51 protein-coding genes and 1 riboswitch (2 of these 52 only partly in view) are annotated in these 56346 nt (G+C 73.2%); of the genes, 16 read left to right on the top strand and 35 right to left on the bottom strand.

Annotated elements, in window-relative coordinates; translation table 11 throughout:
• The 3 genes in view from FXF68_RS17645 to FXF68_RS17635 are tightly spaced (each overlapping or abutting the next) and all read right to left on the bottom strand, a layout consistent with a single transcriptional unit that may run on beyond the window.
• Window positions 1-1115, bottom strand: the 5' portion of a protein-coding gene (locus FXF68_RS17645) for a precorrin-2 C(20)-methyltransferase (protein WP_148760426.1). It extends 367 nt beyond the left edge of the window; the window shows 1115 of its 1482 coding nt (coding positions 1-1115); it begins with the start codon at window positions 1113-1115; the stop codon falls past the left edge of the window.
• Window positions 1115-1735: a precorrin-8X methylmutase gene (locus FXF68_RS17640; RefSeq protein WP_148760424.1), complete on the bottom strand. Its 621-nt coding sequence runs from the start codon at window positions 1733-1735 to the stop codon at window positions 1115-1117. The genes FXF68_RS17645 and FXF68_RS17640 overlap by 1 nt, the downstream gene beginning before the upstream one ends.
• Window positions 1732-2829 (bottom strand): precorrin-3B synthase, encoded by a 1098-nt coding sequence (locus tag FXF68_RS17635; RefSeq protein ID WP_148760422.1) that lies wholly within the window; start codon window positions 2827-2829, stop codon window positions 1732-1734. Before FXF68_RS17635 ends, FXF68_RS17640 begins: the two co-directional genes overlap by 4 nt.
• 61 nt (window positions 2830-2890) lie before the next feature.
• Window positions 2891-3012: riboswitch (cobalamin riboswitch) on the top strand.
• Between the two features lie 54 nt (window positions 3013-3066).
• Between FXF68_RS17635 and cobN the strand changes: the two genes are divergently transcribed.
• A complete protein-coding gene (gene cobN, locus FXF68_RS17630) occupies window positions 3067-6639 on the top strand; it encodes a cobaltochelatase subunit CobN (protein ID WP_148760420.1) in 3573 nt (1190 codons plus the stop codon).
• On the opposite strand, the gene FXF68_RS17625 is transcribed toward cobN, so the two are convergent.
• The 14 genes from FXF68_RS17625 to paaA form a co-directional block, all read right to left on the bottom strand.
• Complete coding sequence (locus FXF68_RS17625) at window positions 6594-7913, bottom strand: cobyrinic acid a,c-diamide synthase CobB (protein ID WP_148760863.1); 1320 nt, start codon at window positions 7911-7913, stop codon at window positions 6594-6596. The two genes, cobN and FXF68_RS17625, sit on opposite strands and share 46 nt — an antisense overlap.
• 8 nt (window positions 7914-7921) lie before the next feature.
• Complete coding sequence (cobO, locus tag FXF68_RS17620) at window positions 7922-8524, bottom strand: cob(I)yrinic acid a,c-diamide adenosyltransferase (protein WP_148760418.1); 603 nt, start codon at window positions 8522-8524, stop codon at window positions 7922-7924.
• Between the two features lie 2 nt (window positions 8525-8526).
• Complete coding sequence (locus tag FXF68_RS17615; protein WP_187438002.1) at window positions 8527-10428, bottom strand: VWA domain-containing protein; 1902 nt, start codon at window positions 10426-10428, stop codon at window positions 8527-8529.
• 32 nt (window positions 10429-10460) lie between these two features.
• On the bottom strand, window positions 10461-11030 hold the full coding sequence (locus FXF68_RS17610) for a histidine phosphatase family protein (protein ID WP_148760414.1): 570 nt from the start codon (window positions 11028-11030) through the stop codon (window positions 10461-10463).
• Window positions 11031-11035: 5 nt separating this feature from the next.
• Window positions 11036-11785, bottom strand: coding sequence for a CbtA family protein (locus tag FXF68_RS17605; protein WP_148760412.1), 750 nt, complete (start codon window positions 11783-11785; stop codon window positions 11036-11038).
• Window positions 11786-11793: 8 nt separating this feature from the next.
• Window positions 11794-11985: a CbtB domain-containing protein gene (locus FXF68_RS17600; RefSeq protein WP_067900338.1), complete on the bottom strand. Its 192-nt coding sequence runs from the start codon at window positions 11983-11985 to the stop codon at window positions 11794-11796.
• Window positions 11986-12180: 195 nt separating this feature from the next.
• On the bottom strand, window positions 12181-13335 hold the full coding sequence (locus FXF68_RS17595) for a phosphorylase family protein (protein WP_222869982.1): 1155 nt from the start codon (window positions 13333-13335) through the stop codon (window positions 12181-12183).
• Window positions 13336-13768: 433 nt separating this feature from the next.
• On the bottom strand, window positions 13769-15430 hold the full coding sequence (locus FXF68_RS17590; protein ID WP_148760408.1) for an alkaline phosphatase D family protein: 1662 nt from the start codon (window positions 15428-15430) through the stop codon (window positions 13769-13771).
• A 112-nt stretch (window positions 15431-15542) separates the two neighbouring features.
• Window positions 15543-16955 (bottom strand): amidase family protein, encoded by a 1413-nt coding sequence (locus FXF68_RS17585; RefSeq protein WP_148760406.1) that lies wholly within the window; start codon window positions 16953-16955, stop codon window positions 15543-15545.
• 80 nt (window positions 16956-17035) lie between these two features.
• On the bottom strand, window positions 17036-18112 hold the full coding sequence (gene paaE, locus FXF68_RS17580; protein WP_148760404.1) for a 1,2-phenylacetyl-CoA epoxidase subunit PaaE: 1077 nt from the start codon (window positions 18110-18112) through the stop codon (window positions 17036-17038).
• On the bottom strand, window positions 18113-18601 hold the full coding sequence (paaD, locus tag FXF68_RS17575) for a 1,2-phenylacetyl-CoA epoxidase subunit PaaD (protein ID WP_148760402.1): 489 nt from the start codon (window positions 18599-18601) through the stop codon (window positions 18113-18115).
• A gap of 7 nt (window positions 18602-18608) precedes the next feature.
• Window positions 18609-19481, bottom strand: coding sequence for a 1,2-phenylacetyl-CoA epoxidase subunit PaaC (gene paaC / locus FXF68_RS17570; RefSeq protein WP_148760400.1), 873 nt, complete (start codon window positions 19479-19481; stop codon window positions 18609-18611).
• Between the two features lie 8 nt (window positions 19482-19489).
• Window positions 19490-19774, bottom strand: a complete 285-nt coding sequence (gene paaB / locus FXF68_RS17565; protein WP_148760398.1) for a 1,2-phenylacetyl-CoA epoxidase subunit PaaB — start codon at window positions 19772-19774, stop codon at window positions 19490-19492.
• A gap of 58 nt (window positions 19775-19832) precedes the next feature.
• Window positions 19833-20792 carry a 1,2-phenylacetyl-CoA epoxidase subunit PaaA gene (paaA, locus tag FXF68_RS17560; RefSeq protein ID WP_148760396.1) on the bottom strand — a complete coding sequence of 320 codons (960 nt, stop codon included), beginning with the start codon at window positions 20790-20792 and terminating at the stop codon, window positions 19833-19835.
• Window positions 20793-20895: 103 nt separating this feature from the next.
• On the opposite strand from paaA, the gene FXF68_RS17555 reads away from it, so the two are divergent.
• Window positions 20896-21549: a TetR/AcrR family transcriptional regulator gene (locus FXF68_RS17555; protein ID WP_342787139.1), complete on the top strand. Its 654-nt coding sequence runs from the start codon at window positions 20896-20898 to the stop codon at window positions 21547-21549.
• A gap of 287 nt (window positions 21550-21836) precedes the next feature.
• Complete coding sequence (locus tag FXF68_RS17550; RefSeq protein ID WP_246178754.1) at window positions 21837-22538, top strand: DUF4360 domain-containing protein; 702 nt, start codon at window positions 21837-21839, stop codon at window positions 22536-22538.
• Window positions 22539-22642: 104 nt separating this feature from the next.
• Here FXF68_RS17550 and dapB read toward each other — a convergent pair whose 3' ends face one another.
• Genes dapB through FXF68_RS17535 form a run of 3 tightly spaced genes read right to left on the bottom strand, consistent with a single transcriptional unit; the run spans window position 22643 to window position 24698 of the window.
• Complete coding sequence (gene dapB, locus FXF68_RS17545) at window positions 22643-23455, bottom strand: 4-hydroxy-tetrahydrodipicolinate reductase (RefSeq protein WP_148760390.1); 813 nt, start codon at window positions 23453-23455, stop codon at window positions 22643-22645.
• 20 nt (window positions 23456-23475) lie between these two features.
• Entirely contained in the window at window positions 23476-23865 is a 390-nt protein-coding gene (locus tag FXF68_RS17540) for a VOC family protein (protein ID WP_148760388.1), read from the bottom strand.
• Window positions 23862-24698, bottom strand: a complete 837-nt coding sequence (locus FXF68_RS17535; protein WP_148760386.1) for an arsenate reductase/protein-tyrosine-phosphatase family protein — start codon at window positions 24696-24698, stop codon at window positions 23862-23864. Before FXF68_RS17535 ends, FXF68_RS17540 begins: the two co-directional genes overlap by 4 nt.
• A gap of 114 nt (window positions 24699-24812) precedes the next feature.
• Between FXF68_RS17535 and FXF68_RS17530 the strand changes: the two genes are divergently transcribed.
• Window positions 24813-25664, top strand: a complete 852-nt coding sequence (locus tag FXF68_RS17530) for a DUF6745 domain-containing protein (protein ID WP_148760385.1) — start codon at window positions 24813-24815, stop codon at window positions 25662-25664.
• A 28-nt stretch (window positions 25665-25692) separates the two neighbouring features.
• On the opposite strand, the gene nhaA is transcribed toward FXF68_RS17530, so the two are convergent.
• The 7 genes from nhaA to FXF68_RS17495 all read right to left on the bottom strand — a co-directional run bounded on the left by nhaA (window position 25693) and on the right by FXF68_RS17495 (window position 31880).
• Complete coding sequence (nhaA, locus tag FXF68_RS17525) at window positions 25693-27582, bottom strand: Na+/H+ antiporter NhaA (RefSeq protein WP_148760383.1); 1890 nt, start codon at window positions 27580-27582, stop codon at window positions 25693-25695.
• A complete protein-coding gene (locus FXF68_RS17520; RefSeq protein ID WP_148760381.1) occupies window positions 27579-27863 on the bottom strand; it encodes a DUF6510 family protein in 285 nt (94 codons plus the stop codon). The genes nhaA and FXF68_RS17520 overlap by 4 nt, the downstream gene beginning before the upstream one ends.
• A 16-nt stretch (window positions 27864-27879) precedes the next feature.
• Entirely contained in the window at window positions 27880-28635 is a 756-nt protein-coding gene (locus FXF68_RS17515; RefSeq protein WP_148760379.1) for a ferredoxin reductase, read from the bottom strand.
• Entirely contained in the window at window positions 28605-29204 is a 600-nt protein-coding gene (locus FXF68_RS17510; protein ID WP_148760377.1) for a sulfite oxidase-like oxidoreductase, read from the bottom strand. Before FXF68_RS17510 ends, FXF68_RS17515 begins: the two co-directional genes overlap by 31 nt.
• Before the next feature lie 144 nt (window positions 29205-29348).
• Window positions 29349-30215, bottom strand: a complete 867-nt coding sequence (locus FXF68_RS17505; RefSeq protein WP_148760375.1) for a S8 family serine peptidase — start codon at window positions 30213-30215, stop codon at window positions 29349-29351.
• A gap of 147 nt (window positions 30216-30362) precedes the next feature.
• On the bottom strand, window positions 30363-31037 hold the full coding sequence (locus tag FXF68_RS17500) for a peptidylprolyl isomerase (RefSeq protein ID WP_148760374.1): 675 nt from the start codon (window positions 31035-31037) through the stop codon (window positions 30363-30365).
• Window positions 31038-31103: 66 nt separating this feature from the next.
• Entirely contained in the window at window positions 31104-31880 is a 777-nt protein-coding gene (locus FXF68_RS17495; RefSeq protein ID WP_148760861.1) for a sulfite exporter TauE/SafE family protein, read from the bottom strand.
• 249 nt (window positions 31881-32129) lie between these two features.
• Between FXF68_RS17495 and FXF68_RS17490 the strand changes: the two genes are divergently transcribed.
• Window positions 32130-32597 carry a cysteine dioxygenase gene (locus FXF68_RS17490; protein WP_148760372.1) on the top strand — a complete coding sequence of 156 codons (468 nt, stop codon included), beginning with the start codon at window positions 32130-32132 and terminating at the stop codon, window positions 32595-32597.
• Window positions 32598-32722: 125 nt separating this feature from the next.
• On the opposite strand, the gene FXF68_RS17485 is transcribed toward FXF68_RS17490, so the two are convergent.
• Window positions 32723-33409: a DMT family transporter gene (locus FXF68_RS17485; RefSeq protein ID WP_187437973.1), complete on the bottom strand. Its 687-nt coding sequence runs from the start codon at window positions 33407-33409 to the stop codon at window positions 32723-32725.
• 179 nt (window positions 33410-33588) lie between these two features.
• On the opposite strand from FXF68_RS17485, the gene FXF68_RS17480 reads away from it, so the two are divergent.
• Together FXF68_RS17480 and FXF68_RS17475 are read left to right on the top strand one after the other, a co-directional pair.
• Window positions 33589-34719 carry a sensor histidine kinase gene (locus FXF68_RS17480; RefSeq protein ID WP_148760368.1) on the top strand — a complete coding sequence of 377 codons (1131 nt, stop codon included), beginning with the start codon at window positions 33589-33591 and terminating at the stop codon, window positions 34717-34719.
• Window positions 34716-35378, top strand: a complete 663-nt coding sequence (locus FXF68_RS17475; protein ID WP_148760366.1) for a response regulator — start codon at window positions 34716-34718, stop codon at window positions 35376-35378. The genes FXF68_RS17480 and FXF68_RS17475 overlap by 4 nt, the downstream gene beginning before the upstream one ends.
• Window positions 35379-35403: 25 nt before the next feature.
• On the opposite strand, the gene FXF68_RS17470 is transcribed toward FXF68_RS17475, so the two are convergent.
• Window positions 35404-37554, bottom strand: coding sequence for an MMPL family transporter (locus tag FXF68_RS17470; protein ID WP_148760859.1), 2151 nt, complete (start codon window positions 37552-37554; stop codon window positions 35404-35406).
• 214 nt (window positions 37555-37768) lie between these two features.
• Between FXF68_RS17470 and FXF68_RS17465 the strand changes: the two genes are divergently transcribed.
• Together FXF68_RS17465 and FXF68_RS17460 are read left to right on the top strand one after the other, a co-directional pair.
• Complete coding sequence (locus tag FXF68_RS17465; RefSeq protein ID WP_148760364.1) at window positions 37769-38602, top strand: hypothetical protein; 834 nt, start codon at window positions 37769-37771, stop codon at window positions 38600-38602.
• A gap of 1 nt (window position 38603) precedes the next feature.
• On the top strand, window positions 38604-40703 hold the full coding sequence (locus tag FXF68_RS17460; RefSeq protein WP_148760362.1) for an outer membrane protein assembly factor BamB family protein: 2100 nt from the start codon (window positions 38604-38606) through the stop codon (window positions 40701-40703).
• On the opposite strand, the gene FXF68_RS17455 is transcribed toward FXF68_RS17460, so the two are convergent.
• Complete coding sequence (locus FXF68_RS17455) at window positions 40700-41041, bottom strand: HEAT repeat domain-containing protein (RefSeq protein WP_222869981.1); 342 nt, start codon at window positions 41039-41041, stop codon at window positions 40700-40702. The genes FXF68_RS17460 and FXF68_RS17455 overlap by 4 nt on opposite strands.
• Window positions 41042-41133: 92 nt before the next feature.
• Here FXF68_RS17455 and FXF68_RS17450 point away from each other — a divergent pair, with 92 nt between their 5' ends.
• The 4 genes from FXF68_RS17450 (at window position 41134) to FXF68_RS17435 (ending at window position 49586) form a co-directional block, all read left to right on the top strand.
• Window positions 41134-42366, top strand: coding sequence for a cysteine desulfurase-like protein (locus FXF68_RS17450; RefSeq protein ID WP_148760360.1), 1233 nt, complete (start codon window positions 41134-41136; stop codon window positions 42364-42366).
• 176 nt (window positions 42367-42542) lie between these two features.
• On the top strand, window positions 42543-48026 hold the full coding sequence (locus FXF68_RS17445) for an ATP-binding protein (RefSeq protein ID WP_148760358.1): 5484 nt from the start codon (window positions 42543-42545) through the stop codon (window positions 48024-48026).
• Window positions 48027-48216: 190 nt separating this feature from the next.
• Window positions 48217-48762 carry a sigma-70 family RNA polymerase sigma factor gene (locus FXF68_RS17440; protein WP_148760356.1) on the top strand — a complete coding sequence of 182 codons (546 nt, stop codon included), beginning with the start codon at window positions 48217-48219 and terminating at the stop codon, window positions 48760-48762.
• The gene (locus FXF68_RS17435) at window positions 48759-49586 is read left to right on the top strand and encodes a maleylpyruvate isomerase family mycothiol-dependent enzyme (RefSeq protein ID WP_148760354.1); all 828 of its coding nucleotides are present in this window, start codon (window positions 48759-48761) and stop codon (window positions 49584-49586) included. The genes FXF68_RS17440 and FXF68_RS17435 overlap by 4 nt, the downstream gene beginning before the upstream one ends.
• 14 nt (window positions 49587-49600) lie before the next feature.
• Here the strand turns inward: FXF68_RS17435 and FXF68_RS17430 are convergent, their stop codons facing one another.
• From FXF68_RS17430 to FXF68_RS17420, 3 genes are all read right to left on the bottom strand, one after another.
• Window positions 49601-50752: an RNA polymerase sigma factor gene (locus tag FXF68_RS17430; RefSeq protein WP_148760352.1), complete on the bottom strand. Its 1152-nt coding sequence runs from the start codon at window positions 50750-50752 to the stop codon at window positions 49601-49603.
• 168 nt (window positions 50753-50920) lie between these two features.
• Window positions 50921-51484, bottom strand: a complete 564-nt coding sequence (locus tag FXF68_RS17425) for a GNAT family N-acetyltransferase (protein ID WP_148760350.1) — start codon at window positions 51482-51484, stop codon at window positions 50921-50923.
• Window positions 51481-52752, bottom strand: coding sequence for a helix-turn-helix domain-containing protein (locus tag FXF68_RS17420; RefSeq protein WP_148760348.1), 1272 nt, complete (start codon window positions 52750-52752; stop codon window positions 51481-51483). Before FXF68_RS17420 ends, FXF68_RS17425 begins: the two co-directional genes overlap by 4 nt.
• 202 nt (window positions 52753-52954) lie before the next feature.
• On the opposite strand from FXF68_RS17420, the gene FXF68_RS17415 reads away from it, so the two are divergent.
• A complete protein-coding gene (locus FXF68_RS17415) occupies window positions 52955-53416 on the top strand; it encodes a hypothetical protein (RefSeq protein WP_148760346.1) in 462 nt (153 codons plus the stop codon).
• On the top strand, window positions 53413-53712 hold the full coding sequence (locus FXF68_RS17410; RefSeq protein ID WP_148760344.1) for a hypothetical protein: 300 nt from the start codon (window positions 53413-53415) through the stop codon (window positions 53710-53712). The genes FXF68_RS17415 and FXF68_RS17410 overlap by 4 nt, the downstream gene beginning before the upstream one ends.
• An 860-nt stretch (window positions 53713-54572) precedes the next feature.
• Here FXF68_RS17410 and FXF68_RS17400 read toward each other — a convergent pair.
• Window positions 54573-55478, bottom strand: coding sequence for a hypothetical protein (locus FXF68_RS17400; RefSeq protein ID WP_148760340.1), 906 nt, complete (start codon window positions 55476-55478; stop codon window positions 54573-54575).
• Window positions 55475-56026 carry an RNA polymerase sigma factor gene (locus tag FXF68_RS17395; RefSeq protein ID WP_246178753.1) on the bottom strand — a complete coding sequence of 184 codons (552 nt, stop codon included), beginning with the start codon at window positions 56024-56026 and terminating at the stop codon, window positions 55475-55477. Before FXF68_RS17395 ends, FXF68_RS17400 begins: the two co-directional genes overlap by 4 nt.
• A 204-nt stretch (window positions 56027-56230) precedes the next feature.
• Here FXF68_RS17395 and FXF68_RS17390 point away from each other — a divergent pair, with 204 nt between their 5' ends.
• On the top strand, window positions 56231-56346 hold the 5' portion of the coding sequence (locus FXF68_RS17390; RefSeq protein ID WP_187437972.1) for an AfsR/SARP family transcriptional regulator. The gene runs 646 nt beyond the window's last position; 116 of the gene's 762 nt are visible here — the first part of the coding sequence; the start codon lies at window positions 56231-56233; its stop codon lies off the right edge, out of view.

Raw genomic sequence — 56346 nt, 5'->3', positions numbered from 1 at the left:
CCCGCCCGCGCGGCGACGGCCTGCGCGGCGGTCAGCCCGGGGACGACCCGCACCGGCACGTCCGGGAAGTCGTCCGCGGCCTCCAGGACGGCCGTCGCCATCGCGAACACGCCCGGATCGCCGGACGAGACGACCGCGACCCGCGCCCCGTCCCGCGCCAGTTCGAGGGCGTGCCGGGCGCGGTCGTCCTCCACCCGGTTGCCGGTCGGGTGGCGGCGTTGCCGCGCGTTCGGCGGGACCCGGTCGAGGTAGGGGCCGTAGCCGACGAGGTCGGTCGCGGACGACAGGACGTCCTGCGCCTCCGGGGTGAGCCACGGCCGTCCCGCCGGGCCGAGGCCCACGACCGTCACGCTCCCCGGACCCTCGGGGCGTGCCGGCTCGGGAGCGGTGAACGACTCGCTTGCCGGGCTGGTCAGCAGGGCGAGCGCCATGTACGGGACATCCGCCGGATCGACGTCGGCCAGCGGCACGACCCTCTCCCGGCCGGTCGAGGCGCGTTCGACGTACCAGGCTTCGGGGAGCCGTCCGGCGTCCTCAAAAGCCTGCCTGACCTTGGGGAACGTCCGGCCCAGCTTGAGGACGGCCGCCGCGTCGGCGGTGCGGAGCCGGTCCGCCAGCTCGTCGCCGGGGAGCGTGCCGGGCAGCACGGTCAACGTCTCCTCGCGCTCGACCAGCGGACGCCCGGCGGCGGCCGACGCCGCGCTCAGCGACGTCACGCCCGGCACGACCTCCGCCGGGTAATGCGGCGCGAGGCGTTTGTGGAGGTGCATGTAGGAGCCGTAGAACAGCGGGTCGCCTTCGCTGAGGACGACGACCGTCCGTCCCGCGTCCAGGTGCGCGGCGAGGCGGGCGGCGCAGTCGGCGTAGAAGTCGTCGAGCGCGCCCTGATACCCGCCGGGATGGTCGGTCGTCTCCGTCGTCACCGGATAGACGAGTTGCTCCGCGATCTGCCCGTCGCGCAGGTAGGGCGCGGCGGCGGCGCGGGCGATGCTCCGCCCGTGCCGCGCGGAATGGTAGGCGACCACGTCCGCCGCACCGATCAACCGGGCGGCCTTCACCGTCACCAGTTCAGGATCACCAGGGCCGACGCCGACCCCGTACAGCCGTCCAGCCATCACTCCGCCTCACTGGCAATCGCATTTATGGCCGCCGCCGTCATGGCGCTGCCGCCGCGGCGTCCGCGCACGACGAGGTGCGGGAGGTCGCTCGCGGCGAGCGCGTCCTTGGACTCGGCCGCGCCGATGAAACCGACCGGTATCCCGAGGACGGCGGCCGGACGTCCCGCGCCCCCGTCCACCAGCTCCAGCAGCCGGAACAGCGCGGTCGGCGCGTTGCCGATCGCGACGACCGCGCCGTCCAACCGGTCGAGCCAGAGGTCGAGCGCCGCCGCGCTGCGCGTCGTGCCGAGCCGTTCCGCCAGGCCGGGGACGCGCGGGTCGCCCAGCGCGCACACGACCTCGTTGCCCGCGGGCAGCCGGGCCAGAGTGACGCCGGACGCCACCATCCGCGCGTCGCACAGGATCGGCGCGCCGTCCAGCAGCGCCGCCCGCGCCCGCGCGACGACACCCGGCGACCAGGCCAGGTCGCGGACGAGGTCCGTCATCCCGCAGGCGTGGATCATGCGGACGGCGACCCGCGCCACGTCGTCCGGCAGGCCCGACAGGTCGGCCTCCGCGCGGATGGTCGCGAACGAGCGCCGGTAGATCTCCGCGCCGTCCCGGATGTAGTCGGTCACCGTTCCGCTCTCTTCAGGACGACCGGCCCGCGGGGCATCCCGCAGTTCCGGTCACAGCCCGTCCAGTGGACGGGGGTCTCCGGGGCGCGCGACAGGCCGCCGACCCAGCGGTGGGCCGCGCCCTGCACGTCGCCTTCCGATTTCGCGCAGCCGGGGCTTCCCGTGCAGGCCGTCACTCCGACCCAGGGCGAGTCGGGGTCGGTGGCGAAGCCGTGTTGGTGCAGGTGGACGGCGTGCCGGTGCGCGTCGTCGCGTCGCAGGTCACGCAGGACGATGCTCCGCCACGGCGTCAGCCGCACTTCGTCCGCGATGTCGGCGAGGGCTTCCATCTGCGCGCCGGACAGGCGTCCGAGCGGCGGCACGACCTCCAGCGCGACCAGGCCGTCGCGCTGCTCGACGAAACCCGCGTGCGGTGCGGGCGGGGCGGGGACGCGCTGCGCTTCGGCCAGCGTCCCGCCGAGGAGGCCCGCGACGCGGCGCGGGCCGTCCGGGACTTCGGCCAGCTGCCAGGCGTCGCCGCGAACGTCGAGAAACGCCTCCGCCGCCGCGATCATGACCGCGACGGGATCGCCGGACAGGACGAGCCGGTGCCCGGCCAGGAGCACGCCGCCGGGAGTCAGCGTCACGTCGGCGCCCAGGGACGCGACGTCGCCGGAGCCGTCGTCCAGCGCGAACAGGAACCGGCCTGGCAGCCCGGCCAGCCGAGAACGCCCGCACAACTCAAGGTCGAGCGCCGTGACCAGCGGATCCGTGGCGAGGACGCCCCGCACGCCGCGTCCGCCGAGCGGGGACGCGACGATGTTGCGCACCCGTTCGTGCGACGCGGACGGCAGCAGCCCGGCCGCCGCCAGCCGCTCCGCGAGCGCCGCCGGATCGCGCACGCCCCGCACCTGGAGGTTGGCCCGCGACGTCAGCTCGACGACGTCCACGCCCAGCTCGCGGGCCGCGCCGCCGACCGTCCTGAGCCGCGCCGCCGACACCGCCCCGCCCGGCGTGCGGACGCGGGCGAGCGCCCCGTCGGCGGCGTCGTGGGTCTGGAGCGCGCCGGGGCACGCGTCGGCACGCGACCGCCCCGCCGCACGGACATCTGGCATGAAGGCCACCTTTCTCGGACGCCGCGCGCTGCCGTAGTCTGCTGATCGACGACGGCAGTGGAGGAAGCCGGTGTGAATCCGGCGCGGTCCCGCCACTGTCACCGGGGAGCGACCCCCGCTAACGGCCACTGTCCACGCGGACGGGAAGGCCGGGGCGAGCGCTGATCCGGGAGCCAGGAGACTCCCGCCGTCGTGACACCCGCGACCGGGGCGAGGACCCCAGGGGGAGGACCCGTCATGTCCACCGTTCTGCTGCTCTCCACGTCCGACACCGATCTGCTGAGCGCCCGCGCGTCCGGCGCCGGCTACCGGCTGGGCAACCCCGCCCGGCTCGCCGTGGCCGACCTTCCGCCGCTGCTCGACGGCGTCGACCTGATCGTCGTCCGCCTGCTCGGCGGCCGCCGCGCCTGGGAGGACGGCCTCGACGCCCTTCTGACCGGCACCCGCCCGGTCGTCGTCCTGGGAGGAGAGCAGGCGCCAGACGCCGAGTTGATGGAGCTTTCCACCGTTTCCGGTGGGGTGTGTGCCGAGGCGCATGCCTATCTCGCGCATGGCGGGCCCGCGAACCTCGCCGAGTTGCACGCGTTCCTCTCCGACACCGTCCTGCTGACCGGGCGCGGGTTCGCGCCGCCGCAGGCCGCGCCCACCTGGGGGCGATACGAGCGAACGTCCCGCGCCACCGAAGGCCCGGTGATCGGGGTGCTCTACTACCGCGCCCACCACATGGCCGGGAACACCGCGTTCGTCGAGGCCCTCTGCGCCGCCGTCGAGGACGCGGGCGGACGCCCCCTGCCCGTCTTCTGCTCGTCGCTCCGCACCGCCGAGCCCGCGCTGCTCGACACGCTCCGCGAAGCGGACGCGCTGGTCGTGACCGTCCTCGCGGCGGGCGGGACGCGGCCCGCGACGGCCGGGGCGGGCGGCGACGACGAGGCGTGGGACGTCGGCGCGCTCGCCGCGCTGGACGTCCCGATCCTCCAGGGCCTCTGCCTCACCACGTCCCGCGCCGACTGGGCGGACAGCGACGACGGCCTGTCCCCGCTCGACGCCGCCTCGCAGGTCGCCATCCCGGAGTTCGACGGCCGCATCATCACCGTCCCGTTCTCCTTCAAGGAGATCGACGAGGACGGGCTCACCGTCTACCGGGCCGACCCCGAACGCGCCGCGCGGGTCGCGGGGATCGCCGTAAGGCACGGCCGCCTCCGGCACACGCCGCCCGCTTCGCGCCGCCTGGTCGTGATGCTGTCGGCGTATCCGACGAAGCACTCGCGGGTCGGGAACGCGGTCGGCCTCGACACCCCGGCGAGCACCGTCCGGCTCCTCGCCCGGCTCGGCGAAGCGGGCTACGACCTCGGCGAAGGCTTCCCCGGCGTGGCCGACCAGGACGGCGACGCGCTCGTCCACGCGCTGATCGCGGCGGGCGGCCAGGACGAGGACTGGCTCACCGAGGAGCAGCTCGCGGGCAACCCCGTCCGGATCTCCGGGGCGTCCTACGAACGCTGGTACCGGACGCTGCCCGCCGACCTTCGCGACGACATGGAGCGGCACTGGGGCCCGCCGCCCGGCGAGCTGTTCGTCCAGGACGGCGACATCGTCCTCGCCGCCCTCCGCGCCGGGAACGTCGTCGTCATGGTGCAGCCGCCGCGCGGCTTCGGCCAGAACCCCATCGCGATCTACCACGACCCGGACCTGCCGCCGAGCCACCACTACCTGGCCGCCTACCGCTGGCTGTCGGACGAGTTCGGCGCGCACGCGATCGTCCACGTCGGCAAGCACGGCAACCTGGAATGGCTGCCCGGCAAGGCGGCGGGCATGTCCGCGTCCTGCGGTGCGGACGCGGCGCTCGGCGACGTCCCGCTCGTCTACCCGTTCCTCGTCAACGACCCGGGCGAGGGGACGCAGGCGAAGCGCCGCGCGCACGCCGTCCTGGTCGACCACATGGTCCCGCCGATGGCCCGCGCCGAGACCTACGGCGACATCGCCCGCCTCGAACAGCTCCTGGACGAGCACGCCACGATCGCCGCGATGGACCCGGCGAAGCTCCCCGCCATCCGCGCGCAGATCTGGACGCTGATCCAGGCCGCGAAGCTCGACCACGACCTCGGCCTGGACGACCGTCCGCACGACACCGAGTTCGACGACTTCCTCCTGCACGTCGACGGCTGGCTGTGCGAGGTGAAGGACGCGCAGATCCGCGACGGCCTGCACATCCTGGGCGAGGCGCCGACCGGCCCGCAGCGCGTCGACCTGGTGCTGGCCATGCTGCGCGCCCGGCAGATGTGGTCGGGACGCGAGACCCTGCCCGGCCTGCGCGAAGCCCTCGGCCTCACCGAGGACGGCACCGGCACGCGCGCCGACGTCGACGCCGCCGAGGCCACGGCCCGCTCCCTCGTCCAGGCGATGGAGGACGCCGACTGGTCGCCCGACGCGGTCGCACAGATCGCTGCGAAACACGGGGAACTCGTCCGGCGGGTGCTGGAGTTCGCGGCGACGGAGGTCGTCCCGCGCCTGGCCCGGACCACCGACGAGATGGACCACCTGCTCCACGCCCTGGACGGCGGCTACGTCCCGGCCGGGCCGAGCGGGTCGCCGCTGCGCGGGCTCGTCAACGTCCTGCCGACCGGGCGCAACTTCTACTCGGTGGACCCGCGCGCCGTCCCGAGCCGCCTCGCCTGGGAGACCGGGCAGGCGATGGCCGACTCGCTGCTGGAGCGCTACCGCGCCGACCACGGCGAGTGGCCGCGCTCGGTCGGCCTGTCCGTCTGGGGGACGAGCGCGATGCGCACGGCGGGCGACGACATCGCCGAGGTGCTCGCGCTGCTCGGCGTCCGCCCGGAGTGGGACGAGGCGTCCCGCCGCGTCACCCGCCTCGAAGCGATCCCTGCGGACGAGCTGGGCAGGCCGCGCATCGACGTGACGGTCCGCATCAGCGGCTTCTTCCGGGACGCGTTCCCGCACGTCGTCGCGATGCTGGACGACGCCGTCCGGCTCGTCGCCGCGCTCGACGAACCGGACGAGGACAACTACGTCCGCGCCCACGTCAAGGCCGATCGGGAGCAGCACGGCGACGAGCGGCGCGCGACGCTCCGAGTGTTCGGCTCCGCGCCGGGCGCGTACGGGGCGGGCCTGCTGCCGCTGATCGACAGCCGCAACTGGCGCGACGACGCCGACCTCGCCGAGGTGTACGCGGTGTGGGGCGGGCACGCCTACGGGCGCGACCTCGACGGCGTCCCGGCCCGCGCCGACATGGAGAGCGCCTACCGGCGGATCGCCGTCGCCGCGAAGAACGTCGACACCCGCGAGCACGACATCGCGGACTCCGACGACTACTTCCAGTACCACGGCGGGATGATCGCGACCGTCCGGGCCCTGACCGGGAAGGCGCCGGAAGCCTACGTCGGCGACAGCACGCGCCCGGACGCGGTCCGCACGCGCACCCTCTCGGAGGAGACCGCGCGGATCTTCCGGGCCCGCGTCGTGAACCCGAACTGGCTGGCCGCGATGCGGCGGCACGGCTACAAGGGCGCGTTCGAGCTGGCCGCGACCGTCGACTACCTCTTCGGCTACGACGCGACCACCGGCGTCATGGCCGACTGGATGTACGACCGGCTGACCGCCGCCTACGTCCTGGACGACGAGAACCGCGCGTTCATGGCCGAGTCCAACCCGTGGGCCCTGCACGGCATCGCCGAGCGGCTCCTCGAAGCCGCCGAACGCGGCATGTGGGAGCACCCGGACCCGGACATCCTGCAACGTCTCCAAGAGGTCTACCTCAAGACCGAAGGCGACCTGGAGGACGACACCAGCCGCTGAGCCGCCTCCGGATGCCCGGCCCAGTGCAGGTGCAGGTAGGACGCGGTGATCAGCTCGTCGCCGAACCCGTCGCCGCCGTCCTTCCAGCGGAACAGCGGGGCGGCTTCGGCGGCGACGGCCGTCCGGTGGAACTCGTGGCCGTGGAACCGCTCGCCCGGACGGGTCAGCGGCGACTCCGCCACGGCGACCGCCTCCCGGTAGCCGAGCGTCAGCCGGGACGTCATGCGCGCCCGTCCCGGCACGCGCCCGCACATGGCCCGCCCGTCCAGCTCCTCGCACAGGTAGAGGAGGCCCGCGCACTCGGCGGCGATCGGGCCTCGGAACGCGGCGACGGCCGCGCGCAGCGGCGCGTTCGCGGCCAGGTCGGCGGCGTGCACCTCGGGGAACCCGCCGCCGAGGACGAGCGCGGCCGTCCCGTCCGGGAGGGCCTCGTCGCGCAGCGGGTCGACGACCGCGACGTCGGCCCCGGCCGCGCGCAGCAGCTCGGTGTGCTCCGCGTAGGAGAAGGTGAACGCCTCCCCGCCCGCGACGGCGACGACCGGACGGCCCGGCAGCGGCTCCACCTCCGCGCTCGGATCCCAGAGCCGGTCCGGGAGCCGGGGAGCGGTGGCGGCGAGCCGCATCAGCGCGTCGAGGTCGCAGGAGCGCGCGATCAGGTCGCCCAGCCGTTCGACCGCCCGCACGGCCTCCGTCTCGCGCTCGGCGGCCGGGACCAGGCCGAGATGCCGGGACGGCGTCACGACCGCGTCGTCCCGGCGGAGCGCGCCGAGCACCGGGACGCCGGTCGCGTCCAGCGCGCTCCGGCACAGCTCCTCGTGCCGGTCCGACCCGACCCGGTTCAGGACGACCCCGGCGACCCGCACGCCCGGCTCGAACGTCGCGAAGCCGTGCACCAGCGCGGCGACCGAGCGGCTCTGCCGGGCCGCGTCCACGACGAGGACCACGGGCGCGCCGAGCAGCCGCGCGACGTGCGCCGTCGACGCGAACCCGGTGTCGCCGCGCCCGTCGAACAGGCCCATCACGCCTTCGACCACGGCGACGTCGCACCCGGCGGCGCCGTGCAGGAACAGCGGCGCGATCCGGTCCTCGCCGACCAGCCACGGGTCGAGGTTGCGGCCCGGACGCCCGGCGGCGAGCGCGTGGTAGCCGGGGTCGATGTAGTCGGGTCCGACCTTGTGCGGGGACACCTGCAGGCCGCGCGCCCGGAGCGCCGCGATCAGCCCGGTCGCCACCGTCGTCTTCCCGCTCCCGGACGACGGCGCCGCGACCACCAGCCTCGGGATCACCACTCGATTCCCCGCTGCCCCTTCTGCCCGGCGTCCATCGGGTGCTTGACCTTGCCCATCTCGGTGACGAGGTCGGCGGCCTCGACGAGACGGCCGGGCGCGTCCCGTCCGGTGACGACGACGTGCTGGTCGCCGGGACGTCCGGTGAGCGTCTCGATGACGTCGTCCAGGTCGAGCCAGCCCCATTTCAGGGGGTAGGTGAACTCGTCCAGGACGTAGAAGCGGTGCGTCTCGGCGGCCAGCTCGCGCTTGATCTGCGCCCAGCCCTCGCGGGCGTTCGCGGCGTGGTCGTCCTCGGCGCCGGGCCGCCGCAGCCACGACCAGCCCTCGCCCATCTTGTGCCACGCGACCGGACCGCCCTCTCCGCTCTCGCCCAGCACGCGCAGCGCCTTCTCCTCGCCAATCCGCCATTTCGCCGACTTCACGAACTGGAACACCGCGACCGGCCAGCCCTGGTTCCATGCCCGCAGCGCCATCCCGAACGCGGCGGTCGACTTGCCCTTGCCGGGCCCGGTGTGGACGATCAGCAGCGGCCGGTTGCGGCGCTGCCGCGTGGTCAGTCCGTCGTCGGGGACGGACGCGGGCTTCCCCTGGGGCATGATCAGGCCGCCTTCCGGTGCTCGCGGACGATTCCGTCGAGGTCGCCCAGCGGGACGAGCCGCGCCCCGAGCCGGGCCGCGAGCCGTCCCGCGAGACCGAGCCGGACGGGCCCGTCCTCGCAGTCGACGACGACCCCGGCCGTCCCGGCCAGCAACCCTGCTGCGCGCGGCACGTCGCCGTCGGCCGTCGCCCGCCCGTCCGTGACGACCACCAGGAGCGGGCGGCGGGACGGGTCGCGCAGGCGTTCCGTGCGGAGGACCTCCGCCGCTCTGACCAGCCCGGCGGCGAGCGGGGTCCGGCCGCCGGTGGGGAGCGTCCGCAGCCGCGCCGCGCCCGCCTCCACCGACGACGTCGGCGGGAGGACGACCTCGGCCGTCCGCCCCCGGAACGTGATCAGGCCGATCTTGTCGCGGCGCTGGTAGGCGTCGAGGAGGAGGCTCAGCACGGCCGTCTTCACCGTGGACATCCGGCGGCGGGCGGCCATCGAGCCGCTCGCGTCCACGACGAACAGGACGAGGTTGCCCTCCCGTCCCTCCCGGACCGCCTCGCGCAGATCGTCCGCGCGCAGCAGCAGGCCGGGCCCGGAACGCCCGCGGGCGTCTTGGTGCGGGGCGGCGGCCAGCAGCGTCGCCACCACGTGCGGGTCGTGGATCCGCCCGGCCGGGCGGCGCGAGCCGGTGACGCGGCCCCGCTCCGTCCGCGACCGGGACCGGCGCCCGGCCGCGCCGTCGCCGACGCCCGGCACCTCCAGCAGCGGGACGGCGTGCGGCGCCGCGACCCCCGCCACCTGCTCACGGCCGCCCGCGCGCCCGTCCCCGCCGGGCTGTTCCGCCGGGGCCTCGGAGCCGCCGTCGCCCGGCGACGACGGTTCACCGCCCCCGCCGGGCGGTTCGCCTCCACCGCCGTCCGGCGGCGGGTCGTCGTCGGGAGAAGCGCTGTTCAGCAGGTCGTCGAGCAGGGACTCGTCCAGGCCGGGCGCGTCGAACGGGTCGCGGCGGCGGCGGTGCGGCAGCGCCAGCCGGGCCGCCGCGCGGACGTCGTCGGACGTCACCTCGTCCCGGCCGTGCCAGGCGGCGTGCGCGAGCGCGGCGTTCGCCGTGACCAGGTCGGCGCGCAGGCCGTCCACCTCGAACCCGGCGCAGATCGCCGCGATCTGCTCCAGCCGCTCGTCCGGCAGCCGGACGCCGCCCAGCCGGTCCCGCGCCGCCGCGATGCGCTCGGCGAGCGCGGCCTCCTCGGCGGACCAGCGCGCGGCGAACGCGGCCGGGTCCGCCTCGAACGCGAGCCGCCGCCGGACAACCTCGGCCCGCTCCCTCGGCTCCCGCGACGCCCGCACCTCCACCGTCAGCCCGAACCGGTCGAGGAGCTGCGGGCGCAGCTCGCCCTCCTCCGGGTTCATCGTTCCGACCAGCAGGAACCGCGCCGCGTGCCGCACCGACACCGACTCGCGCTCGACGTAGCAGGTGCCGAGCGCCGCCGCGTCCAGCAGCAGGTCGACCAGGTGGTCGTGCAGCAGGTTCACCTCGTCCACGTACAGGACGCCCCGGTGCGCCGCCGCGAGCAGCCCCGGCTCGAACGCCTTCACGCCCTCGGTCAGCGCCCGCTCCACGTCCAGGGACCCGGCGAGCCGGTCCTCCGACGCCCCGACCGGCAGCTCCACCAGCGCCGCCGCCCGCCGCGCCGACGGCCCGCCCAAGGCGTGCGGACCGTCCGGGCAGGACGGGTCGGGCGCGGCCGGGTCGCAGGCGAACCGGCAGCCCGGCACCGTGTCCACGGCGGGGAGCTGCGCGGCGAGCGCCCGCACGATCGTCGACTTCGCCGTCCCCTTCTCGCCGCGCACCAGCACCCCGCCGACGCGCGGGGACACGGCGTTCAGCAGCAGCGCCAGCTTCAGGTCGTCCATCCCGACGACGGCGGTGAACGGGTAGGTGGCGTTCAAGCGGAGACCTTCCGGTTGACGTGGGCGACCCGCCAGCCGTTCCCGGCGGCGGACAGTTCGGTGGTGGACAGCGGCGCGACGTCGAACCGGTCCCCGGCGGTGACGTCGATCCCGAGGACGAGCGCGACCGCCGCCCGGATGACGCCCGCGTCGCACACGACGACCCCGCGCGGGCCGGCGGCGAGCCAGCCGGTGACGCGCCCGGCGAGCGCGGCGCGGGTCTCGCCGCCGTGCGGGACGGCCCACGGGTCGGCCAGCCAGCGGGCCAGCCCGTCCGGCTCCTCCACCGCGACGTCGGCGTAGCGGCGGCCCGCCCAGCGGCCGTGGTCGGCCTCGGCCAGCTCCGCCGCCGGACGCGCCCCGGCGAGGCCCAGCGCGGCGGCGGTCTCGCGGGCGGCACGGGCGGGCGACGTCCACGCCGGGCCGTCCGGCAGCGTCCCGGCGAGGGCCCTCGCCCTGGCCAGGCCGGACGCGTCCGCGGGCGCGTCGGCCGGGAAGCGCGCCTCGCGCATCCCGGCCGACGTCGCCTGCCGGACGAACAGCACCGCGTTCCCTACGGACGGCACCCCGGTCAGGCGGGCACCGGGGCCCGCGCCGGACGGGCCGCGCGGTCGCACGCCCAGCCGAACGCGACGCCGAAGACCGTCCAGAACACGAGCTGCGTCCCGAGCGAGACGAGGCGGAACTGCCACAGCAGGGTGGCGGGGAAGCCGTCCGGCACCTCGTCCACCCCTGGCAATAGCGTCGCCGCGACGACGACCGGGGCGAGGAACGCGGCGACGGCGGCGGTCCACCGCGGCCACGGCCCGCCGCCGACGCGCCGTCCCGTCGTCACCGCGATCGCGGCGGCGAGCAGGCCCACCCCGATCATCGCGAGGTAGAGGAGCGTCCGGCTGGTGATCGTGTCCGGGTCGCCCACCGCGGGCGGGTTCGCCGGATACTTCACGAACGGGACGAGGATGACCGCGGCGAAGGCCGTCCCGGCGGCGGCGAGCGCGAGCCCGCCGTCCGAGCGGGGCCCGACCCGTCCGCGCAGGCCGGCGTAGACCAGCGCGAACACGCCGCCGACGGCGAGCCCGTAGAGGCCGGTGGCGAGGAACAGCCCGGCCTTCTGCGCGCCCCGGCTCACCTCCACGCCCTCGTGCTCGTGCTCGTGCGCGGCGGTGCCTTGGTCATGCGAATGTTCGGCGGAGGCGGCGGCCTGTTCGAGGGCGATGGCGTCGTCGATCCGGGGCTCCCCGGCGGCGAACGCGAACACGCCCGCGACGAGCCCGGCGAGCAGGCCCAGCAGGACGCCCCTGACCAGCAGGGTGCGGATCATGGCGCGGCTCAGTGGCAGGGCACGCCGAGCAGATGCCGCCCGTCGTGCATCAGCTCGTGCAGGAAGCCGCCCGTCTGCGACACGGCGCCGTTGTCCATCAGGACGAGGTAGCCGAGCAGCAGCAGGACCGGGACCGCGAGCAGCCACGGGCCGAGCCGGGGAAGGGGGATGCGTCGTTCTGGAGCCGACAGCGAGCTCACGGTGTACCTCCACTGGGGATCGTGCGCGTCCCGGACGATGAGGTCGCGGCTGCCCGAGTGACCTGGCTCCCGGGATCGTCGTCCCGGATACAGTGGCGCGTCCGCACCGGCATCTCACCGGATTTCCCTCGGACAACCGTGAAGTCAGACGGAACGTACGTTCCCCATCCCACCCCTGTCAATGAGGTGTGACATTCATTCCACCCCGAAAAGCGGTTCGTCGGGGGAGCGGATGTCCTGGCTCGGGAGGCCGTTCGGGTGCTCGCGGCGGACGCGGTCCACGCAGGAGAGCGCGATGTTGAGGTGCTCGCGCTTGCTGGTCTCGTAGAACGCCGACGCGGACGCCGACAGCTTCGGCGAGGCGTGCAGCGGCTTGTCGGAGACGCAGAGAAGTGTGGCGTTCGGGATGCGGTAGCGGAAGCCGTTCGCCGCGATCGTCGCCGACTCCATGTCGACGGCGACGGCCCGCGACGCCTGCATCGCGGCGAGGGTCGCGGCCTGGTTGAACTCCCAGTTCCGGTTGGCGGTGGTGTGGACGACGCCGAGCCGGTGGCGGGCGTCGCGCTCGTCCAGCGCGTCCAGCAGGAACGTGTTGAGCCGGTGGTTCGGGATCACCGGGACGGTGAGCGGCAGCACGCGGTCGAGGACGTGGTCCTCCCGCAGGTAGGAGGTGGCGAGGACGAAGTCGCCGAGCCGCTGGTGGTTCCGCAGCCCGCCGCAGTGCCCGATCATGATCATCGCGTCGGGGCGGAGGACGGCGAGGTGGTCGGTCACGGTCTTGGCGTTGGACGGCCCGACCCCGATGTTCACCAGGCTCACGCCGTCGTGGTGCCAGGCGGGCATCTGCACGTCCGGGCGGGCGGGTCCTTCGGCGTCCGGGAACCGTTCCCTGAACGCCTCGACGTGCATCGCGTAATTGGTGAACAGGACGTAGCGGCCGAACGACTCGGCGGGCGTTCCGCAGTAATGCGACAGCCGGTCCAGAGAGAGCGCCATGCGCTCCGGGCCGAACAGGAACAGTTTCTTCGCGCGCAGGTCGAAGCGCTCCTCGTCGAGCGCGGCGAAGAACTCCGGATCGGTGAACGGGAGCGCCCGCCGCGACGGGCGCGCGGTCACCGCCGCGCCCTTGCGGAGCAGCGTGGTCAATTCGCGCCGCAGATAGTCGCGGATGGCGGCCGGACGCGCGAACTCCCCGGTGATGCGCGGATTGTGCTCCGACCAGGGACGGACGACCTCCAGCATCGGATACCAGCCGTCCGCGTCGACGCCGTCGAGCACGTCGAGCAACCGCCCGACGCCCTTGCCCACCTCGGCGGGATTCAGACCGGCCCCATCGACGACTTCTTCCACGCTGGCACCGTACAACGCGGCCGTCGGCGACCGGATCACTCGGGGGCGGGCAGCGCCGCCGAGCTCGCTCGCGGGCGTGTGCGCGGAGGGGCCCAGTCCCATTTGCCCGTAACCGGCGACTGAGCGTTCACCGATCGGAACAGCGCGTATAGGACGTGGCCCCAGGTGTTTCCCGAAGGTCCGATTTTCACAATCCGGGAAAGATCATTTCGGTGGGCGGTGATGAGGCCGCGCGGGCCGCTTGATCGGTCCCCGGCTCGGACGGAGTGGTCCGGCCCGTGAAATGCGGTGGTGCGAGCGCGTCGCCGCCGGCCGGACCGATCGACCATTCGAGGCGTGGTCCAATTCGGATGTTAACAGGGGCCCTGGCGGACCCCTGTTCCCGCGCTCCGGTCAGAAACGGTCAAAAGTGGTCAGTATGGGTCGCGGCCGGTCAGAACTGGTCGTCGTCCACGGCGTAGCGGCGCGCGCCCCTCTTCAGCGTCCGCGCCTCGCGCTCGGGCGAGAGTTGCTCGACCACGCTGATCCCGGGCCGTCCCGCCTCGACCGCGAACCGCGCGGCGGTGGTGACCGTCGTCTCGCCGGGCGTCCACACGGTGCTGACGAGGCGCAGCGAGGCGAGCAGCCGGGCCGGGGAGACGTCGCAGACGACGTAGCCGCGCTGGTTCCCGATGTACTTCCAGTGCGGGCTCTCCGCCATGATCGGGTCGTACTTCCTGTGGAACGGCACCGGGTCGGAATCGCCGCCGGAGGTGATCGACGTGCCGGTGATCTCCGCGCCCACGACCGGGGAGTCCGGGTCGTCGAAGTCGGGTTTCAGGTCGCACACCCAGGTCGCGTGCCGGTCGCCGGTGAGCACCACCGGGTTGGACGTCTCGCCGGAGCCGAAGTACTCCAGCAGGCGGCGGCGCTGCACACGGTAGCCGTCCCAGTTGTCGAAGTCGAAGACCTGCTCGGGCCCGACCTTGCGGTCGTTGGACGCCCACATCACCTGGTTGGCGAGCAGGTTCCACCGGGCGCCCGAGTCGGACAGGCCGTCCAGCAGCCATTCCTCCTGCTCGGCGCCGGTCATCGTGCGGTCCGGGTCGTTCGCCTCGGCGAGCGTGGTCGGCTGGTCGTCGCGGTACTGCCGGGTGTCGAGCACGTGGACGGTCGCGAGGCGGCCGAAGCCGACCCGGCGGTACAGCCGCGCGTCGGCGCCGTGCGGGCGGGCCGACCGGCGCAGCGGCATGTGCTCGTAGTACGCCTGGAACGCGGCGGCCCGGCGGGCGAGGAACTTGTCGTGCGGCTGCTTGGCCGGGTCCTGCGGGATCTCGCCGGCCCAGTTGTTGTCGACCTCGTGGTCGTCCCAGGTCGCGATCCAGGGGAAGGCCGCGTGCGCGGCCTGGAGGTTCGCGTCGGTCTTGTACTGCGCGTGCCGGTTGCGGTATTCGGCCAGCGTGTACGGCTCGCCCTTGCCCTCGTGGGTGCGGACGGTCGTCGTCTTCGGCACCGACTCGTAGATGTAGTCGCCGAGGAAGGCGAGGAACGCGATGTCCTCCTCGGCGAGGTGGCTGTACGCGGTGAAGTAGCCGTCCTGCCAGCTCTGGCAGGACGCGAACGCGAACCGCAGCCGCCGGTTGACCGCGCCGTCCTCCGGCGCGGTGCGGGTCCGGCCGACCGGCGAGACCTCGTCGCCCGCGCGGAACCGGTAGTGGTACTCGCGGTCCGGGCGCAGCCCGGCGACCTCGGCGTGCACCGAGTGCCCGGACTCGGGGCGGGCCGTGACGACGCCACGGGCGCGGATCCGCTGGAAGCGCTCGTCCTCGGCGACCTGCCAGCTCACCGGCACCGGAGTGGACGGCATGCCGCCGCCGTCGACGGGCTTCGGCGCGAGGCGCGTCCACAGGACGACGCCGTCCGGCAGCGGGTCCCCGGACGCGACGCCCAGCGTGAACAGCCCGGACGGCAGGGGGACGCCGCCGTACGAGCGGACGGCGGCGAGCGCGCCGTCCTCGCCGACCAGCGCGGGACCGAGCAGGACGTGCCCGGCCGCCAGCGCCGAGGCGGCTCCGCCGGTGGCGAGGAAGCGACGGCGGGGAAATCTCTCCGACATGCGACCCTCCTTTTTGGATCAATATCGGAGGATGGCCGCAATTCGGGTGACGCGGTTGAAGATGCGTGCCGACACCGGGACGACGATGGCACGAAACGACAAAACCCTTTTGTCAGAGGGGCGGGCGGGGCAGCGGCGGGAGGGCCCGTTCGACCGCCTCGCCGATGGCGAGCAGCCGGGCGTCCGACGACACCGGGCCCACGATCTCCAGCCCGATCGGCAGGCCCTCGCGGGACATCCCGGACGGCACCGACAGGCACGGCAGCCCGGCCGTGCTCGGCGGGTCGGTGTTGCGGATGTAGGTGAGGAACGTGTCGACGGTGTTGCCGTTCAGCTCGACCGTCCGATCCTCGCCGGACGGGCGGTGCGGACGGGCGGTCAGCGGCGTCGTCGGGACGACCAGCGCGCTCAGGCCGTCGTCCTCGAAGTAGCGGGCGTAGGCGGCGCGCAGCGCCGGGCGGTGCACCGCGATCGCCTCCCGGTACGCGGCGGCGGACACGACGTCGGCGTCGAGCACCGACTCCAGCGTCTCCCGGACGGCCGCGACCGAGACCTGCCCCGCCAGCCCGCGCAGCGTCATCGGCACCGAATGCTGGTAGAGGTAGGCGGACAGCTCGCGTCCCACCTCGTACAGGACGACGGTGAAGCTCGCCAGCTCGTTCAGCCGCAGCAGGCCGGGGACGTCCCGCTCCACCAGCACCGCTCCGCGCGCGGCCAGCTCCGACAGCGCGCGCTCGGTCGCCACCGCGACGTCGAGGTCGAGGTCGTCGTAGAAATGCCCGGTCGGCACCCCGAGGCGCAGGCCGGACAGGTCGACGGTCAGCTCGGGGTCCGCCCCGGCGGGCGCGCAGAGCGCGTCGACCAGCCGGACGTCCGCGACCGACCGGGCGATGGGACCGAGCGTGTCCCTGGAGGGCGAGATCGGCACCACGCCGCGCGGGTCGTAGCGCCCGTGCGTCGGCCGGAACCCGACGCACCCGCACAGCGCCGCCGGGATGCGGCACGACCCGCCCGTGTCCCCGCCGATCCCGAACGGGACCAGCCCGGCCGCGACGCCCGCCGCCGTCCCGCCGCTGCTCCCCCCCGGGATGCGGGTCTCGTCGTAGGGGTTGCCGACCGCGCCGAACGCGGGGCTGTTGCACGTCATGCCGAACGACAGCTCGCCGAGGGCCTGCTTGCCCATCAGCGTCCCGCCCGCGCCGAGCAGCGTCTCCGCGAGCGGCGCGGTGCGGCCCGGCCGCCAGTCGCGCAGCGCCGGGGTCGCGGCCGTGGTCGGCAGGTCGTCGGTGTCGATGACGTCCTTGAGCGCGAACGGCAGCCCGTGCAGCGGCCCCGTCCGGGTCCGGTCGCCGCCCGCGACCGCCCGCCGGACCAGGTCGGGCTCGTGCGAGATGTAGGTGTTGAGCCGCGCCAGCCGATCGGTGCGCTCGATCAGCGCCTCGGCGTACTCGGCGAGGTCGAGTTCGCCGTCGCGCAGCATCCGGACCGCGTCGACGGCGGACAGCCAGTGCGGGTCTTCAGCCATGGGGACACCGTCCTACAGGGCGGGCCGGAGCGCGAGGCCCGTGTTTCACTCCGTGGATCAGCCCCCCGAAAACGGCGCTCTCAGGCGTCGTAGTCGACCGTCAGCCGGTCGGTGACCGGGACGGACTGGCAGGTCAGCACGTACCCGGCCGCGACCTCCGCCGGTTCCAGCGCGAAGTTGCGGCGCATGTCGACCGCGCCGTCCACGACGCGCGCCCGGCAGGTGCCGCACACCCCGCCCTTGCAGGCGAACGGCAGGTCCGGGCGGAGCCGCTGCGCCGATTCGAGGACGGTCGCGTCCCGCGGCTGCGCGACGGTCGTGGACCTTCCGTCGAGCACGACCGTGACCTCGCTGGCGGGGCCGGTCGGTTCGGGACGCCGCCGGTCGGGTTCGGGCGGCACCTCGTCCACGTGGAACAGCTCCTGGTGGACGCGCTCGTCCGGCACCCCGAACCCGCGCAGGACGCGCCGCGCGCCGGTGACCATCCCGAACGGGCCGCACAGCCACCAGTGCGCGACGTCCTCGACGGGGACGAGGCGCGGCAGCAGCACGCGCAGCCGGTCGGCGTCGAGCCGCCCGCTGAACAGCTCCGCCTCGCGCGGCTCCTGCGACAGGACGTGCGCCAGCTCGAACCGGTCGGGGTGCGCGTCCTTGAGGTCGGCCAGCTCGTCGGCGAACATGACCGTCCCGCTGCGCCGGTTCCCGTACAGGACGGTGACGCGGCTCGACGGGTCGGCGGCGAGCGCGGTCGCGGCGAGCGACAGCACCGGCGTGATCCCCGAACCGGCGGCGATCAGCACGTGGTGCGCGCCGCGCTGCTCGGGGAGCGTGAACGTCCCGGACGGCGGCAGCACGTCCACGACGTCGCCGGGACGCACCTCGCGCACGAGCCACGACGAGAACAGCCCGCCCGGGATCTCGCGGACGCCGACGCGCGGCGCGGCCCCGGCCGCCGCGCAGATCGAGTACGAGCGGCGCTCCTCGCTCCCGTCGGGCAGGACGCGGCGCAGCGTGAGGAACTGCCCCGGCCGGAAGTCGTAGAGGTCGGCGAGCTCCGGCGGCACGTCGAAGGTGACGGCGGCCGCGTCGTCGCACAGCCGCTCGACGCCCGCGACGCGCAGCGGATGGAAGCCGCGCCGCACCGTGGCAGTCGCCATTCAGATCTCCTTGAAGTGCTCGAACGGCTCCCGGCACGCCTCGCAGCGGCGCAGCGACTTGCAGGCCGTCGCACCGAACCGGGACAGCTCGACCGTGTCGGCGGAGCCGCAGCGCGGGCACTCGACGCGCCGGGTCGGCCCCAGCGTCAGCGGGATCGGCCCGGACGCGCGGCGCGGCACGCTCCCCGGCGGGGCGACTCCGGCCGCCGCGAGCTTGCCGCGCCCCGACTCGCTGATCCAGTCGCTCGTCCACGGCGGATCGAGGACGGTCCGCACGCTGACGTCGGCGTATCCGGCCTCCGCCAGCCGCGACCTGAGGTCGTCGCGCATCGCGTCCAGGGCGGGGCAGCCGGTGTAGGTGGGAGTGATCGTCACCTCCACGCGGCCCGCGCGCTCCGTCACGTCGCGCAGGACGCCCAGCTCCGCGAGCGTCAGCATCGGCAGCTCCGGGTCGGTGACCGTCTCGGCGACGGTGCGGGCGCTCACCATGCCGCGCTCACCATGCCGCCCCCGGGTGGGCGCGGGCCACGCTCTGCATCTCCGCGAGCAGGTCGGCCAGGGCCGGGGTGTGGTCGCCGCTCCTTCCGGCTATGCGCGGCGGCCGAGGTTCGGGGAGCCGGAGCGTCGCCGTCGCCAGAACTTCGCCGATCACGGCGTCGAACTCGGTGCGCACGCCGGACGGGTCGACGCCGACGCCCGCGCCCGCCATCCGCCGTTCGACGTCGTGGACGCCGAACAGCTCGCCGGTCAGCGGCCACAGCTCGTCCACCGCCCGCTGCGCGCGGGCGTGGGAGAAGTCGGTGCCGTCGCCGAGGCGGACCGTCCACAGCGCGGCGTGGTCGCGGTGGTAGGCGACCTCCTTGACGCCCTTCGCCGCGATCGCCGCGAGGACCGGGTCGCGGGACGCGCCGAGCCGGTCCAGCAGCGCCAGCCGCCACGTCGAGAACAGCAGGAGCCGGACGACGGAATGCGCGAAGTCCCCGTTCGGGACCTCGGTCAGGCGGACGTTGCGGAACTCGGCCGCGTCCCGGAAGAAGGCCAGGTCGTCCTCGCCGCGCCCGGCGTCCTCGGCGGCGCCTGCGCGGGCGAGCAGCAGTCGCGCCTGGCCGAGCAGGTCGAGCGCGACGTTCGCGAGCGCGACCTCCTCCTCCAGTTCGGGCGCGTGCGTGCACCACTCCTGGAGCCGGTGCGACATGATCAGCGCGTCGTCGCCGAGCATCAGGCAGTAGGACGCGAGGTCGCCGCGGTCGACCCCGTCCGGGACGGCCGTGTCGACGGCCGCCAGCGGGTCGTGGAACCCGGTGCCGAACGCCCAGCGGGCCTCGTCGTTGTCCTCGGCGATCGCGCCGAGCGCGTTGTCGAACGACATTGCGGACCTCAGATGTGCGGGACGTTCTCGGGAATGTCGTAGAACGTCGGATGCCGGTAGACCTTGTCGCCGCTCGGGGCGAAGAACGGGTCCTTCTCGTCCGGGCTGGACGCGGTGATGTCCCGCGCCTTCACCACCCAGATGCTCACGCCCTCGTTCCGCCGCGTGTAGAGGTCGCGGGCGTTGCGCAGCGCCATCGTGTCGTCGGGCGCGCGCAGCGACCCGACGTGCACATGGTTCAGCCCGCGCTTCCCCCGGACGAACACCTCGTAGAGCGGCCAGTCCTTGTCCATCACGCCCTGCCTTTCTGGGGGACGACCCCCAGGCCCGAAGATCCTCGCTTCGCTCCGGTCATCGGGCCTTCTCCGCATACGCGGCGGCGGCCTCGCGGACCCAGGCGCCGCCCTCGTGGGCGGCGCGGCGGACGGCGACGCGCTCGGCGTTGCAGGGGCCGTCGCCGCTGATCACCCGTTTCAGCTCCGACCAGTCGATCTCGCCGAAGTCGTGGTGCCCGCGCTCGGCGTTCCAGCGCAGGTCGGGGTCGGGGAGGGTGACGCCGAGCGCCTCCGCCTGCGGGACGGTCATGTCCACGAACCGCTGCCGGAGCTCGTCGTTCGTGTGCCGCTTGATCTTCCACGCCATGGACTGCGCGGTGTGCGTCGAGTCGGCGTCCGGCGGGCCGAACATCATCAGCGACGGCCACCACCAGCGGTTCACGGCGTCCTGCACCATCTCGCGCTGGGCGCCGGTGCCGCGCATCAGCGTCATCAGCAGCTCGTAGCCCTGCCGCTGATGGAACGACTCCTCCTTGCAAATGCGGATCATCGCCCGCGCGTAGGGGCCGTAGGAGCTGCGGCACAGCGGCACCTGGTTGCAGATGGCCGCGCCGTCCACCAGCCAGCCGATCACGCCGACGTCCGCGAACGTCAGCGTCGGGTAGTTGAAGATGGACGAGTACTTCTGCCGCCCGGAGATCAGCTTCGCGGTCAGCTCGGACCGGTCGGCGCCGAGCGTCTCGGCCGCCGAGTACAGGTACAGGCCGTGGCCCGCCTCGTCCTGGACCTTGGCGAGCAGGATCGCCTTGCGGCGCAGCGACGGCGCGCGGGTGATCCAGGCGCCCTCCGGCTGCATCCCGATGATCTCGGAGTGCGCGTGCTGCGCGATCTGCCGGACCATCGTCGCGCGGTAGGCGTCCGGCATCCAGTCGCGCGGCTCGATCCGCTGGTCGCGGGCGACCGTCCGCTCGAAATGCGCGGCCTCGCCCTGGGGCTCGGCCGCGCGGGCCTCGGCCGTCCCGGTGCTCGGAGCCATCCGGCCTCCTCGAATTACCGACCGTCCGTTCAGTCAGAATATACCTCGCGAACCGGGCCGGGGAGAAGCCTCGGGGCGCCGGGACGCTGCGATAATGGCCGCCGTGACCAGGACGGACGGCGGCGGGACCAGCGGCGGAGCGGTCGGCGGCGGGGGGACGGCCAGGCGCGGCCGGCCCGGCTACGACCGGGAGTCGCTGCTGCGCGTCGCCGTCACCGTGTTCAACGAGCGCGGCTACGACGGCACCAGCATGGACGAGCTGTCCAAGCGGCTCGGCATCAGCAAGTCCGCGATCTACCACCACGTCTCCGGCAAGGACGAGCTGCTCCAGCTCGCCGTCGACCGCGCGCTGGACGCCCTGTTCGCCGCCGCTGACGAGGCCGTGACCGTGGAGGGCCGCGCGATCGACCGGCTGGAGCACCTCGTCCGGGCCAGCGTCGGCGTCCTCGTCGAGCAGCAGCCGTTCGTCACCCTCCTGCTGCGGGTGCGCGGCAACACGGCCGTCGAGAAGCGGGCGCTCGCCCGCCGCCGCGAGTTCGACCGGCTGGTCGCCGGGCTCGTCGAGCGGGCCGAGGCGGAGGGCGACATCCGCCCGGACGTCGCGCCGCCGGTCGCCGCCCGCCTCCTGTTCGGGCTCGTCAACTCGCTCATCGAGTGGTACCGGCCGCGCGGCGGCGCGGCCGCCGAGGAGATCGCGGACGCGCTCTGCAAGGTGGCGTTCGACGGGCTGCGCCGCCGCGGCCCGGCCGCCGGTTGAATCCGGCACCGCCCCGGGGCTGCGCCGTCAACAGAAAACGGCCTTAGTTGCATCCTTAAAGGGAACTCGCAAATTCAACTGTTAAAAAAGTCGCGGGTGCTGAGGTTGACGCTCACCTGGGCCGGGATTACTCTCACACCGCAGATTCTCGGCCGAGGATCGTCATTGAGGCTCTGACCACGAAAGACGTCGTGAAATTCGATGCCAGATGACAACGGCGGTGTGGCCGGACGTGCGATGACAGCACATTCCTCCCCACAACTTCACTTGAGAGATCCCGACCCATGATGAACGCAAAACGACTCGCGATCGTGCTGGGCGCCGGGCTGGTCGTGCCGGCCGTGGCCTCCGCCACCGCCATGCTCGCGTCTTCCAGTGCAGTGTTCGCGCCCGCGTCCGCCAACTCCGCGGCCGACGCCGACCCCGCTCCCGCTCCCGCCGTCCCGTCCGCCCCCGTGACCATGGAGGTCGAGACGGTCAACGGCTCCGGCTGCGCGGCCGGCACCGCCAAGGTGACCCCCTCGGGCGACAACACCGCCTTCACCGTCAGCTACGAGCAGTACGTCGCGTGGGCCGGCGGCCAGGCGCCGCCCGCCTCCTTCCGGAAGAACTGCCAGCTCAACGTGCGTGTCGACGCGCCGGAGGGCTGGACCTACGCGATCACCGGGATCGAGCACCGCGGATTCGCGCACCTGGAGCCGGGCGCCACCGGGCTGCTGCGCGCCAACTACTACTTCCAGGGCGACAGCCGCTCCAAGGCCGTGGCCCACGACTTCACCGGTCCGTACAACGACTCCTGGAAGATCCAGGACAAGATCGCTCCCGCGGACCGCATCTTCGCTCCGTGCGCCAAGGAGCGCAACCTGAACATCAACACCGAACTGCGGGCGGCCGCGGGCGACTCCGACGGCAAGTCGAGTTTCGTCGCGATGGAATCGAACTACGGTAACTCGCGCTACCAGCTCGCGTGGAAGCGCTGCGCGGAGTAATCGACTCGTTCCGCCAGCAAGACCGAGAGAGCAGCGGCGGTGGTCGGCCCGGTACGGAAATCGCGTACCAGGCCCGGCCACCGCTCGCATTTTTCCAACGAAGTTCAGCCTTCTTTTCCGGCGTCGTCGAACAGCAGCGCGCCGAGCCCGCGCCGCACTCCCGGCGATTCGCGGACGCGCCGGACCGCGAGCAGCGTCCCGGCCGCATAAGGCTCCGCGGAATCGCCCGCGGCGTGCCGCATGACCAGGCGCTCGCCCTTTCCCGCGAACACCGCCTCCGTGCTGACCGAGAAGCCCGGCAGCCGCACCGAGTGGACCCGCGTCCCGCCGACCTCCGCGCCGCGCGCCTCGGCCGGGCCGTGCAGCTCGTCCAGCGGGACGCCGCCCTCCGGCCGCCGGATCTCGCCCAGCGACTCGGCCAGCTCCCGCGCCGTCCCGGACGGGACGTCCGGCTTCGTGTCGCTCGCGTAGTCGATGATCTCCCAGTGGTCCAGTTTCGCGGCGGCCAGCGAGGCGGCCCGCTGGAGCAGCGCGGCCATGACCGAGAAGTTCCCGGCCGCGATCACGCCGACGCCGCGCTCCCGGGCGAGCCCGTCCAGCTCGGCGTAGTCGGCGGCGGTCAGCCCGCTGGACCCGACCACCGCGTGCACGCCCGCCTCGACGGCCGTCCACACGTTGCCGCGGACGGCGGCGGCGCTGGTGTAGTCGACGAGCACGTCGAACTCGGCGTCCCGGAGGGCGTCCGCGACCGAGGCGTGGACCCGGCCGTCGCCGTGGCCCACGGCGTCGGCGAGGGTCCGCCCGGCCGCCGAGCGCGACACCCCGGCGGTGAGCGCCAGGTCGTCGGCCCGGTCGACGGCGGCGAGGATGGGCGGCGCGGTCCAGCCGGTCACCCCGGCGAAACAGACTCTGATCATGCCGCCACTGTAGGCAGCGGTCAGCCGTCCCGGGGGGCGGGCTCGAACAGCTCGACCAGGTTGCCGGCGGGGTCCGCGACGAGGATCTGGCGCCCGCCGGGCCCGCTGACCAGGTCGCTGCGGAACGCCGTCCCGGCGGCGGTCAGCCGCGCGACCTCGGCGTCGAGGTCGGCCACGATCAGGTGGACGCGGTTGCGCCCGGGGACGGCGGCGTCCGCCGGGGTGGCCCGGGCGCCGGACGACGCGGGCCCGGACAGCAGCAGCCGCAGCGGCCCGCGCACGACCTCCGCGAACGCGGGCGCGGCGGTGAAGCCCGGCGCGAAGCCGAGACGGCCGGTGTAGAAGTCGACGGCGGCCTGGACGTCGTCCACGATGTAGCGGACGCCGACCTGCTCTTGCGCTTCGGTCATGGTTGAACCTCCGGGTCAGGGCCGTATGCGAGGACGGGCACCAGGTGGCGGACGCGCGTGTCGATCTCCGTGACCGTGCGGGCGAAGGCGTCGCCGTCCTCCGCCGCGGCCGGGTCGGGGACGCTCCAGTGGGCCAGCCGCGGCCGGCCGCCGAACTCCGGGCAGACCTCGCGCACCCGGTCGCACAGGGTGATCACATGGTCGAACCGGCGGGCGGCCAGGTCGTTCAGGGCGCGTGGACGCTGCCGCGCGATGTCGATGCCGTAGCGCTCCCTCAGCAGCTCCACGGCCGCCGGGTGGACGCGCTCCGCCGGACGGCTGCCGCCGCTCGTCACCTCGACGCGCCCCCGGGCGTGGTGGCGCAGCAGCGCCTCCGCGACCGGTGAGCGGGCGCTGTTGCCGGTGCAGGCGAACAGCACCCGCGCCCGTCCGGACGATGGCGGCGGCGGAGCCGGTTCGAGCCGCAGCGCGGGATGCAGCGCGGGATGCAGTGCGGGATGCAGTGCGGGATGCAGCGCGGGATGCAGCGCGGGATGCAGGGCACCGGCGGTGGCGGCGAGCGCGTCCGCGCAGCGGTCCAGGTCAAGGCGGTAGTAGCTGTCGCGGGCGTCGAAACTGCTCCGCCGCGCGGTGACCAGCCCGCCGCGGCGCAGCAGCCGCAGGTGGTAGGAGACGAGGTTCTGCGGCTCGCCGACCCGGGCCACCAGCTCGCGGACGCGGTGGTCGCCGCCCGCCAGCTCGGCCAGCAGCCGCCACCGCAGCGGGTGGGCGGCCAGCCGCACGAACTCCGGCGGCTCGGCGGCGCCGACTTCGTCGCGCTCCGGGAGCACCATGCCCCGACAATACATCAAACTGGTTTGATGTAGTTGGCGGTTGCGTCCGGGGCGGGGGAGGGTTCATGATCTGGTCATGATCTCCATCAGGAAGGGCGGCGACGCCCACGCGCGATGATCGCGCTCGCGCGGCGCGAAGACGCCGCCGTCCCCGCCGTCGATTCTCGGAGCGGGAATCCCCGCGACCAGTGGCGGGAAGCAGTCAAGATCAGGCAGGAATGGCTCGGCCACGGCCTGTCCACGGAACCGGCCGACCGGCTCACCGCCGAACGCGGCCTCAAGGCGATCTACGCGAAGATCTCACGTCCACGGCCGAAGATCGTCTGGGTGGACTCTCCGGAGGCGGCGATTCCGCTGGTCACCGGCCTGCCCACGCTCGGCGACCTGTACCGGGGGATCCGGCGGCCGGCTTCGAGGGGCGCTCCGCCGGTGGCGAGCGACGTGGCCATGGCCGGGGCGAAGTTGCGCGGAGCGCTCAGCTCGACCGTGATCCACGCCGACCCGGAACTGTCCCTGGTGCGGAAGAGCAAACGCGGTGAGCGGTGGCCCGAACTGCCGCCGCTGGACGCGATCCGTGTCGGGATTCCGTTCGGTGTCGTCCTGCATCAGGGAATCCGGGTGGCGCTGCACCAGAGCCTCGCGACCGGTTTCCGCGTGCCCGTCCGGGACGCGCTGGGCAACGGGCCCGTGCCGGTGTGCTGGTACGGGCAGCAGGACGCACCGTGGATCGCGTACTACGACGTCCTGCACCGGCTCGGCCTGGCCCGCTACAGACCGGACGACCTCGACCACCTCGCCCACTGGGCCGCGCTCGCCCGCTCGTGCGGGTGGTGGTGGCCAGGCGAGGACGTGTGCGTCGTGGTCGAGCGTCCCGAGGCGGTGAGCGTCGAACCGGTGCCCGGGACGTGGCACGACGAGGTCCAAGTCCGGAACGTTCGCTACCGGGACGGCTGGCAGCCGGTCTGATCGATGTCCGTCGTGGCGGTGGGCCCTCCTACGAGCCCACCGCCACCCGTTTGCGCGCGTACTTCACGGCGGCGGACAGCGTCGCGATGTCGTAGGCGCCGACGTGGCGGCGCCCGTTCACGAAGAAGGTCGGGGTGCCGGAGACGCCGCTCAGGTCGGCGGAGTCGACGTCCTCCGCGATCCGCGCGGCGCCCGTGCCCGAGCGCAGGTCGCGGCGGAAACGCTCGACGTCCAGGCCCAGTTCCTCCGCGTACCGGACGAGGTCGCGCGGCTGGAGCGCGTCCTGCCGGTCGAGCAGCAGGTCGTGCATCTCCCAGAAGGCGTCCTGCGCGGCGGCGGCCTCGGCGGCGTGCGCGGCGAGCTGCGCCTGCGGGTGGATGTCGTTCAGCGGCAGGTGCCGCCACACGTACCGGACGTCCCCGTGGTCGGCGAGCAGCTCCCGGATCACCGCCTCGGCCTGCCCGCAGTACGGGCACTCGAAGTCGCCGTACTCGACGACCGTGACGGGCGCCCGGTCCGGCCCCCGGACGTGGTCGCGGCCCGGGTCGACCGGCGCGGCCAGGTCGACGATGCTCTCCGCCGTGCCGAGCAGCGCCCGCAGCCGCAGCCGCGCGGGCAGCAGCGCCGCGACGCGGACCACGGTCCACGTGACGACCGTCGCGGCGAGCGCCGCGAGCAGCACGCCGATCTTCGCCTCCTCCAGCTCGTCGCCGGTGAACGACAGCGTCGCGATCAGCAGCGCGACGGTGAACCCGATCCCGGCGATCGCGCCGCCGCCCGCGACGGCGGCCCAGCCGACCGGCGGGCGCAGCCGCCCCTCGCTCACCCGCCGGACGAGCCACGAGAAGCCGACGATGCCGACCGGTTTCCCGACCACGTAGCCGACGAGGATGCCGAGCGTGATCGGGGACGTGAAGGCGCGGCCGAGGAACCCGGCGCTGATCGGGACGCCCGCGTTGGCCAGCGCGAACAGCGGCACGATCACGTAGCTCGTCCATGGGTGGATCAGGAGCTGGAGCCGCTCGTTCGGGGAGATCGCGGCGGCCACGCCGGTCCGCGCGGACCGGGCGAACTCCGGGGTGGGCTGCTCGCGGAACAGCCGGAACACCTCGGTCGCGCGCTCCAGGTCGCTCCGCGCCGCCGGGTGCGCGTACGTCAGCAGGCCCATCGCAAGGCCGACGACCACCGGCTCCACCCCGGACGAGTACAGCGCCCCCCACGCGGCCACGCCGAGGACGAGGTACACCGCGACCTGCCGGATCCCCAGCGCGCGGACGACCACCGTCGCCGCGAGCAGGCCCGCCGCGAGCAGCAGCGGCGGCGCCGAGACGTCCTCGCTGTAGACGGTGGCGATCACGAGGAGCGCGACGACGTCGTCCACGACCGTCGCGGTCAGCAGGTACGCGCGGAGCCGGGCCGGGAACCTGCGTCCGACCAGCGCGAGCACGCCCAGCGCGAACGCCGTGTCGGTCGACATCGCGATGCCCCAGCCGTGCGCGGACGGCCGTCCGGCGTTCACCGCCAGGTAGATCCCGACCGGGACGAGCATCCCGCCGATCCCGGCCGCGAGCGGCAGCGCGAGCCGCCGCCGGTCGCGCAGCTCGCCCATGTCGAACTCGCGGCGCGCCTCCAGCCCGACGACGAAGAAGAACACCGTCATCAGGCCGCCGTTGACCCAGTGCCGCAGGTCCTGCGAGATCCCGGCGCCGCCGAGCCGGACCGACAGGTGCGTCGACCAGGCCCGCTCGTAGGACGCCTGGTCCGCGTTCGCCCAGGCCAGGGCGGCGAGCGTGGCGGCCAGCAGGACCACCGCGCCGCCGGTCTCGGTGCGCATGAACTCGCGGAGCGGGGTGCGCAGGTTCCGCGCCCATGCCGTCGTCCGTCCGGCGAACGGCCCGGCCGCCTGGCCTTCCGTCATCGCTCCGTCGTCACGCGCAGCCACACCATCCCGCTGAGGTCGAGCCAGGCCGCGTCCGGTGTGCGAACCAGGCGCAACATCACATGATCGCATCCGGGGCAGCGGGCGACCATGCCGGGCGCGCGGTCGTACACCGCGAGCGCGGCGACCGGGCCGGTGCGGCCGCAGTTGACGCAGCGTCCGGCGGCGTCGGTGACGTCCATGGCGAGCAGGGCGAACAGCTCGCCGAGCGGCCCGGCGAGCGCGTTTCCGTCCACGTACTCCGGGTTTCGCGCGGTCATGTCGATCAGCCTCCGCTCAGCCGAACCGTTCGGTCTTGATCCGGCGCGGGTCGTGGCCGCGGGCGACCAGCAGGTCGGCGGCCGCCTCCACGAATCCTGTCGGTCCGCACACGAAACAGTCGCTGTCCAGGCCGACCCGCGCGAGGTCGGCGGGGGCGAGGCGGCCGGGCGGGCGCGGCCAGCCGTCCGGGGCCTCGCGGGTGTAGAGGAGCGCCACGTTCAGGCCGTCGTCGGGACGCCGGAGTTCGTCGGCGAAGTACACGTCGGACGGCGTCCGGACGGAATAGAGGAGCGTGAACGGCGTCCCGTCCCCGGATCGGCGGCGCGCCCGGATCATCGCCATCAGTGGCGCGATTCCCGACCCGCCTGCGACGAGCAACACAGGCCGTACCGGGGGGTGTGGGGGGTCGTCCCCCCACACGAAACCGGCCCGTTCCGTTCCGGGCCGCCAGACGAACCAGCCGCCCACCGGGCCGCGAAGCTCGACCGGGTCTCCGAGGCCGATGACATCGGTCAGATAGGGGGACACCTCGCCGTCCGCTATCCGCTGGACGGTCAGTTCCACCCGGTCGGGTGCGGAAAGCGAATAGCTGCGCTGCGCGGTGTACCCGTCGTCCGCGGTCAACCGCAGGTCGACGTGCTGACCGGCTGTCTGGCCGGGCCAGTCCGGGACGTCGAAGACCAGCGTGCGCGCCGTCTCGGTCTCCCGGCGCGCCTCGGCGAGCCGCGCGACGCGCCAGGCTAGTCGCCCTGGTACCGCTGCTCGCGCCATGGGTCGCCGTAGTCGTGGTAGCCCGCGGACTCCCAGAAACCGGGCTCGTCGTCGGTGAGCAGCCGGATTCCGCGCACCCATTTCGCCGACTTCCAGAAATACAGGTGCGGCACCAGCAGCCGCGCCGGTCCGCCGTGCTCGGGCGCCAACTCCTCGCCGTTGTAGCGGTGGACGATCCACGCCTGCCCATCGAGCAGGTCCGCGAGCGGCAGATTGGTCGTGTAGCCGCCGTAGGAGTGGACGAGCGCGAAATCGGCCTCGGTGTCGACGTCCGCGAGCAGGGCGTCCACCGACACACCCTCCCATTCGGTGCCCAGCTTGGACCATTTGGTGACGCAGTGGATGTCGACCTTCGGCCGTTCGGCCGGCAGGTCCAGGAACTCACGCCACGTCCAGCGGTGCTCTCGGCCCGTCTCCGTGGTGACGGTGAACTCCCATTCGTCCTCCCGCATCCGCGGGGTCGGGCCCGCCGACAGCACCGGGAAGTCGTTGGTCAGGTACTGCCCCGGCGGCAGCTCGGCGGCGGACTCGCGCCGCCGACCGTGAAAGCCGGGCGAGACGGTCCCCATCGCAGCCTCCTCAGTCGAGTGGGACGGGGGTTTCGTTGGATCGTCCCCGCCGAGGGCGGGGTGACGCGAAACCGCGCCCCATGAGGCCCCAAAGAATTCGGCCAGGCCGGGGCGGCTCGCCTTCGGGAGACGGCTCGGGCTTGGTCACGCGTGGGTCCGCCTGCGGGTCATCGCCTGGAGCGCCGCGGTGGCGTCGAGCAGCGGCGGCACGAAGCTCGCGCGCGTGCCGGAGGCGGTCACGGCGGTCCTGATCTCGGCGGCGGACGCGGTCGGGAACAGCGACCAGAGGAGCGCGATCGTCCCGGTGACGAAGGGGGCGGCGACGCTCGTGCCGCTCCGGGCGAGCGGCGGGCCGTCCGGGCCGAGGCTCGTCACCCGGTCGCCGGGGCCGCCGAGGCCGCGCCGCCCGATCGAGCGGCCGAGGTTGGAGCCGCGCATGGGACGTCCCGTCCGGTCGTAGGCGGTGACGGGCAGGACCCAGGGGTGGCCGGTGAGCGCGTTGCTCCCGGCGGCCCGGTCGTCGCCCGCCGCGACGACGATGAGCACGCCCTGCCGCGCGGCGTGGTCGAGCGCGTCGACGAGCCGCCGCTCGTGGTCGGGACGGGGCCGGTCCATGGCGGCGCTGACGTTCACGACGCGGGCGCCCGCCGCGGCGCAGGCGAGTATTCCGGTGGCGACGTCCTCGGGAGTGGCGGTCGGCGTCCGGCCGTTCCCGGAATGGTCGGTGAAAACCGCGTGGACGTAGATTGTGCATTCCGGGCAAATGGCGGGAGCGCCGGAGTCGCGCCGCGCGGCCAGGATTCCGGCGATGAAAGTGCCGTGCAGGCAGGCCGGGTGGCCGGGCCGGGCGCAGGTCGCCTCATGCCCGCCCGGCGTGCCCACGACGCGCGCGCCCCACAGGGCCGGATGCCCGGACAGGACGGGCCCGTCGACGATTCCGACGCCAATACCGGGACTTCCGGCGGAGCGTTCCATCAAAGGGCCGAGACCGACCAGAGAGAGCGAATCCATGAAACCCGACCACCCCCAGGCGCGGTCCGTGGCAAAATCATCGTGACAGCGCCCATGCTTGATCGCAAGGTCGGGAAAAGCCATTAACCGAGGTCGGAGGCGGCCGGAACAGGCCAGTGCAGAACGAAACGGCGGAACTGCGTTCCGTCAGCCGCGGACGAAGACCCGGTGGATTCTGACGGGCGTCGCCGGCTCGCCGTCGTCGGGGCCGTTCTCGCCCGGGATGATGCCGCCCTTGACGATCCGGTCCAGAACGCGGAGACCCGAGGTCACCTTGCCGAGGACGGTGTACGCGGGCGGGATGTCGGCGCGCGAGTGGACGATGAAGAACTGACTTCCGTTGGTGTCCGGGCCCCAGTTGCCCATGGCGACCGTCCCGCGCGGATACTTCTCCTGGCCGGTCAGTTCGTCGTCGAACTTGTACCCGGGCCCGCCCTTCTCGGCGGCGTAGATGTCGCCGCACTGCAGGACGCCGAGCCGCGGCGAGTTCGTCAGCCGCCAGCACCGCGTGCGGTCATAGAACCGCTGCCGCGACAGGCTCACGAAATTGTGCACCGCACACGGTGCGTCACCCCTGTCCATCCGTATGCGCACATCGCCGAAGTTCGTGCCGATGACGACGTCCACCTTGCCGTGGGAACGCGCTTTGGAACGCGGCGGGTGCACCCGTTTCGCAGGCGGATTGTCGGGTGTCGGAGTGAACACGCACCGGACCGCGTGCCCGCCCTTTTCCGGTGACGCCGCGTGAGCGGTGCCGGACGGGACGACGAGCGCGGCGGCAAAACCGGCGGCCAGGGCGAGGACGGTCCAGCGCGGTCTCATACCGCATTACCGTAGTGATCATCGCGGCACCGGCCTAGTGGCAAAAACCGACGAACTGGCCAGCGTCTAAATGGCGGCCGCCTGGACGAGATAGAGCACCGCCAAAACGGCGGCCGCCGACCCCAGCGTGAACTTGAGCGCGGTCTCGGGAAGCCTGGGTTGCAGGCGCGCCCCGGCGTATCCGCCGATCAGCCCGCCCAGCCCGCAGGCCACGCCGAGCGTCCAGTGCGGGGCGACGTCGCCGTGCGCGGTGAGCGAGAGCACCGCGTAGGTCGCCGCGCCCGCCACCGACGTGAGGAACGTGGACGCCAGCGCGGCGGGCGCGACCTCGGAGACGGGCATGCCGCGTCCGACCAGCACGGGCCCGATGATCGACCCGCCGCCGATGCCGTAGACGCCGCCGACCGTGCCGACGGCCAGCGCGAGCCCGGTGACGAAGCGGGTGGACGGCCGTCCGGCGCGCCGCCGGGCCGGGCGCAGCGCCCGGACGCACAGCCACACCCCGAGGGGCAGCAGGAGCAGTCCGACCAGCAGCCGGAACACCACCGGCCCGGGGACGGCGAACACCCGGATCACCGCCCCGGCGACGACGCCGGGGAGCGTCCCGGCGACCAGCAGCCGCGTCAGCGGCCCGGCGAGGCTCCCCTGGCGGTGGTGCCGGACCAGGGCGCCGGGCCCGGCGACGACGTTGAACAGCAGGTTGGTCGGGGTGACCGCCGGGTTCGGGACGTTCAGCAGGCTGAGCTGCGCGGGAAGCAGGAACACCGCCCCCGACACCCCGACCGGGGCCGTCACGACCGCGATCGACGCCCCGGCGGCGAACCCGAACAGCAGCTCCGGCATCACCGGACAAAGCCTGCCTTACCGCCCTGCTCAGCGGTGCTCCCGGGGCTCCCCGAAGAAGCTTGACCATATTTCAGGTTGACTTAGTAGGGAATCCCGGCCATGCTGGGTCTCATGCATTCGGGTCTCGCTCTCTGGACGCGACCGCACGTCGACTTCGGACGGCTCGCCGGCGGTCTGTGTCGTAGCTCCACGTCCAAGTGACGCATGGCGCACGACCAACGACGCGGAGAGTGGGAGACCGGAGCGATGACGATTGGCACGACCATCCCGGAGAGGGTCGGGAACGGAGACACGGCGCTCGCCGCCACGGTGTCCGACCTCGCCGAGAACCTGGACGCCTGGCTGCCGCGCGTGCGGCTGAGCGCCCAGGGACGCTGGTACGAGCGGTTGCACCGGGACGACGAGCGCGAGCTCTGGCTGATCAGCTGGCTGCCCGGCCAGACGACCGGGCTGCACGACCACGGTGGTTCGCGGGGCGCGTTCGCGGTGGCGCTCGGCAGCCTCCAGGAGCGCGACCTCGGTACGGTGCGGGACCTGTCGCCCGGCGAGTCCCGCGCCTTCGGGGCGGACTACGTCCACGAGGTGCGCAACGTGTCGGCCGCGCCCGCGGTGAGCGTGCACGTGTACTCGCCGCCGCTGTCGACCATGAATCGGTACGACCTGCACGACGGCCGCCTGGTGCGGCTTGTGACCGAAGAGGCCGGTCAATGGTGACCCGGCCGAACGGTGGAGGAGGCGCCGGAGGCTGACGCACCGGTGGTGCGCGGCAGTGGACCACCTCCCCTGCGAGGGCCTGGCCCGGTCGTGGCGTGGTATCGGGCCAGGCCCTACCTCCTCCGTCAAGCACGTCTCCGTACGCGGAGCAACACGAGCAACACACCCGCGCCCGAGATCGCCATGCCGAGCACCACGCTCCCGGTGAGGTCCTGCCCGAGGACGGGCACGGCGAGCACCGCCGTCACCGGCGGGACCAGGTAGAGCAGGCTGGTCGCGGCGCCGCCCGTCCCGCGCCGCAGCAGGGCGAACAGCAGGATCAGCGCGCCGATCGAGTTGACGACCGCCAGCCACGCGAGCGAGCCGAGCGCCGCCGCGCTGAGCGGCATCCGCAGCCCGCCGTGCGCCATGGCCAGCGGGAACGTCGTCACGGTCGCGCCGAGGAGCTGGACGGCCGTTCCGGTCCGGAGGTCGACCGTGCCGCCGAACCGCTTCTGGTACAGCGTCCCGGCGGCGAGCCCGGCCAGCGCCAGCCCCGTGTAGGCGTATCCGGCGCCGCTCGCGCCGCCCCCCGAGACGTTCCCGCTCACGCAGACGACGACGCCCGCGAGGCCGAGGGCGAGCCCGGCCCACTGCCGTCCGGTCAGCCGCTCGGCGAACATCGGGACGGCGACCGCCGCGACGATCAGCGGGCACGCGCTCATGATCAGCGCCGAGAGCCCCGCCGGGACGCCGTGCCCGAGCCCGAGCCCGAAGAACACCCCGCCGAGCTGGACGGTCTGCAGCAGCACGCCCGTCACCAGCAGGGTCACGATCGGCGATTCCCTGAATTGCGGCGCGCTCCTTCCCCGGTACCCCTCTCGGAAATGGAAACCTATGAAGCCTCGCTGACGATCAGTCGGCCGCCGCCGCGGCATACCGCGCTTGCAGTAGGCGGACGTTCGTCCGACGGCACGATTCGCGTTCGCGGAGGTCCGGGTAGGGTCCGCGTATGAGCTGCGGATTGTCCGGTTTCTGGGCCCGGGTCCGGGACCCGGCGATCGCGGCCGGGGTGGCGGCGATGCTGCTCGGCGCCGCGCTGGCCCAGGATCACACCCCTTCCGACCTTGATTTCCTCGGCTACGCGCTGGTGGTGGTCGGCGGGCTGGCGCTCGTCGGCCTGCGCCGCGCCCCCGTGCCCGTCCTGGTGGTCACGGGGCTGTGCGCGGTCGGGTACAAGGCGGTCGGGTTCGAGGTGCCCGCGGTCGCGTACCTGTTCGCGGTCTACACGGCCGTCCGGTCGGGGCATCGCACCGTGACGCTGGCGGTGAGCGCGGCCCTGCTGGCGGCCCTTCCGGTCGCGGCGATGGCGTCGTCCGGGGACCGGCCGCTGAGCGACGCGTTCGCGCAGGCGCAGGGCGTCCTCGAACTGGCCTGGCTGGTCGCCGCGGGCGCCGCCGGGGAGGCGCTGCGGCAGGCGGAGCTGCGGGCGGACGAGGCCGAGCGCACCCGCGAGGAGGCCGCCCGGCTGCGCGCGACGGAGGAGCGGCTGCACATCGCGCGGGAGCTGCACGACTCGCTCACCCACCAGATCTCGATCATCAAGGTGCAGGCCGGGGTCGCCGTGCACCTGGCCCGCAAGCGGGGCGAGCCGGTGCCGGAGGTGCTGCTCGCGATCCAGGAGGCGGGACGGGAGGCGACGCGGGAGCTGCGCGCGACGCTGGAGACGCTGCGCGACGACGAGCGGTCGCCGTCGCGCGGGCTCGACCACGTCCCCGAACTGGTGGAGAGGGCGCGGGGGATCGGCCTGGAGACGACGCTGACCATCGAGGGGCAGCGGCAGGACGTGCCGGTCGCGGTCGACCAGACGGCGTACCGGATCGTCCAGGAGTCGCTGACCAACACGGCGCGGCACGCGGCCGCCGCCACGGCGTCCATCCGGATCGACTACCGCCCGGGGACGCTCGCCATTCGCGTCGACGACGACGGAAAGGCGACGCCGGGTGTTTCGCCGGTTCCGGGCGTCGGGCTGCTCGGCATGCGGGAGCGCGTCACGGCCCTCGGCGGGCGGCTGAGCGCCGAGCCGCGCAGCGAGGGCGGGTTCAGCGTGCGGGCGGAATTCCCGGTGGGTGAGCTGTCGTGATCCGCGTCCTGCTGTGCGACGACCAGCCGCTGATCAGGGGCGGTTTCCGGGCCCTGCTGAAGGCCGAGGACGACATCGACGTCGTCGCCGAGGCCGGGGACGGGCAGGAGGGCCTGGCGCTCATCAAGGAGCACCTCCCGGACATCGCGCTCATCGACATCCAGATGCCCGTCATGGACGGAATCGAGACGACCCGCCGCATCGCCGCCGACCCGGACCTCGCCGGGGTCCACGTGGTCATCCTGACCAATTACGGCTTCGACGAATACGTCTTCAACGCGTTGCGGGCCGGCGCCGCCGGATTCCTCGTCAAGGACATCGAGCCCGACGACCTGCTGCATTCCGTCCGGGTCGCGGCGCGGGGGGACGCGCTGCTCGCGCCGTCCATCACCCGGATGCTGATCAGCCGGTACGTCGCTCAGCCCCTCAATCCCGGGGTCGGGGAGGGGCTGAAGGAACTGACGAACCGGGAGCGCGAGGCCGTTCTGCTGGCCGCTCAGGGATTGTCGAACGACGAGATCGCCGACCGGATGGTGATCAGCCCGTTCACGGCGAAGACGCACATCAACCGGGCGATGGCGAAGCTCCAGGCCCGTGACCGGGCCCAGCTCGTCGTCCTCGCCTATGAGTCCGGATTGGTGGCCCCTCGGAGTCAATGACTCCGAGGGGCCACCGGCCGTGAACTCAGACTCCCGCCGTTTCCTCGACCTGAGGAATGGCGGACGGCATCCGCTTCCGGCGTCCGGGCATCCACCAGTTGGCCTTGCCGAACATTTCCATCACGGCCGGGACGAGCACCATCCGGACGATCGTCGCGTCGATGAGCACGGCGACCGCCATGCCGAGGCCGATCTGCTTGACCGCCACGTCCGGGCCGAGCAGGGACGTCGTGAAGACGGCGACCATGATGGCGGCCGCGGCGGTGATGACCTTGGCGGTCCGCACCAGGCCGCGGGTGACGGCCGTCCGGGTGTCGCCGGACCGCTCGTACTCCTCGCGGATCCGCGAGACGAGGAACACCTCGTAGTCCATCGACAGGCCGAAGAGCAGGGCGAACATCAGCATCGGCACCCAGCTCGCGATCGGCGTCTCGGTCGGGAAACCGAGCGGCCCGCCCAGCCACCCCCACTGCACGATCGCCACCAGCACCCCGTACGCGGCGCCGATCGACAGCAGGTTCAGCACGGCGGCCTGCAACGCGATCGTCACCGACCGGACCAGCGCGACCAGCAGCACCAGCGACATCGCGACCACGACCGCGATCATCAGCGGCAGCCGCGCGCCGATGTCGGCGGAGAAGTCGATCGCGAGGGCGTTCGGGCCGCCGAGCCGGACGTCCGCGCCGCCGGGCGCGCCGGGCAGGACGTCGTCGCGGAGGCGGTGCACGAGGTCGGCGGTCGCCTCGTCCTGGAAGCCGGTCGAGGGGAACGCCATGAAGATCGCGGCCTGCCCGTCCCGGCTGGTCCGGGGCGGGGTGACGGAGGCGACGCCCTCCGTCGCGCGGACCGCCTCGACGACCGGGCCCAGGTCGGACCGCGCCCCCGTCTCGGTCGCGAAGATCAGCGGCGCGCCGTAGCCCGGCCCGAAGCCCTCCGAGACGATCACATGGGACGTGTAGCTGCTGCGGTCGTGGGGCTGGACGCTCGCGTCCGGCAGGCTCAGCCGCATCGACAGCAGCGGCGCGGCGAGCACCAGCAGGCCCGCGCCCGCCAGCGTCGCCGCGATCAGCGGACGGCGCTGCACGACACCGGCCCAGCGCTCCGCCGGGGTGCGCCGCTCCCGCGCCGGCCCCCGCCCGCCGCGGCGCGGCAGCCGCAGCGAGTTGATCCGGTGGCCGGTGAAGCCGAGGAACGCGGGCAGCAGGGTGACCGCGGCGGCCATCGTCACGAGCACGGTCAGCGCCGCGGCGACGGCGACGCCGGTGATCAGCCGCTGGCCGACGACCGTCAGGCCGAGCAGGGCGATCATGACGGTCGTCCCGGCGAACAGGACGGCGTGCCCGGCGGTCGTGATCGCCTTGACGGCGGCCGCCTCGGGGCCGTCGCCGTCCTGGAGGGCCTCCTTGTAGCGGGTCACGATGAACAGGGCGTAGTCGATGCCGACGCCGAGCCCGATCAGCGCGGCGACGATCACGGTGAAGTCGGGCGCGGGGATGACGTATCCGACCAGCCTGATCATGGCGATGCCCCCGAGGATCGCCATCAGCGCGGTCACGATCGGCAGGCCCATCGCCACCAGCGAGCCGAAGGCGATGAACAGGATCACGGCGGCGGCGAGCACCCCGACGCCCTCGGCCGGACCCTGCGCCGGGGTCTCGGCCTTCTCCGCCATCTCGCCGCCGAGGCCCAGCGTGACGCCGCCGCCGGAGGCGTCCTTGACCGCGTCCACCAGCGGCTTCACGTCGGACTTCGGCGGCTCCTTTACCGTCAGCGGGATCGTCGTGCGGGCGATGCGGCGATCGGCCGTGACCAGGCTCCCGTCCTGGTACGGCGACGTCACCGGGCCCGTCACGGGCGAGTCGGCCAGTTCGGCGATGACCTTCTCGACCTTCCGCCGGACGGCCGGGTCGTCGACTCCCCGGTCCGCCTTGACGGCGAGGGTCAGCGTGTCACCCTGCTGCTCGGGGAAATGCCTTTCGACGATCCGCTGCGCCTTCGCCGACCCGGAATCGCCGCCGGAGAAATCGTTGTCGTAGGCCGCGCCATATCCGAACCCGGCGAACGCCACGGCGAGCACGCCGGCGATCCAGGCCAGGACGACCAGGCGGCGGCGCCGGAAGCAGAACCGGGCCAGTCTCGCCAGGACTCCATCCGGAGGCGGGTTCTCGGTGGGCATCATCGTTCTCCTCGCGTCTTTGGGCGTCCCTCCAATGCTTGTGTTTCGGCTGTTCGGCGTCGTCGTGCAGGAAAAGGCACTATCGGCCCCCCGCTACCGCGCCCGCGGTACTCCGCGCGCGGTAGCCCACCCGCGCACGGCCGTCGCGGGGACGTCCGTTACCGGCCCCTTTCGCGCTGGGTGTTTACCGGGGCGCGTCCTTATGCTCGGACGCGTGGCTCCTCCCCGGAATCTCCGGCCCCGCGCGCACCCGCCCTCGACCGACCGGCAGAGCCCGCCGTTATGGAAAAGGCTGAAGGTCCGGCTGTTCACGCTCGGCGGGTTGGCCGTGGCCTCGGTCATGACGCTGGTCCTGCTCCCCGTCGCGAAGGACGTCCTGTCCGACAAGGCGCAGCGGGCGACCGCCGAGCCGCCGATGTGGGCGAGCGCGGCGTCCAAGGAGCCGGAGGCGGGATGCATGGCGCTCCGCGATCCGCCCGGCGCGCGGGACCGGGCGGCCGTCCGGCTGGACTCCGGCGTCGAGGACGTCGCACGGCGGCTCGGCGGCGCCTGGATCGGCGAGCTCCCGATCGACCTCAGCCTGCGCGGCGGCAGCGGCCAGGCCACCATCACCGGAATCGAGATCCGGCCCCGGGAGAAGGCGCGCCCGGCGGCGTCCGCCGCCGTGCTGTGCCATTCCTCGGCGGGCACGCCGCCCGTCGCCCAATTGACCGCGGACCTCGACGCGACGCCGCCCGTCGTGAAGATCGGCGGGAAGCGCTACGGCGACGGCTCCGTCATCACGGTCGCCGCCGGAGAGCAGATCCCGGCGCATCTCGTGGTCTCCATCACCAGGGGATATCTCGAATTCGACATCGCCGTCCGGTACGCGCACAGGAACAAGGCGGCGGAGTCCCTGGTGGTCTACGACGGCGACCCGAAGCTCAAGCGTCCGTTCCGGGTGACCGGGCCCGCGCCCCGCTACCGGTCGATTTTCGTCAAGGGCTCCGGATACGACGAGGCGACGGTGCGCAAGGCGTGCCGGTTCCTGCCGCTGAAGGGCTGCTGACGTGCTCGGACGGCGCCACGGGCGCATGACCCGCGTGGCGCTGGCCGCCGTCCTGCTGTTATCCGCGGCGCTGGTGTGCGCGGCCGACTCCGGGCCGCGCGAGGCCGCGGACCGGTCGTGGGCCGGGCGGGCGCTTCCGAACCTCATGACGCCGGTATGGACGGCGACCGTCGCCAATCTCGACGTCGGACTCGACGCTTGGGACTTCATCGGCCGCCCGGAGGCGTCGTTCTCGCCGGACGCCGCCGTCCTGCCGGACCTGACGGGTGTCCAGGTCCGCGACCCGAGGACCGGGCGGATGCTGCACGACATCCCGGTCGGCGAGAAGGTCGGAGACGTCGCGCTCGCGGGCGGCGTGGTCGTGGCGCAGACGCGTGCGAACAGCGCGCGCAATTTCGACTTCCGGCAACTCCGTGCGTACGACCTCTCCTCCGGCCGCGAGCTGTGGGTCCAGGACATGTATTCGAGCCATGTCGTGGAGACCGGCAGATACAGTTTTCTCGGCGCCACCGCGGTCACCTCTCGCGGCGTCGTCTTCACGGCCGTGACCGGAGAGATGATCGGGCTCGACCCGAGGACCGGCCGCACGCGCTGGACGCGTTCCAGCGCGTGCTCGAACGGCACCTTGTCCGCCACCGAGAACATGGTGGTCGTGGTGTGCGAGAAGGGCCCGCTCCTCATGGTGGACCCCGAGAACGGACGGCTCTACAGCACCGAGATCCCCGGGTCCGTCGTCGACGTCGCGACGACGCCCGACGCCGTCGGCGTCGAATGGACGTCCGCCGACCCGACCGCCCCGAATCCTCCGCGCCCGCTTCCGCGGACGACGACGGTCGTCTCGGGACCGCGGCTGGTGATCGACCGCGTCGACGGGTCGCCGGGGCACCTCGTCCAGGTCATGGGGCGCCAGGCGATCCTCGCGGGCGACGGCGAACTGCGGGCCGTCAGCCTGGCCCGCGGCGCCGAGTTGTGGCGGCGGAAGACGGAGGTGACGATCGCGCCCGGCGGCCGTTCGGTGGGGTCCGAGGACGGAGTGTCCGCCGCCGACGGGCTGGTGCTGGTCAACGGCGCCAATGAAGAGACCCAACCGGGGACGACGAGCCTCATCGACGCGTCAGGACGCACCACGCCGCCCATCGCGTGGCCGGTCTCCGGACAGTTCGCGGGCGCGATCCCCGGATATGTCCTCCTCGTCTCCCACACCGCGCAGCAACACCGGTTCACGGCGCTGCGGCTCGACCGCGAAACCCTGCCCGACCCGCGGCTCGGCGGCGCGCGACCGTCCGACTGGCCGGACCCGTGCCGCCTGCTCACCCCGGCACGACTCGCCGCGCTCGGCCGCTACACCGGGTTTCCCGCGAAGCCGTCGCCGTTCGCCGAACGAACGCGTCTGCCCTATTCCGACCGATGCGACTTCGCCGGTCGGCACCCCTTCTCGCTTCGCGTCGCCTGGGTCGCCCCCGACCGGGCGGCCGCCGAGACCTTGACGCAGAGCCTGCTGCCCGGACCGCCGGGGGTGTGGCAGGCCGGACCGGGCGGCTACCAGTACCGCGGCATGACCGCCAGTGCCCCTCCCGTCGCCGACCGCGCGCTGGTCGCCCGGGGACGGTTCGTCATCGCCGTCTTCGCGCCCGCCCAGGTCGGCCTCACCGAAAGGATCGCCCGGCTCCTCCAGGCGGACCGTCCACCGGGCCCGGCGGACGCGTTCGACCGGGCCGCCGTGGAGAAGGCCGTGCACGACCGCGGCTTCGCCCCCCTGATCCAGATGTCACCGCCCAACCCGGGGCCGCTGCGCGCCGTCTACGCCGACTGCGGCCCTCCGGCCTGCGGCCAGGTGTTCCTCTTCGAAGGCGACCGGCTGGTCGGCGCGCCGCCCGGAGAGTCCGCCGAACGGCCCTACTACCAGGACGTTCAGATCGTCCGGCAGGACGGGGACACGGTGCGGCTCGCGGCGGCCGTCGTCCCGCCCGGCGCGCCCTGCTGCCAGGTCGAGCACGACCTGATCGACCTGCGGATGTCGGACGGCGGGCTCATGTACCGCGTCGGGTCCGGCCCCTGGCGTCCGGCCCCCGCCGCCCCGCACCGCCGCTGGCCCGCCTAGGAGATGAAGCCGTTCGCGCGGGCCTGGTCGAGCGCCTGCTCCGCCTCGCGCGTGTCGAGCATTTCGAGGCCGCGCACGGCCCAGAACTGGAGGGACTCGTCCATGTCCTCCAGGTGGTCGCGGAAGAGGTCGAGGGCCTTCTCCGAGCGGGCCTCGGCTATCAGTTCCAGCAGCCAGCAGCGCAGGCCGGGATCGTCGGTCTCCGCAGCGAATTCAGCGATGAGTTCGTCGACGTAGGCGTCGGCGTGCTCGCGCAGGAAGTCGAAGGCGTCCTCGCGGGTCCCCGGGTCCTTCTCCCGCATCCGCTGCATGGCCTGGTCGAAACGGCGCCGCGACATGGCGCCGACCCTAGCAGCGGGCCGGGCCGGTGGCCGCTGACCAGCCGCTATCGCCCATGATGGAACATCCCGGACACAACACGGAGGTGCCCATGGCAGAGGCCACTGAGCGGGACACGGCCTACGACGTCTCCGCCGTCCGCGCGTGGTTCCCCGCGCTGGAGGGCGGGTCCGCGCACTTCGACGGGCCGGGCGGGACGCAGACGCCGCTGCCCGTCATCGAGGCGATCGCGGACGCGCTGTCCCGCCCGCTGTCGAACCGCGGGGACGTCACGCCGGGGGAGCGCAACGCCGAGACGATCGTCGCCGAGGCGCGGCGGGCGCTCGCGGACCTGCTCGGCGCGCACCCGTCCGGGATCGTCTTCGGACGCAGCGCCACCCAGCTCACCTACGACTTCTCCCGGACGCTGGCCAAGACGTGGTCGGCGGGCGACGAGGTCGTCGTGACGCGGCTCGACCACGACTCCAACGTCCGGCCGTGGATCCAGGCGGCGGAGGCGGCCGGAGCCGTGGTGCGCTGGGCCGACTTCGACCCGGCGAGGGGCGAGCTGCCGGTCGACGCCGTCCGCGCGGTGCTCTCGGACCGGACGCGCCTGGTCGCCGTCACCGCCGCGTCCAACCTGATCGGCACCCGTCCGGCGATCACCGACATCGCGCGGGCGGCGCACGACGCCGGGGCGCTCCTCTACGTGGACGGCGTGCATTACACCGCGCACGTCTCCGTCGACGTCGAGGCGCTCGGCGCGGACCTCTTCACCTGCTCCCCCTACAAGTTCCTGGGCCCGCACATGGGGGTGCTGGCCGGGCGTCCCGATCTCCTGGAGACGCTGGCGCCGGACAAGCTGCTGCCGTCCACGAACGCCGTCCCCGAGCGGTTCGAGTTCGGCACGCTGTCCTATGAGCTCCTCGCCGGGGCCCGCGCCGCCGTCGACTTCCTCGCCGGGCTCGGCCCGCAGCACGGAGCCACCCGCCGCGACCGCCTCGTCGCGGCCTTCGAGGCGCTCGACCACCACGAGGACGGGCTGCGCCGCGCGATCGAGGACGGGCTGAGCGCGTTCGACCAGGTCACCGTCCATTCACGGGCGGCCGAGCGGACGCCGACGCTGCTGCTGACCATCGACGGACGCGACACGGCCGACGCCTACCGGTTCCTCGCCGAGCGCGGAGTGGACGCGCCGTCCGGGTCGTTCTACGCGCTGGAGGCGTCCCGCAGGCTCGGCCTCGGGGACGCCGGCGGCCTCCGCGTCGGCCTCGCCCCCTACAACGACGCCGCCGATGTCCATCGCCTGCTGACGAACCTCGAAGCGTTCTTGCGCCGGGCTTGAGTAACCCCTAATCCCGGCTGGAACGGCGTAGGGGTTTTGCACGATTCCCACAACTGGAGCCGCCAAGCGTGCGATATCAGCGACATGGCTAAGCGAGGCATTAGACGGAAGGCTGAGCATGGTCGGGGTCGGAGTGCCCCGGCGGCCCATGTCGCTTCACGGGAAGGCTCGGTCGGGTGTTCAGTCGTGTCGCCATCGTCAACCGTGGTGAGGCCGCCATGCGGCTCATCCACGCCGTACGGGACATCGCCGCGGAGCGCGGGACACGGATCGAGACCGTCGCCCTGCACACCGACGTGGACCGGACGGCCACGTTCGTCCGGGAGGCGGACCTCTCCTACGACCTCGGGCCCGCGTCCGCCCGCCCGTACCTCGACCTTGCCGTGCTGGAGCGCGCGCTCGTCGAGAGCGGCGCGGACGCCGCCTGGGTCGGCTGGGGCTTCGTCGCGGAGGACCCGGCGTTCGCGGAGCTGTGCGACCGCATCGGCGTGACCTTCGTCGGCCCGAGCGCGGACGCGATGCGGCGGCTCGGCGACAAGATCGGCGCGAAGCTGATCGCCGAGGAGGTCGGCGTGCCGGTCGCGCCGTGGAGCCGCGGCGCGGTCGAGACGCTCGACGCCGCCAAGCGCGCCGCCGCCGAGATCGGCTACCCGCTGATGCTGAAGGCCACGGCGGGCGGCGGCGGACGCGGCATCCGCAAGGTCACGAGCGAGGCGGAGCTGGCCGACGCCTACGAGCGCACCAGCCAGGAGGCGCTGCGGTCGTTCGGCAGCGGCGTCGTGTTCCTGGAGCGGCTCGTCACCGGCGCCCGGCACGTCGAGGTCCAGGTGATCGCGGACGGCGGCACGGCGTGGGCGCTCGGCGTCCGCGACTGCTCGGTGCAGCGGCGCAACCAGAAGGTCATCGAGGAGTCGGCGTCGCCGGTGCTCGAACCGGAGCAGGCGGCGGAGCTGAAGGCGTCCGCCGAGCGGCTCGCCGTCGCGGTCGGCTACCGGGGCGCGGCGACCGTCGAGTTCCTCTACCACCCGGGCGACCGGCTGTTCGCGTTCCTCGAAGTGAACACGCGGCTCCAGGTCGAGCACCCGATCACCGAGTCGACCACCGGATTCGACCTGGTCAAGGCCCAGTTGCACGTCGCGTCCGGCGGACGGCTCGAAGGCGGGCCGCCGGTCGAGCGCGGGCACGCCGTCGAGGCGCGGCTGAACGCCGAGGACCCGGACCGCGACTTCGCGCCGTCGCCGGGCCGCATCGCCCGGCTGTCCCTGCCCGCCGGGCCCGGCATCCGGGTGGACACCGGCGTCCGCGAGGGCGACACCATCCCCGCCGACTTCGACTCGATGATCGCGAAGATCATCGCCTACGGCCGGGACCGGGACGAGGCGCTCGGCCGGCTCCGCCGCGCGATGGCGCAGACCACGGTGATCATCGAGGGCGGCGCGACGAACAAGAGCTTCGTCCTCGACCTGCTCGACCAGCCCGAGGTGATCGACGCGACCGCCGACACCGGGTGGATCGACCGCGTCCGCGCCGAGGGGCGGCTCGTCTCGCACCGGCACTCCGCCGTCGCCCTCGCCGCCGCCGCGATCGAGGCGTACGAGGAGGAAGAGGGCGTCGAGCGGAGGCGGCTGCTGTCGACCGCGTTCGGCGGCCGCCCGCAGGTCCAGCACGAGGGCGGGCGCCCGCTCGACCTCAAGCTGCGCGGCGTCTCCTACCGGCTGCGCGTCGCGCGCGTCGGCGCGCACCGCTTCCGCGTCGGTTTCGAAGCGGGCGGGACGATCCGCACCGCCGTCGTCGAACTCGACCGGTTCGACCGCCACACAGGGCAGATCGTCGTCAACGGCTCCCGCCACCGGGTGCTGACCGGCACGCACGGCCCGATCCACCTGGTCGAGGTGGACGGCGTGACCCACCGCGTCAGCCGGGACGAGGGCGGCGTCGTCCGCTCGCCCGCGCCCGCGCTGGTCGTCGCGACGCCGGTGAAGGTCGGCGCCGAGGTCGAGGCGGGCGCGCCCGTCCTCGTCCTGGAGAGCATGAAGATGGAGACGGTGCTGCGCGCGCCGTTCAAGGCGCGGCTGAAGGAGTGTGTCGTCGCCGTCGGCAGCCAGGTCGAGACCGGCGCGGCGCTGCTGCGGCTGGAGCCGATCGCCGACGACACCGAGGAGGAGGACGACGGCGCGGCCACCGGCCCCGCCGAGCTGGACCTGCCCGCCGAGGCGGAGACGGTCCACCCCGCCGAGCGCATCGCGCGCGGCCAGCAGGACCTGCGCAGCCTGCTGCTCGGCTTCGACGTCGACCCGCACGACGAGCGCCGCGTCCTGGACGACTACCTCGCCGCCCGCCGGGCCGCCGCCGTGGACGGGCACCGCCCGCTCGCCGCCGAGCTCGACCTCGTGGACGTGTTCACCGACCTCGCCGAGCTGAGCCGCAACCGCCCGGCGTCCGGCGGCGACGGCACGGACGGCGGGAACGGGCACGTCCACAGCGCCCGCGAGTACTTCCACACCTACCTGCAGAGCCTCGACGTCGACCGGGCCGGGCTCCCGGACGCCTTCCAGGACAAGCTTTCCAAGGCGCTCGGCCACTACGGCGTCACCGGGCTCGACCGGACGCCGGAGCTGGAAGGCGCGGTCTTCCGGATCTTCCTGGCGCAGCAGCGGGCGTCCGTCGACGCGGCGGCCGTCGCGACCCTGCTGCGCGACTGGCTGCGCGAGCCGCCGCCGGACCCGGACCTGCACGGCCTCGCGAACCGCGTGCTCGACCGGCTGGTCGCGGCGACGCAGGTGCGCTTCCCGGTCGTCGCCGACCTGGCCCGCGGCGTGGTGTTCGCGTGGTTCGCGCAGCCGCTGCTGCGCCGCACCCGCGCCAGCGTGTACGCCGACGTCCGGCGGCACCTGCGGCACCTGGACGAGCACCCGGACGCCCCGGACCGCGCCGACCGCATCGCCGAGATGGTCCGCAGCACCGAGCCGCTGGTGCGGGTCCTCGGGCAGCGGCTGCTCCGCGACGACCGCGACAACTCGGTCATGCTGGAGGTGCTGACCCGGCGCTACTACGGCAACAAGGGCCTCACCCGCGTCCGGACGAGCGAGGTCGCGGGCTGCCGGTTCGTCGTCGCCGAGCGCGAGGGCTCGTCGGTCGTGTCGGCGGCGGTGGGCTTCGACGCGCTGGACGGCGCGCTGCGCGGCCTCGCCGGTCTCGTCCGCGACGGCGACGACGTCGACGCCGACATCTACCTCTCCTGGGAGAACCAGCCGGAGGACTTCGACTCCATGGCGGCGGCGCTGCACCAGGCGCTGAACGCCCGGCCGCTGCCGGAGCGGGTCCGCCGGGTCACCGCGACCGTCGCGGGCAGCGGCGGCGCGCTCATGCACCACCACTTCACGTTCCGGCCGTCGTCCACCGGGATGGCGGAGGAGCGGCTGATCCGCGGCCTGCACCCGTACATCGCGCAGCGGATGAAGATGGAGCGGCTCAGCAAGTTCGACCTCACCCGGCTCCCGTCCTCCGACGAGGAGGTCTACCTCTTCCAGTGCGTCGCGCGGGAGAACCCGGCGGACGAGCGGCTCGTCGCGTTCGCGCAGGTCCGCAACCTGACCGAGCTGCGCGACGAGGACGGCAGGCTGATCGCGCTGCCGACCGCCGAGGACATGATCGCCACCTGCCTCGACTCGATCCGGCGCGCCCGGCAGAGCCGGTCGGCGAAGAAGCGGTTCGACACCAACCGGATCGTGATCTACGTCTGGCCGCCGAGCGGCATCACCCGCGCCGAGCTGGAGACGATCACCGGCCGGCTGCTGCCGATGGTGCCCGGCGCCGGGCTCGAGGAGATCATGCTCATCGCGCGGCAGCGGCACCCCGGCACCGGCGTGCTGCACAAGATCGCCGCGCGGTTCTCGTTCGACGCGACCGGCGGCGCGAAGCTGACCGTCGGCGAGCCGCCGGACGACCTGATCGAGCCCGTCGACGGCTACCGGCAGAAGGTGCTGAGCGCGGCCGGCCGCAACACCGTCTACCCGTACGAGCTGACCGACATGCTCGGCGACTTCGTCGAGCACGACCTCGACGAGGGGCTCGACGGGGAGAACGTCCTCGTGCCGGTCGACCGGCCGAAGGGACGCAACACCGCCGCGATCGTCGCGGGCGTCGTCACGACGAAGACGCCGCGGCACGAGGAGGGCGTCACCCGCGTGGTGCTGCTCGGCGACCCGACGAAGGCGCTCGGCGCGCTGGCGGAGCCGGAGTGCCGCCGCGTGATCGGCGCGCTCGACCTGGCCGAGCGGATGCGGGTGCCGGTCGAGTGGTACGCGCTGTCCGCCGGGGCCCGGATCTCGATGGAGTCCGGCACCGAGAACATGGACTGGGTCGCCGCCGCGCTCAAGCGGATCGTCGAGTTCACCCAGGACGGCGGCGAGATCAACGTCGTGGTCGCGGGCATCAACGTCGGCGCGCAGCCGTACTGGAACGCCGAGGCGACGATGCTCATGCACACCAAGGGCGTCCTCGTGATGACGCCCGACTCGGCGATGGTGCTCACCGGCAAGCAGGCGCTCGACTTCTCCGGCGGCGTGTCCGCCGAGGACAACTTCGGCATCGGCGGCTACGACCGGGTCATGGGCCCGAACGGGCAGGCGCAGTACTGGGCGCCGAACCTCCCCGCCGCGCGGGACGTCCTCATGGCGCACTACGACCACACCTACGTCGCCCCCGGCGAGGACGCGCCGCGCCGCGTCAAGACGTCCGACCCCGTCGACCGGGACGTGTCCACCTTCCCGCACACCGTGGAGGGCAGCGACTTCGCCACGGTCGGCGAGATCTTCTCCGCCGACGCCAACCCGGACCGCAAGAAGCCGTTCGACATCCGCACGGTGATGCGCGCGCTGTCCGACCAGGACCACCCGGTGCTGGAGCGCTGGGCGGGCATGGCGGACGCCGACACGGCGGTCGTGCAGGACGTCCACCTCGGCGGCATGCCGGTGTGCCTGCTCGGCATCGAGTCGCGGGCGGTGCCGCGCCGCGGCTTCCCGCCCACCGACGGCCCCGACTCCTACACGGCCGGGACGCTGTTCCCGCAGTCGTCCAAGAAGGCGGCGCGGGCGATCAACGCGGCGAGCGGGAACCGGCCGCTCGTGGTGCTCGCGAACCTGTCCGGCTTCGACGGCTCGCCGGAGTCGATGCGCAAGCTGCAACTGGAGTACGGCGCGGAGATCGGCCGCGCGATCGTGAACTTCCGCGGCCCGATCGTGTTCTGCGTGATCTCCCGGTACCACGGCGGCGCGTTCGTGGTGTTCTCCAAGGCGCTGAACCCGAACATGACCGTGCTCGCGCTGGAGGGGTCGTTCGCGTCGGTGCTCGGCGGGGCGCCCGCCGCGGCGGCCGTGTTCTCCCGCGACGTCGACTCGCGTGCGGCGAACGACCCGCGCGTCCGCGACCTGGAGGGCCGGGTCGCGGCCGCGGCCGGGGCCGACCGCGCCGCGCTGTCGGCGGAGCTGGACGAACTGCGCGTGTCGGTCCGGGCGGAGAAGCTCGGCGAGGTCGCGGCGGAGTTCGACCGGGTGCACGACATCCGGCGGGCGGTCGAGGTCGGGTCCGTCGACGCCGTCATCCGGGCCGCCGAGCTGCGGCCGCGGATCATCGAGTCGATCGAGGCGCGGCTGCGCTGACGCGATTCCCCGCGTGGCCGGGGACGGCCTCGGGCTGTACGGCGCGGCGTCCGTGGTGGACGATCTAAAGGCGGGTGCGGCATCCCCAGGGGCGCGGCCGGAGTCGGCCACGCCCCATCCCGTCCGTGTCGGCGGACGAACCTTCGATGACGACGACTGTGTCGTTCGACCCACGGGGAAGAGGGGTTCGATGGACGGGGACATCCGGCTCAGGCAGCGCCTGGCGGCGGGCGACGACGGCGCGCTCCAGCACGCCTACGACCACTTCTCGTCCCTGGTGCACGGGCTCGCGCTGCGGGTGACGCGGTCCCGCGAGGCGGCCGAGGAGATCACGCAGGACGTGTTCGTCCACCTGTGGGAGAACCCCTACGCCTTCGACCCGGGCCGGGGGACGCTGCGCACCTGGCTGGCGATGCTCGCCCACCGGCGCGCGGTCGACTGGGTCCGGCGGGAGGAGCGGCAGCGGCGCCTGCTGGACGCCGTCGAGCGCACGGAGCCCGCCGTCCCCATCCTGGACGTGATCATCGCGGACGAGACGGGCGTCCGGGTGCGGCACGCGGTGGCGGCCCTGCCGCAGCGCCTGCGGGAGGCGGTCGAGCTCGCCTACTACCGGGGGCGGACGTACCGGCAGGCGGCGATCGAGCTGGGCTTACCGGAGGGTACGGTCAAATCGAGGATCCGCTCCGGGCTGCGCACCATCGCCGACGCCCTGGCCGAGGAGGAGGGCGCCCCATGACGACCGAGCCGTCGCCGGACCTGCGGGCGCGCACCCTCCGCGCCGCGCTGTCGCGCCGTCCTCCGGCTCGTCCGGCGCCCGGTTTCGCCCGTCCCTACGCCGCGCTCGTCGCGATGCTCGACGCGCTGGTCGGCGGGCTCGACGACGCCGAGTGGGAGGCCCGCGCCGCCGGCGACTGGGACGCGCGCGACCTCGTCGTCCACCTCACCGCCACCGACGGGCTGCTCGGGGAGGCGATGGAGGGCGGCGCGTCGACCATGGACGAGCTGCTCGCCCGCACCGAGGACGCGGTCGGCCGCCGTCCCGCGCCCGCCGACGCCCGCCGGACGTGGCGGCGCCAGGCGGACGCTCTGTGCGACCGCCTCGCCGAGACCGACGCCGACCGCCGCGTCGAGGTGGGCGGCTTCCCCATGCGCGTCAGGCACCACCTCACGGCACGCGCCGCCGAGACCTGGATCCACGCCGACGACATCGCCCGCGCGACGGGCCGGTCCCTGCCGCCGCCGCCCGCCGAGCACCTGCACCCGATCGCCGACCTCAGCGCGCGGAGCCTGCCGAGGGCACTCGCGCTCACGGGCCGCGACCACCCCGACGGCCTGCTGTGCCTGATCCTGGACGGCCCGGGCGGCGGCCGCTGGACGCTCCCGCTGAGCCGCGACGCCGTCGATGCTCGTCCATCGGTCCAGGTCAGGATGGACGTCGTCGAGTTCTGCTTCCTGGCCGGAGGGCGCCGCGACCCGGCGGACGTGCGCGCGGAGACGAGCGGCGACCCGGCCGTCGCCCGCGACGTCCTGGCCGCCGCGGGCGTCTTCGCGGGCCCCTGACCGGCGTCCGCCGGCTACTGGCCCGCCAACCCGCTGAGGATCGGGGTAGCGAGGTGGTCGACGATGTCGGTGACCGGCTTGAGCGGGCTGTCCCGGTGGGCGCCGTCGTCCGGCGGCGGCGGTTGCTGCTGCTTGGGCGGAGCCGAGGTGGGCGGGGGCGGCTTCTGCCGCGCGTCCGGCGGCGGAGTGGACGGCGTCTCGCGCTCCGGGGACTTCTGCAGCCCGGTCGCGTTCCCGCCGCTCGCACGCGGCGGCTCGTCGGTGGCGGGCTTCTGCTTCCCGGTCGTCGGCCTCGGGTCGGGGGCACCGGTCGTCGGCGTGGCGCCGGGCCGCTCCGTCCCGCCGTCGATCCCGCCCGTGGTTCCGGGACGGGTGCTGCCGTCGGGCGGGCCGAGCGCGTTGACCGTGCCCTCGTCGGCGGACGGCCACGTCATCAGCAGGCCGACCGCGACCGTCGCGGCGACCCCGGCCACGCCGCCGACGCCCTTGAGCGTCCGGCGGCGACGGCCGCGCCCCCGGTCGGCGCCGTCGGAGCCGATCACGACGAGCGGACGGCCCGGCGTCGCGGGCTCGTCACCGATCACGTCGTCCTCGCCGTACTCGTCGTCCGCGCCGAGGACGTGGTCGCGGACCGGGGCGGGCGCCAGGCCGGGCGCGCGGCGGGCCAGCAGGTGCGGGAGCCGTCCCTGCTCGAACGCGGCGATGACGTCCATGTGCTCGGCGGGGTCGGCGGCGCCGCGCATGAGCGCGTCCAGGACGAGCCGTTCCAGCCCGGTGCGCGCCTCGTGCAGCCGCTCGCGCACCGCGCCGGGCGCGATGCCGACGACGCGGGCGATGTCGCGGACGTCCAGCCACTCGCCCGCGGCCAGCAGCAGCGCTTCGCGGTGGTGAGCGGCCAGACGCCCCGCCGCGTTCAGCAGCGGGTCGGTGTCGGCCTCAGCGAACACGGCGTGCCCGCCGCGGCTGAACGCGCCGCGCTCGGAGCAGACCGTCCGGGCCACGTGGTGCAGGAACAGCACCAGCTCGCCCTGCGGCGTATGTCGCACCGCCTCGGTGAGCGTGTCGCGCAGTGCGTCCGCCGCGCCGCGGTCGCCGACCAGCGACCAGCAGTGCGCGTACAGGCGGTGGGCGTGGGCGTCGTAGAGGGCTTCCAGGTCCCCGTGCATGTGACCTCCCTGGGGTGGTCGTTGGGAGCTGCCGTTTCCGAGACCGGGCAAGACAACGGGCCGTCCACGACCCGCCTGATCACGGGACCCTAGTGCATAAGTGTGAAAAATGAGAACTAATGGTGGCAGAGAGTAGCCACCTCCACGCTCAGTAGTCTCCCGATAGCGCTACAGTCCGGCGGAACCGAGTGGCAGATCGACGATCATCACGTCGAAATGAGGGGAGTCAGGGAACGGCTGAGCTTTCCCGACCTTCCGCCACCCCCACCGCGCATAGGCCCGCCGCGCCGACTCGTTGTCCTCCCGAACCAGCAGCGTCGCCCGCTCCTCGGCCCGTCCGCGGAGCAGGGCGTCGTGCAGGGCGTGCGCCACCCCTTTGCCCTGCCACTCCGGGACGACCATCAGCTCGTTAAAGGCGAACGTCCGAGACCCGGTCTCGACGGTGAACCCGTCCGGGACGGGCGTGGTCAGCCCGTTCCACCAGCGCGTTCTCTCTGACAAGGTGCATCCGAACGCCTGCCCAACCGGCCGCCCGTCGATGTGAGCGACGACGATCTGAAACCCGGGCACCTTGGCGTAGCCGGGGAACCGTTCGGCGAACCGTTCCGCGGAATAGAACGGCTGGTCGATCACGTCCTGATGCGACGCGACGTAGATCGGCACGATGACCGTGTCGAGGATCTCCTGCGCGTCGGCGGGATCGTGGCGGGTGAAGGTGAGGTCCGAGATCATCGGTCTCCTGCCGATTTGAGTAATTCACGTGCCTGCTGCAGCGAGGGCCGCCCGGCCTGCCCGGCTCCCGCGAGCCGCAGCGAGGTAACCGCACTGCCCTGCACGAGCCTGTCGCCACGCCACTCGGCTGGGAGCCGCTCCAGCACGCGGGTCATGTGGCGGGCCCCCTCGTCGACATCTCCAGCGCGGATCAGCGCTCCGGCCCGGTGCATCTCGATCTGGCTGCGGAACTTCCAGCCACGGTCCGAGCAGACGGCCAGCGCGGCGTCCTGCGCGTCCATCGCCGGCTCCAGATTTCCGGCGCAAGTGTGGACGAAGCTGGTGACGAAGTGGAGGCGGCCAGCGGACCAGCCCCAACTGCTTCGGTCCGTCCGGACGAACTCCGGTAGCCGCTCGAACACACCGCGCAGGTCATCGAGAGCATCCTTGGCTTCGTCGTGCCGACCGAGTTCGGCGAAAGCCTGAGCCTTGGCCGCGTGCCCGTTGACGACGCCGCCGGGATCGCCGCGCCCCACCATGATCGACTCCTCGGCCGCCTCGATGACCGAAAGGCGGGGCGTCTCGGTGTAGAGGGAGATGACGGCGGCGCGGCCCCGGATGCGGGCGGCCGCGGCGTGGTCGCCGGTCTGGTCGGCGGCCCGGGCGGCGGTGCGCCACCAGCGTCGCGCGGACCGTCCGTCCCCGAGGTTGGTCAGGTTGATGGCCATGAGCGCCGCGATTTGGGCGGCCACATGGATGAGCCGGACCCGGGCGGGTTTCGGAGCGGTCGGCACAAGCCTGGTCAACTCCGCGAAGTCCGCCGCCAGTTCCGGCTGAAGCTCCGCAGCGGGAGCCCATCCGACTTCATTCGCGTAGTCGAAGGCGACACGCTCCCACGTGTCGGCGTCCCGATCACTGGCGTCAGCGGCGACCGCAGTCTCGAACGCGCCACGCAGCAGCTCAGCGTCACGTCCCATCGAACCGGCGGTGACGGCGGCCGCCATGAGACCAAGCAGGGTTCGGCGTTCCACGTCCTCATTGTCGCCGCCGTCAGCGACTCTGGCATTCACGGTGCCTGTCGTCGCCTTGAAGAGGGCGAGGAGGCGGTCGTCGCTCCCGAGAATCGCGTCGAGTCGTTTGGCCATCGCCTCGGATGTGCCCCGCTCGTCCCGGCAGAGCTTGGAGATTGTGCCGGGGTTGCAGGGCACCTGTCTGGCCAGGGCGCGGACGCCGATGCCGCGCTCGGTCATGAGTTCGCGAAGTGCCTCGCCGAATGACTCGCCGCTCATTTCGCTTCCCACCGTTTCGCCCCGGTGTGGACACATGTTGGCCGTTGCCCGCGCCGGGCGGTCAACGGACAACTCTTCACACGCTAACCCCGGAAGCGGTCTCGTTGTGTGCGGAAGTCGTCACAAGACGTGAAGACGGCCCCGGTCGGCGGGCGAACGCCAGGTGTTCCGGGGCCCGACCGGAAACGAGGTCCGGCTGCCGATGACCACATCCGAGACTATGGACCGGCTCCGCCGTGAGAATCCGGGCTGGGAGATCGACCACGTCGAGAGCAGGCCCGTCCCGTGGTTGGCCGTTCGCGAACCGTCCGAGAAGTGGACCGGCGGACACTCGGTGGTCGAGGCCCGGCTCCCCGGTTATCTGGGGCGGCTCATGTCCCAGGCCATCGATTTGGCTGCGTTGGCGTCCGGCAAGGACGCGCTGCCGTACGTCGAGCGCATCGAGCACCTGACCTCCTTGCGCAAGTGGTTCCCTGAGTGGGCGTTCGAGGTGTGCGAAAGCCGTCCGGTCTGGCACGGGCAGCGCAGCTACGTCGACTACGCCGAGCGGTCCGCCGCCATCACCGAGGTGCGCGGCAATGATCCCAAGGAGTTGGCGCTGCTGCTGTTGCGGCTGCCGCGCGTCGAGGCCGGGATAGGCGAGGGCACGGAGGGTGAGCGGTGAGCGCGGCGCGCCTCGCGCGTGAGGCCGAGCGGCAGATCGCCGGGTTCGCGGTGTACGAGTTGCCGGACGGCTCGTGGCGCGCGGTCTCCCAGCAGGACGGCGCGCGGATCGTCGAGCACGAGCGGTGGTGCGAGTTGGCCTGGATGTGCGTCTCGTCGCGGATCGCCGACGAGTTGCGCGTGGCGGGTGAGGAACTGGCCGCGCGGATGGCTGAGCCCGGCCGCGCCTGGCGCAACGAGCCCGGCAAGGGGATCGACGCGCAGCCGCCCGACGTCGCGCGGGAACTGCGCCGTTGAGCTAGGGCGGCGCCGCCGGTCGACCCCGCCCCCCGGTCCTGGCCGCGCCGCCCTTCCGGCACAGCACAACCCGAAGAACGAACGAGACGAGGGAGATCGATGACCCAGCTCTACGGTCGGCTGGACCCGCTGTATGAAGCCGTCCGGGGCCGCGCGCCGAAGGTGGACGCCGCCTGCGTCCACCACACCCCGGAGATGGAGGGCGGAGTGGGGAGCGTCGTGCCGACCCAGTACATGCGTGTCCACTACCGGGTGAACGGGCCCCGCCGTGTCATGTGGGATGACGTTCTCGGTGTGTACCGCTGGGGCAGCGGCCCAGATGCGGGCCTGCGGCTCGGCTGCGACGCGGACGAGGCCGCCGAGCGCCTCGCCCTGCTCGCCTTCGAACTGGCCGAAGCACGCCGGGAATGCGATGCCCTCCGTGGGTCCACGGTGCGAAAGCCCTGCCATACGACGCGGACTGGGCGGGGCCTTTCGCGGTATCGAGGACGCGCGGTTGGTCAATGTTTCCTGCCTGAGGGGATCGTGTGCGGCATGGTTGGGAGGGCCCGGGCCTGTGAGCGGTTGTCCCTGGGGGGCCGCTGGTCCGTATCTGTTTGAGGAGCCGAGTGAGGTTCGCCTCGGTGAACTGGTTGCTTTGCTGCCCCGGTCCTTGAGTTGGGGCGGCGCCGCCGGTGGGCGCGCCCGGGTCCCGGCGGTGCCGTCCCTTCGTTTATCAGAGAGGTAGTTCTGTGGGTTGTTGTAACAACACTCCGCCTTATGACGAGCTGTTTTGTGGTTGTCCTGTGGGGTGCGACTGCACTTGTGCCACCGTTTGCTGTTGTGACGGTGAACACGTCTTCGGGGTCGGTTCGGTAGAATTAGGGGCAGTCTTGGAATAGGCGGTTGTTTTGGGGTTTGGTGGTTGGGCGGGCTTTTTGGACGAACAGCATTACCTCGCCGGGGGCCCAGGGTTCGGCGTCTAGGACGTACCAGTTGCCGGGGATCTTTTCGCGGCCTACGTTGACGTAGCCTGCGGGGCCTTCGCTGTCGTAGTTGAAGACCGTGGCTTTCACGTGGCGCTTTTGGATGCGGGGCAGGGCTGCGTCGACGGTCAGGCCGCGGATGTCTACGCAGTGGAGCGCTTCGCCTGGTGTGAAGGCGCTGTTGGTGGAGTTGTACTTCTCGCCCTGCCGCGCGGGGCGTCCGATCGCGATCTGCGCTTCGTCCTTGAAGCCGATCGGGACGCGCAGGCCGCTGACGCACGTGTCGCCGCCGCCCCCGGAATAGCAGCCCTTGGACACGATCGGTTTGATGGACGCGCCGCCGTCCTGCATCACGACATGACCGGCCACGCTCGGGGACGCCGGGACCATTGTGAGTTCGATCCTCATGCCCTGGGCCGCGAATTCCTTCCGGTAGCGCTCCGGGTCGGCGTCCGGGTCCTTGATCTTCACTTCGATGTAGCGCTTGTGGTGGATGAAGCTGAGTGCGGCGACGGGCCTCGGGGCGAAGGTTCCGGGGCGGCCCGGGGACGGGACGACCCGCGTGTCCTTCTCCGAGTGCCAGGGTGCGAGGACCAGGGCTCCGGCGACGGCGCAGGCCCCCGCGGCTGCGACGAGCGGGAGGCCGAGGCTCCAGCGGCGGGCGCGGCGGGGAGCCGTCGTCGGCTCGGCGGTGATCTGGGCGAGCAGGGCGCGGCGCGTCTCGGCGCGCACCGGGCGGACGGCCTCCTCGTCGCTGAGCGGGGCGGCGTGGCGGACGAGCGCGTCCAGGTCGTTGTTCATGCGGGCTCTCCCTTCGAGCGTGCGGCGGGGGCGTGGACGGCGGGGCGGGCGGCGCGGCGCTCCAGCTCGGCGGCGAAGCGGCGGCGGGCCCGGTGCAGCCTGATCCGGGCCGCGTTGCGGGACACGCCGAGCACGGCGGCGATCTCGCCGGGGTCGAGCCCCTCCCAGGTGGCGAGGCCGAGCAGCTCCCGGTCGGCGTCCGCCAGCGCGCGGAAGGCGGCGGCGATCTCCGGGCGTTCCGGGTCGGGGACGGGCTCCGCCGCCAGGTCGCAGGCGAGGTCCTGGCCGATCCGGACGGCGAGGGCCCGGCGCCGCCGTTCCCCGCGCCGCTGGTTGGCGAGCGTCCGCCGCGCGACCCCGTAGAGGTAGAAGCGGGCGGAGCCGTCCCGTGGGACGTCGTCGAGGCGGCGCCAGGCGACCAGGAAGGTCTCGGCGATCGCGTCCGCGGCGTCGTCGGGGTCGTCCGTGCGCCTGCGCACGTAGCCGGTGACGTGTCCGAGGTGGGCCGCGTACAGCTCCTCGAACCGGGCCGATCGTTCGTTTCCCAAGTCATCTCCTCCGCGTGCCGGGGACGGATGACGGGGAGATGTCCGCCGGGCGCGCGAGCATTTCATCCGGACCGGGGGGCGTAGTGCCACGGCACTATCGGCTCGTTTTCGCGTCCGGCCAGATGGTTCTCCGGCACCTTTACCGTGCGGTGGCGCAGCCCCCAAGGTGAGCGGTGACCGTGCCGGAACGCTAGGGGAGTGGCCGTGGAAGTGCGACTGCTGGGGTCGGTGATCGCGCGATTCGGGGAAGGCGAGGCGCCGCTGAGGTCGGCGCGGACACAAGGACTGCTCGCGGTGCTGGCCTGGGAACCGAACCAGGT

It is taken from the genome of Actinomadura decatromicini, from assembly GCF_008121305.1.
Taxonomy (GTDB): domain Bacteria; phylum Actinomycetota; class Actinomycetes; order Streptosporangiales; family Streptosporangiaceae; genus Spirillospora; species Spirillospora syzygii.
This window is presented reverse-complemented; position numbering and strand designations above follow the sequence as displayed.

Excerpts from the sequence above, each read along its gene's own strand:
- FXF68_RS17585 (WP_148760406.1), bottom strand. The coding sequence starts at position 16,955 with ATGGCTGAAGACCCGCACTGGCTGTCCGCCGTCGACGCGGTCCGGATG.
- FXF68_RS17605 (WP_148760412.1), bottom strand. The coding sequence starts at position 11,785 with ATGATCCGCACCCTGCTGGTCAGGGGCGTCCTGCTGGGCCTGCTCGCC.
- cobO (WP_148760418.1), bottom strand. The coding sequence starts at position 8,524 with ATGCCCCAGGGGAAGCCCGCGTCCGTCCCCGACGACGGACTGACCACG.
- nhaA (WP_148760383.1), bottom strand. The coding sequence starts at position 27,582 with ATGACGGAAGGCCAGGCGGCCGGGCCGTTCGCCGGACGGACGACGGCA.
- dapB (WP_148760390.1), bottom strand. The coding sequence starts at position 23,455 with ATGATCAGAGTCTGTTTCGCCGGGGTGACCGGCTGGACCGCGCCGCCC.
- FXF68_RS17470 (WP_148760859.1), bottom strand. The coding sequence starts at position 37,554 with ATGCCCACCGAGAACCCGCCTCCGGATGGAGTCCTGGCGAGACTGGCC.
- FXF68_RS17455 (WP_222869981.1), bottom strand. The coding sequence starts at position 41,041 with ATGTCGCGGCGCCGTTTCGACCAGGCCATGCAGCGGATGCGGGAGAAG.
- FXF68_RS17480 (WP_148760368.1), top strand. The coding sequence starts at position 33,589 with ATGAGCTGCGGATTGTCCGGTTTCTGGGCCCGGGTCCGGGACCCGGCG.
- paaB (WP_148760398.1), bottom strand. The coding sequence starts at position 19,774 with ATGGACAAGGACTGGCCGCTCTACGAGGTGTTCGTCCGGGGGAAGCGC.
- FXF68_RS17430 (WP_148760352.1), bottom strand. The coding sequence starts at position 50,752 with ATGCACGGGGACCTGGAAGCCCTCTACGACGCCCACGCCCACCGCCTG.
- FXF68_RS17520 (WP_148760381.1), bottom strand. The coding sequence starts at position 27,863 with ATGACCGCGCGAAACCCGGAGTACGTGGACGGAAACGCGCTCGCCGGG.
- FXF68_RS17435 (WP_148760354.1), top strand. The coding sequence starts at position 48,759 with ATGACGACCGAGCCGTCGCCGGACCTGCGGGCGCGCACCCTCCGCGCC.
- FXF68_RS17500 (WP_148760374.1), bottom strand. The coding sequence starts at position 31,037 with ATGAGACCGCGCTGGACCGTCCTCGCCCTGGCCGCCGGTTTTGCCGCC.
- FXF68_RS17510 (WP_148760377.1), bottom strand. The coding sequence starts at position 29,204 with ATGGGGACCGTCTCGCCCGGCTTTCACGGTCGGCGGCGCGAGTCCGCC.
- FXF68_RS17530 (WP_148760385.1), top strand. The coding sequence starts at position 24,813 with ATGATCGCGCTCGCGCGGCGCGAAGACGCCGCCGTCCCCGCCGTCGAT.
- FXF68_RS17535 (WP_148760386.1), bottom strand. The coding sequence starts at position 24,698 with ATGGTGCTCCCGGAGCGCGACGAAGTCGGCGCCGCCGAGCCGCCGGAG.
- FXF68_RS17505 (WP_148760375.1), bottom strand. The coding sequence starts at position 30,215 with ATGGATTCGCTCTCTCTGGTCGGTCTCGGCCCTTTGATGGAACGCTCC.
- paaC (WP_148760400.1), bottom strand. The coding sequence starts at position 19,481 with ATGTCGTTCGACAACGCGCTCGGCGCGATCGCCGAGGACAACGACGAG.
- paaE (WP_148760404.1), bottom strand. The coding sequence starts at position 18,112 with ATGGCGACTGCCACGGTGCGGCGCGGCTTCCATCCGCTGCGCGTCGCG.
- FXF68_RS17495 (WP_148760861.1), bottom strand. The coding sequence starts at position 31,880 with ATGCCGGAGCTGCTGTTCGGGTTCGCCGCCGGGGCGTCGATCGCGGTC.
- FXF68_RS17615 (WP_187438002.1), bottom strand. The coding sequence starts at position 10,428 with ATGGACGACCTGAAGCTGGCGCTGCTGCTGAACGCCGTGTCCCCGCGC.
- FXF68_RS17450 (WP_148760360.1), top strand. The coding sequence starts at position 41,134 with ATGGCAGAGGCCACTGAGCGGGACACGGCCTACGACGTCTCCGCCGTC.
- FXF68_RS17590 (WP_148760408.1), bottom strand. The coding sequence starts at position 15,430 with ATGTCGGAGAGATTTCCCCGCCGTCGCTTCCTCGCCACCGGCGGAGCC.
- paaD (WP_148760402.1), bottom strand. The coding sequence starts at position 18,601 with ATGGTGAGCGCCCGCACCGTCGCCGAGACGGTCACCGACCCGGAGCTG.
- FXF68_RS17420 (WP_148760348.1), bottom strand. The coding sequence starts at position 52,752 with ATGAGCGGCGAGTCATTCGGCGAGGCACTTCGCGAACTCATGACCGAG.
- cobN (WP_148760420.1), top strand. The coding sequence starts at position 3,067 with ATGTCCACCGTTCTGCTGCTCTCCACGTCCGACACCGATCTGCTGAGC.
- FXF68_RS17400 (WP_148760340.1), bottom strand. The coding sequence starts at position 55,478 with ATGAACAACGACCTGGACGCGCTCGTCCGCCACGCCGCCCCGCTCAGC.
- paaA (WP_148760396.1), bottom strand. The coding sequence starts at position 20,792 with ATGGCTCCGAGCACCGGGACGGCCGAGGCCCGCGCGGCCGAGCCCCAG.
- FXF68_RS17540 (WP_148760388.1), bottom strand. The coding sequence starts at position 23,865 with ATGACCGAAGCGCAAGAGCAGGTCGGCGTCCGCTACATCGTGGACGAC.
- FXF68_RS17515 (WP_148760379.1), bottom strand. The coding sequence starts at position 28,635 with ATGGCGCGAGCAGCGGTACCAGGGCGACTAGCCTGGCGCGTCGCGCGG.
- FXF68_RS17425 (WP_148760350.1), bottom strand. The coding sequence starts at position 51,484 with ATGATCTCGGACCTCACCTTCACCCGCCACGATCCCGCCGACGCGCAG.
- FXF68_RS17490 (WP_148760372.1), top strand. The coding sequence starts at position 32,130 with ATGACGATTGGCACGACCATCCCGGAGAGGGTCGGGAACGGAGACACG.
- FXF68_RS17415 (WP_148760346.1), top strand. The coding sequence starts at position 52,955 with ATGACCACATCCGAGACTATGGACCGGCTCCGCCGTGAGAATCCGGGC.
- FXF68_RS17440 (WP_148760356.1), top strand. The coding sequence starts at position 48,217 with ATGGACGGGGACATCCGGCTCAGGCAGCGCCTGGCGGCGGGCGACGAC.
- FXF68_RS17635 (WP_148760422.1), bottom strand. The coding sequence starts at position 2,829 with ATGCCAGATGTCCGTGCGGCGGGGCGGTCGCGTGCCGACGCGTGCCCC.
- FXF68_RS17550 (WP_246178754.1), top strand. The coding sequence starts at position 21,837 with ATGAACGCAAAACGACTCGCGATCGTGCTGGGCGCCGGGCTGGTCGTG.